The sequence below is a fragment of the Pseudomonas sp. UBA7530 genome, from assembly GCF_002479365.1.
Classification (GTDB): Bacteria; Pseudomonadota; Gammaproteobacteria; order Pseudomonadales; family Pseudomonadaceae; genus Aquipseudomonas.
In genome coordinates, this window is record NZ_DLMS01000004.1 from 1 (window position 1) to 42103 (window position 42103).

37 protein-coding genes, 2 pseudogenes and 3 riboswitches are annotated in these 42103 nt (G+C 64.9%); of the genes and pseudogenes, 18 read left to right on the top strand and 21 right to left on the bottom strand.

The window, feature by feature from the left end; genetic code table 11:
- Positions 1 to 16: 16 nt before the first annotated feature.
- Positions 17 to 100, bottom strand: a pseudogene (locus B2U07_RS08260) (hypothetical protein); the annotation flags it as partial.
- A gap of 279 nt (positions 101 to 379) precedes the next feature.
- Between B2U07_RS08260 and B2U07_RS08265 the strand changes: the two are divergent.
- Positions 380 to 745 (top strand): hypothetical protein, encoded by a 366-nt coding sequence (locus tag B2U07_RS08265; protein ID WP_296276760.1) that lies wholly within the window; start codon positions 380 to 382, stop codon positions 743 to 745.
- 120 nt (positions 746 to 865) lie between these two features.
- Here B2U07_RS08265 and B2U07_RS08270 read toward each other — a convergent pair whose 3' ends face one another.
- Entirely contained in the window at positions 866 to 1669 is an 804-nt protein-coding gene (locus B2U07_RS08270) for an inositol monophosphatase family protein (RefSeq protein WP_296276762.1), read from the bottom strand.
- A gap of 416 nt (positions 1670 to 2085) precedes the next feature.
- On the opposite strand from B2U07_RS08270, the gene B2U07_RS08275 reads away from it, so the two are divergent.
- Entirely contained in the window at positions 2086 to 2553 is a 468-nt protein-coding gene (locus tag B2U07_RS08275) for a hypothetical protein (protein ID WP_013717971.1), read from the top strand.
- Positions 2554 to 2617: 64 nt separating this feature from the next.
- On the opposite strand, the gene map is transcribed toward B2U07_RS08275, so the two are convergent.
- Together map and B2U07_RS08285 are read right to left on the bottom strand one after the other, a co-directional pair.
- Positions 2618 to 3379, bottom strand: a complete 762-nt coding sequence (gene map / locus B2U07_RS08280) for a type I methionyl aminopeptidase (protein WP_275546307.1) — start codon at positions 3377 to 3379, stop codon at positions 2618 to 2620.
- A complete protein-coding gene (locus tag B2U07_RS08285; RefSeq protein ID WP_003241364.1) occupies positions 3376 to 3588 on the bottom strand; it encodes a ParD-like family protein in 213 nt (70 codons plus the stop codon). The genes map and B2U07_RS08285 overlap by 4 nt, the downstream gene beginning before the upstream one ends.
- A gap of 168 nt (positions 3589 to 3756) precedes the next feature.
- Between B2U07_RS08285 and B2U07_RS08290 the strand changes: the two genes are divergently transcribed.
- The gene (locus B2U07_RS08290) at positions 3757 to 3987 is read left to right on the top strand and encodes a hypothetical protein (RefSeq protein ID WP_296276765.1); all 231 of its coding nucleotides are present in this window, start codon (positions 3757 to 3759) and stop codon (positions 3985 to 3987) included.
- A 221-nt stretch (positions 3988 to 4208) separates the two neighbouring features.
- Here the strand turns inward: B2U07_RS08290 and cobM are convergent, their stop codons facing one another.
- On the bottom strand, positions 4209 to 4964 hold the full coding sequence (cobM, locus tag B2U07_RS08295; protein ID WP_296276767.1) for a precorrin-4 C(11)-methyltransferase: 756 nt from the start codon (positions 4962 to 4964) through the stop codon (positions 4209 to 4211).
- Positions 4961 to 5398: a cobalamin biosynthesis protein gene (locus B2U07_RS08300; RefSeq protein WP_296276769.1), complete on the bottom strand. Its 438-nt coding sequence runs from the start codon at positions 5396 to 5398 to the stop codon at positions 4961 to 4963. Before B2U07_RS08300 ends, cobM begins: the two co-directional genes overlap by 4 nt.
- A gap of 86 nt (positions 5399 to 5484) precedes the next feature.
- Positions 5485 to 5681: riboswitch (cobalamin riboswitch) on the top strand.
- Between the two features lie 94 nt (positions 5682 to 5775).
- Here B2U07_RS08300 and cobW point away from each other — a divergent pair.
- From cobW to cobF, 5 genes are all read left to right on the top strand, one after another.
- On the top strand, positions 5776 to 6825 hold the full coding sequence (gene cobW, locus B2U07_RS08305) for a cobalamin biosynthesis protein CobW (RefSeq protein ID WP_296276771.1): 1050 nt from the start codon (positions 5776 to 5778) through the stop codon (positions 6823 to 6825).
- A gap of 144 nt (positions 6826 to 6969) precedes the next feature.
- On the top strand, positions 6970 to 10716 hold the full coding sequence (gene cobN / locus B2U07_RS08310) for a cobaltochelatase subunit CobN (RefSeq protein ID WP_296276773.1): 3747 nt from the start codon (positions 6970 to 6972) through the stop codon (positions 10714 to 10716).
- A gap of 586 nt (positions 10717 to 11302) precedes the next feature.
- The gene (locus B2U07_RS08315; RefSeq protein ID WP_275546313.1) at positions 11303 to 12304 is read left to right on the top strand and encodes an ATP-binding protein; all 1002 of its coding nucleotides are present in this window, start codon (positions 11303 to 11305) and stop codon (positions 12302 to 12304) included.
- Complete coding sequence (locus B2U07_RS08320; RefSeq protein ID WP_275546314.1) at positions 12286 to 12996, top strand: vWA domain-containing protein; 711 nt, start codon at positions 12286 to 12288, stop codon at positions 12994 to 12996. Before B2U07_RS08315 ends, B2U07_RS08320 begins: the two co-directional genes overlap by 19 nt.
- Positions 12993 to 13760 carry a precorrin-6A synthase (deacetylating) gene (gene cobF, locus B2U07_RS08325; protein WP_275546315.1) on the top strand — a complete coding sequence of 256 codons (768 nt, stop codon included), beginning with the start codon at positions 12993 to 12995 and terminating at the stop codon, positions 13758 to 13760. The genes B2U07_RS08320 and cobF overlap by 4 nt, the downstream gene beginning before the upstream one ends.
- Positions 13761 to 13820: 60 nt before the next feature.
- On the opposite strand, the gene B2U07_RS08330 is transcribed toward cobF, so the two are convergent.
- From B2U07_RS08330 to B2U07_RS08370, 9 genes are all read right to left on the bottom strand, one after another.
- Entirely contained in the window at positions 13821 to 14717 is an 897-nt protein-coding gene (locus B2U07_RS08330) for a nucleotidyl transferase AbiEii/AbiGii toxin family protein (protein WP_275546316.1), read from the bottom strand.
- Entirely contained in the window at positions 14704 to 15273 is a 570-nt protein-coding gene (abiEi, locus tag B2U07_RS08335) for a type IV toxin-antitoxin system AbiEi family antitoxin (protein WP_275546317.1), read from the bottom strand. The genes B2U07_RS08330 and abiEi overlap by 14 nt, the downstream gene beginning before the upstream one ends.
- Positions 15274 to 15529: 256 nt before the next feature.
- Positions 15530 to 16000, bottom strand: a complete 471-nt coding sequence (locus B2U07_RS08340; RefSeq protein WP_275546318.1) for a GNAT family N-acetyltransferase — start codon at positions 15998 to 16000, stop codon at positions 15530 to 15532.
- 40 nt (positions 16001 to 16040) lie between these two features.
- Positions 16041 to 16790, bottom strand: a complete 750-nt coding sequence (locus tag B2U07_RS08345) for a hypothetical protein (protein ID WP_275546319.1) — start codon at positions 16788 to 16790, stop codon at positions 16041 to 16043.
- A 64-nt stretch (positions 16791 to 16854) separates the two neighbouring features.
- On the bottom strand, positions 16855 to 18996 hold the full coding sequence (locus B2U07_RS08350; RefSeq protein WP_275546320.1) for a TonB-dependent receptor domain-containing protein: 2142 nt from the start codon (positions 18994 to 18996) through the stop codon (positions 16855 to 16857).
- A gap of 369 nt (positions 18997 to 19365) precedes the next feature.
- Positions 19366 to 19983, bottom strand: a complete 618-nt coding sequence (locus B2U07_RS08355; RefSeq protein ID WP_275546321.1) for an FMN-dependent NADH-azoreductase — start codon at positions 19981 to 19983, stop codon at positions 19366 to 19368.
- Positions 19984 to 20009: 26 nt separating this feature from the next.
- The gene (locus B2U07_RS08360; RefSeq protein WP_197858670.1) at positions 20010 to 20489 is read right to left on the bottom strand and encodes a carboxymuconolactone decarboxylase family protein; all 480 of its coding nucleotides are present in this window, start codon (positions 20487 to 20489) and stop codon (positions 20010 to 20012) included.
- A 234-nt stretch (positions 20490 to 20723) separates the two neighbouring features.
- Positions 20724 to 22031, bottom strand: a complete 1308-nt coding sequence (locus B2U07_RS08365) for an MFS transporter (protein ID WP_275546322.1) — start codon at positions 22029 to 22031, stop codon at positions 20724 to 20726.
- A 112-nt stretch (positions 22032 to 22143) separates the two neighbouring features.
- Positions 22144 to 22755, bottom strand: a complete 612-nt coding sequence (locus B2U07_RS08370; protein ID WP_275546323.1) for a LysE family translocator — start codon at positions 22753 to 22755, stop codon at positions 22144 to 22146.
- Positions 22756 to 22849: 94 nt separating this feature from the next.
- Between B2U07_RS08370 and B2U07_RS08375 the strand changes: the two genes are divergently transcribed.
- Positions 22850 to 23833: a GlxA family transcriptional regulator gene (locus B2U07_RS08375; RefSeq protein WP_275546324.1), complete on the top strand. Its 984-nt coding sequence runs from the start codon at positions 22850 to 22852 to the stop codon at positions 23831 to 23833.
- An 8-nt stretch (positions 23834 to 23841) separates the two neighbouring features.
- Here B2U07_RS08375 and B2U07_RS08380 read toward each other — a convergent pair whose 3' ends face one another.
- From B2U07_RS08380 to cobG, 6 genes and pseudogenes are all read right to left on the bottom strand, one after another.
- Complete coding sequence (locus B2U07_RS08380; RefSeq protein WP_275546325.1) at positions 23842 to 24447, bottom strand: LysE family translocator; 606 nt, start codon at positions 24445 to 24447, stop codon at positions 23842 to 23844.
- A 75-nt stretch (positions 24448 to 24522) separates the two neighbouring features.
- The gene (locus B2U07_RS08385; protein WP_275546326.1) at positions 24523 to 25362 is read right to left on the bottom strand and encodes an AraC family transcriptional regulator; all 840 of its coding nucleotides are present in this window, start codon (positions 25360 to 25362) and stop codon (positions 24523 to 24525) included.
- Positions 25363 to 25529: 167 nt separating this feature from the next.
- Positions 25530 to 27179: a precorrin-3B C(17)-methyltransferase gene (gene cobJ / locus B2U07_RS08390; protein WP_275546327.1), complete on the bottom strand. Its 1650-nt coding sequence runs from the start codon at positions 27177 to 27179 to the stop codon at positions 25530 to 25532.
- 134 nt (positions 27180 to 27313) lie between these two features.
- Complete coding sequence (locus B2U07_RS08395; RefSeq protein ID WP_275546328.1) at positions 27314 to 28054, bottom strand: precorrin-2 C(20)-methyltransferase; 741 nt, start codon at positions 28052 to 28054, stop codon at positions 27314 to 27316.
- Entirely contained in the window at positions 28054 to 28680 is a 627-nt protein-coding gene (locus tag B2U07_RS08400) for a precorrin-8X methylmutase (protein WP_041975515.1), read from the bottom strand. Before B2U07_RS08400 ends, B2U07_RS08395 begins: the two co-directional genes overlap by 1 nt.
- Before the next feature lie 189 nt (positions 28681 to 28869).
- Positions 28870 to 29985, bottom strand: a pseudogene (gene cobG / locus B2U07_RS08405) (precorrin-3B synthase); the annotation flags it as partial.
- 96 nt (positions 29986 to 30081) lie between these two features.
- A riboswitch (cobalamin riboswitch) is annotated at positions 30082 to 30416 on the bottom strand.
- A 56-nt stretch (positions 30417 to 30472) separates the two neighbouring features.
- Between cobG and cbiE the strand changes: the two are divergent.
- The 9 genes from cbiE to B2U07_RS08450 all read left to right on the top strand — a co-directional run bounded on the left by cbiE (position 30473) and on the right by B2U07_RS08450 (position 41975).
- On the top strand, positions 30473 to 31675 hold the full coding sequence (cbiE, locus tag B2U07_RS08410; protein ID WP_275546329.1) for a precorrin-6y C5,15-methyltransferase (decarboxylating) subunit CbiE: 1203 nt from the start codon (positions 30473 to 30475) through the stop codon (positions 31673 to 31675).
- A complete protein-coding gene (locus B2U07_RS08415) occupies positions 31672 to 32415 on the top strand; it encodes a cobalt-precorrin-6A reductase (RefSeq protein WP_275546330.1) in 744 nt (247 codons plus the stop codon). The genes cbiE and B2U07_RS08415 overlap by 4 nt, the downstream gene beginning before the upstream one ends.
- A 78-nt stretch (positions 32416 to 32493) precedes the next feature.
- Positions 32494 to 33186, top strand: coding sequence for a (2Fe-2S) ferredoxin domain-containing protein (locus B2U07_RS08420; protein ID WP_275546331.1), 693 nt, complete (start codon positions 32494 to 32496; stop codon positions 33184 to 33186).
- A gap of 377 nt (positions 33187 to 33563) precedes the next feature.
- A riboswitch (cobalamin riboswitch) is annotated at positions 33564 to 33757 on the top strand.
- 316 nt (positions 33758 to 34073) lie between these two features.
- Positions 34074 to 36125, top strand: coding sequence for a TonB-dependent receptor (locus B2U07_RS08425; protein ID WP_419096332.1), 2052 nt, complete (start codon positions 34074 to 34076; stop codon positions 36123 to 36125).
- Positions 36125 to 36892 (top strand): ABC transporter ATP-binding protein, encoded by a 768-nt coding sequence (locus B2U07_RS08430; protein ID WP_275546333.1) that lies wholly within the window; start codon positions 36125 to 36127, stop codon positions 36890 to 36892. The genes B2U07_RS08425 and B2U07_RS08430 overlap by 1 nt, the downstream gene beginning before the upstream one ends.
- Complete coding sequence (locus B2U07_RS08435) at positions 36892 to 37920, top strand: ABC transporter substrate-binding protein (RefSeq protein WP_275546334.1); 1029 nt, start codon at positions 36892 to 36894, stop codon at positions 37918 to 37920. The genes B2U07_RS08430 and B2U07_RS08435 overlap by 1 nt, the downstream gene beginning before the upstream one ends.
- On the top strand, positions 37917 to 38924 hold the full coding sequence (locus B2U07_RS08440; RefSeq protein WP_275546335.1) for a FecCD family ABC transporter permease: 1008 nt from the start codon (positions 37917 to 37919) through the stop codon (positions 38922 to 38924). The genes B2U07_RS08435 and B2U07_RS08440 overlap by 4 nt, the downstream gene beginning before the upstream one ends.
- A gap of 74 nt (positions 38925 to 38998) precedes the next feature.
- Positions 38999 to 40183: a C17 cyclopropane fatty acid synthase CfaB gene (cfaB, locus tag B2U07_RS08445; RefSeq protein ID WP_197859474.1), complete on the top strand. Its 1185-nt coding sequence runs from the start codon at positions 38999 to 39001 to the stop codon at positions 40181 to 40183.
- Positions 40184 to 40223: 40 nt separating this feature from the next.
- Positions 40224 to 41975 (top strand): ATP-binding protein, encoded by a 1752-nt coding sequence (locus tag B2U07_RS08450; RefSeq protein WP_275546336.1) that lies wholly within the window; start codon positions 40224 to 40226, stop codon positions 41973 to 41975.
- Positions 41976 to 42103: the final 128 nt, after the last annotated feature.

Consider the following 42103-nt stretch of genomic DNA (forward strand, 5'->3'; position numbering starts at 1 on the left):
ACAACTACCTTGAAAATCGCCGAATGTGTGGAAGTCGATTTGCACCAATCCCAATCATCCCTCCCCATTGGTAATCGATCCGCTTATCCACCAGCCTTGGTTTAGGTAGGCCATTGTTGGCGCTGTAGGAGTCGCTGTAGAAGTAACAATCAGCATGCCTGGTTCGGAACGTGCTGAGGACGGAGTTAGGTTGCACAGGCTACAAAAATAGGTTGCTGTTTTTCTCATCCGAACTAGCTCAGATACATGCTGCCGCAGGTTCTGAGCGCGCGTAGATATGTGAAAAATGTGCAGACTGCAGCGATGACTTTTCGCCTGAAAACGACATGTCGGAGCACGAGCTCTGCAAACAGACGTCCATGCATGAGGGAGCAAAAGAATGGCGGTATATGAGGTTGTGAAGGGAGAGTTGGTTAAGGTAGCGGCACAGTTAGAGGACCTGCTTCTCCCGGAACTTGCCCACGTTGAAGATTATGAGGTGGGTCTGCTGGAAAAAAGGCTGGGCTTCATCGTCTACGATGACGTGGAGGATGTATACAAACTGTTTCGCCGCGGGAGACTGGAAAATGCTGAGGGTAAGCTTCCAGGTGTTCGCTTTATTTTCGATGTCAGCATCGACGAATCGGCGATGGACAGCATCTTAGTGAAGGAAGATTCGCTCCCTGACTTTTTGGCTGTTATGCGAATGCTTGAGCCGTTAGTTAACCGTGCTGCTACCTTGCGACAAGAGTTATCGGCTGATTGATCTGTACGTTCCTGCTCTTTACATGAGGGCGTCCGCAAGGGGCGCCTTCTCAAATGCAGCAGCGCATGGCAAACGATTTCCTGCCTTCAATACCGTTGTGTGCGAGCTTTCGGCTCACTACTAGCGAAACAAGCGCTTCCAGTCCCTAGTGACAAGCTCTCGACATGCGCCAGGTGCTCCGCCGAAGCAGCGCAAGGAAACCTCCTTCATTCGCTCTTCAGATTCATAGGTGATCGGTTCGCCATCTTGATCAATGAGCACACCACCTGCGCCGATCAGTAGTGCATGACCTCCCACCACATCATGAGCTGACACAGGTACAAGAGACATACCAACGACAGCATCACCTGCCGCGGCACGAGCGAGGCGATAGGCGATACTCGGCATTGGAATGAAATCTGCCGGGGAACAAAGCTCTGCATTGAGTTCGGGTTTGCTTGTTGCGGCAGTGCTTACCAGTACCGAGCAGCCGGACGTCAATCTCAGCTGATCAAGCAGAACATGTACTGGTTGCCTATTGCGAATGATTGCCGGCAGTCCTTCTGCCCAGGAGATGCAATCCTCACCACCATCCGGTGTGATGGGGGCGTAGACCACCCCTAGAACAGGGATTGCATTGTGAAGTAGGCCGACAGAGATGGCTGACCCTGCACGGTGCTGTAGGAAGTCCCCTGTTCCATCGTTCGGGTCGACCACCCAGCAGTACTCGTGGCCTGTCATATGGGTTCCAGTTTCCTCACCCCAGAAATCACAATCCAGAATCTCGAGCAGATCTAGGCGTAGCTGAGTCTCTATCTCGGAATCGATAACTGCTTTGTCCCCGTGGCCTCGAGGGCCGCCGATACGCTGCCATTCCGTAGACAGCAGTTTCCCGGCGGAAAGAACTCTCTCAACGACAGGTCCGAGCAATTCCATGACGTTCATAGGGGTTCCCCAATTTATCGATTAGCCCCTAAAGATTAATCGTTTCTGCCCTAAATGCCCCTTGGCGGAGCGGGATAGCTTGAGGACTGACGGTGGCGGATGGCGCGAGGGAGGGCGAGATGAGGCTTTTAGCTCTGAAAGCCCAACCCAGAGCTCGCTTAGAAATAGACTCCTGGGTAACCAGGGGCTCGGCTGTCGGGCGACGGAAATAATTTTGTCAATCTATGTTGTTCCAAGGGTGGTGCTTTATTCGATGTGGCGGTGGCCTTGTGTCAGACTATGTTGTTGAGACGGGCACATAACAATTCGCTCTTCCTCAGTGTTTTCAAGGGGGTGTGTGTCAAACTATGTTGTTCGCGAACACCTATCCCCTGGTTCCGCCAGGGGGCGTTTCTCGTTCGTAAAGGTAGACAGGGATGTTGATGAAGCTGGCGCCGAAGAAACGGCGCAATCTGCGTAATTTTTACCTGAGTATCGCGGCCGTGATCGTCATTGCCGGCACGGGGCGTTACTTCGCTCACAGGGCCGAGCAGGAGCGGGTTGCCCAGCAGGCGGAGCTGGCCCAGAGTTTGGCGAGCTTGAACGCTGCGCTTCCCAGGAAGGTCGATGCGCTGACCACACTCGAGTACATCGGATTGATGGGTGGTGACACGATCTTCTACCGGTATCGGATCGACCGCCCCGCGCGGATGTTCTCCGAGGAGCTTCTGGCCAGTATGCAAGTACGGGCCCGTAGCGGCCTTGAGCGCCTGGCTTGCAAGGAACCGCAACTGATGGCTGCGATGCGCAAGCACAGGCTCCATCAGGAACATTCCTACCTCGGTCGAAATGGCGTGCTGTTTTCCGTCGAGATTCATCCTGAGCAGTTGAATTGCCCAGGTTGACGGCGAGAAAGCTGCGGATGGCGGAGGCGTTTATCCACAGAGCCTTTTCGTGCCTCCAATGTGATCAGTGAGCTTCGTCGGGTCGCAACGTCAGCACCTGAACGCCATCGCGAGTTACCGCCACGGTGTGCTCGAATTGCGCGGAGAGTTGGCCGTCACAGGTCACCACCGTCCAGCCGTCGCGTAAGGTGCGAACGTCCGCTGTTCCCTGATTGAGCATGGGCTCGATGGTGAAGGTCATGCCTTCGCGTAGCGTTAGGCCGGTGCCGGCTTTGCCCCAGTGCAGCACTTCCGGCGGCTCGTGCATTTCCCGGCCAATACCGTGGCCGCAGTAGTCGCGAACCACCGAATAGCCGTGGGCACGAGCGTGCCGTTCGATGGCGTGGCCGATATCGCCGAGGCGGGCGCCCGGCCTCACGGCTGCGATGCCCTTGCACATCGCTTCATAGGTCACTCGGGTGAGCTGACGAGCCTGGTCCGACACCCTGCCGATCAGGTAGATCTTGCTCGAATCGGTGATGTAGCCGTTCTTTTCCAGGGTGATATCGAAATTCACCAGATCGCCATCGCGCAGCATCTCGTTCGCGCTGGGTACCCCATGGCATACCACCTCGTTGCGCGACGTGTTCATGGCGTAGGCGAAACCATACTGCCCCTTGCTCGCCGGACGCGCCTTGAGTTCATCCACGATGTACTTATCCACAAGGTCGTTGACTTGCAGGGTCGACATGCCGAGCAGGTCCAGCCGGTCCAGATAGCCGAATACGGACGCCAGCAATCTGCCGGACTCCGCCATCAGGGCGATCTGTTCGGGCGTCTTGCTCATGACGCGTCCGCCATACGCGGCGGTACCGCCACGCCGGCCGCGCGCAGCTCGGCGGCCATCACCTCATTGAAGCTCAGCGTCGGGTTCATCTCGCAGAGCATGCCGATGCGAATCCAGAAGCCTGCCTGGGCATTGATGGAGCGGCCCGACACGCTGCTTGCCCGACGGATTTGGTCATGCAGCTCGTCATCGATATTAACGATGCCCATAGCGTTTTCCTTTATATGTTTTGTGTATGAAACATATATAAACACGGACGGGTTCGTTCCACCAGCATCGGTAGCAGGACAAAGGCGACTCTCTCATCCTTTACACTAGAGCGTCCGTCTGCCAGGAGTGCGCAAGCGGGCCCGAACAAGGCTGGAACAGGAGAGCGAATGAAGCGCGCAGATGTAAAACGCAGAACGGCCGAGGGCGTTCTATTCGATACCCAGATCATGGCCAATCCGGCCAACACCGCCGAGTGGATCGTGTTTTTCAAGAAAGAGGCCGGCCGCAGCTTCTTTCTGGTGGATGAAACCGAGCAGATAGAAACCTTTGCCAGCCTGGATGAGGTGATACCGGAGCTGCGGGTTCTGGGGATCAAGCGGGTCGAAGTGCAGCTTTAAGCAGTTGCTCACAGCTGCCGTGGATCAACTTGTGGATATCCTCGTGATACCTGGCTGTAAGCCTCATAAATAGGGGGCTTAAGCGACTTGTACAGAAACTGCTCGCTTACACGCCAACTATCCACAGGGTATTTGGATAACAGGCTGGTTATCTTGTTGATAAGTATGTGACGGCCTTATGTGGCGAGGCTCTCAGCGAACTGGACGCTTTATCGCCAGGCTCAATGGTTACCGGGGCGGTAAAGATGTCGATGAGTGGCGTCATATAGCGCCGACTCTGCAAACGCACCGGGATCGAGCACCCGCCCAACGAGGATCAATGCCGTGCGGCGAAAGCCCTTGGCGGCAACTTTCTCTTCGATATCGGCCAGGGTGCCCAGCACCCAATCCTGATCCGGCCAACTCGCTCTGTGGATAACCGCGATGGGGCAGTCGGCACCGTAGTGCGGCAGCAGTTCACCGACGATGGCCGCTAACTGGCGAACGCCGAGATGGATGGCCATGGTCGCGCGGTGTCGGGCCAGGTCATGCAAGTGCTCACCCTCGGGCATCGGTGACGTAGTGCCGTAGCGTGTCAGGATCACTGTCTGGGCGATGCCGGGCAAAGTCAGCTCGCTTTCCAGCAGGGCCGCGCAGGCGGCGGTGGCGGTCACGCCGGGAATGATCTCGAAGGGAATGCCCTGGGCACGCAGCTCGCGAATCTGCTCGCCGATGGCGCCGTATAGCGAAGGGTCGCCGGAATGTACGCGGGCCACATCCTGACCGCGCTTATGGGCCTGATGCAGCAGGTTGACGATTTCCCCAAGATTCAGCTCGGCGGTGTTCACCACCTGTTCGGCGCTGTGGCCTTGCAGCACGGCCTCGGGCACCAGCGAGCCGGCATAGAGGATCACCGGGCAGCTGCGGATCAGACGCTGGCCTTTGACGGTGATCAGCTCGGGGTCACCAGGGCCGGCGCCGATAAAGTAGACGGTCATGCGGGTTCTCTATCGAATATGGCTAGCGCGCAGGTGGCGCTTGCGCTGCGGTCTTTCTCGCCAAGTAGGCGGGCGGAGGCTCCCATGCGCACTGCCAAGGCCAATGCGCAAGGCTCCGCTACGGCGGGGCTGCCTGTGGCAGTTTGGCTGAGGGCGCTGCCGCCGGTCTTCGCTTGGTAAGCGCCCAGTTGTTCGGGCGAGAAGAAAAACAGCTCGAGGCCCAAGCACTCAGCTAGGCCGTGCAGGCCGGCTTCGTCGCGCTTGTGGGCGATGCTGGCCAGGCCAGCCAGATTGTCCACCGTCAGCCCGTACCTGCCCAAGCTGTGGATAAGCAGCTCGAAAAGCTCATCCAGGCTGCAGTCACGGCGGCAGCCCAGTCCGGCGACGACTTGTGTAGGCGAGGCGGGCGGGCGGTGAGAGGCAGTCGGCAACATGAATGGTATTCGGGCTAAGCGGTGGCGTAGCTCAACATGGCACCTGCCAGCGGTCAACCGCGATTGACCGGCCGCTGCGGCCTGCGTAGCCTTCTCGCTTTCGAGGTTCTTCGCCGCTGAAGCGCGGCGAAGCTAAGAGGGGAACAGGGTCGATGCCCTGGCTGCCCCCGCAACTGTAAATGGTCACAACTCCTTCGATACACCACTGCCGTTGGCGGGAAGGTGAAGGACGCGCAACGCGCAGACCGTGAGCCAGGAGACCTGCCTCGATAGACCAGCCACTTGCTCGGACGGGGTGATCCGAAGCGGCCAGCACGCCCTTGCGTGCCGCCTGCCCGTACCCGTCCGCTGAATTGACCGACGCCACGGGGCCCCTGATGAAAACCCTCGCCAAACTGCCAGTCACTATCGTCACCGGTTTTCTCGGTGCCGGCAAAACCACCCTGCTGCGCCATCTGCTGGCCAATGCCGGCGGTCGTCGTATCGCGGTGATCGTCAACGAGTTCGGCGAGTTGGGCATCGACGGCGAAATCCTCAAGCAGTGCTCCATCGGCTGCAGCGAGGAGGAGGCCAATGGTCGCGTCTTCGAGCTGGCCAACGGCTGCCTGTGCTGCACCGTGCAGGAAGAGTTCTTCCCGGTGATGCGCGAGCTGGTGGCACGCCGTGGCGACCTCGACCATATTCTGATCGAAACCAGCGGTCTGGCCCTGCCCAAGCCGCTGGTGCAGGCCTTCAACTGGCCGGAAATCCGCAACGCCTGCACCGTCGATGCGGTGATCACCGTGGTCGACAGCCCGGCGGTGGCTGCCGGCACCTTCGCTGCCTTCCCTGATCAGGTAGATGAGCAGCGCAAGCTTGACCCCAATCTCGACCACGAGTCGCCGCTGCACGAGCTGTTCGCCGACCAGCTGGCCAGCGCCGACCTGGTCATCCTCAACAAGGCCGACCTGCTCGACGCCGAAGCCCTGGCGGCGGTGCGCGCCGAGGTGGCCGAGGAGCTGCCGCCAGCGGTCAAGCTGATCGAGGCCCATGGTGGTGATCTGCCATTGAGCGTGTTGCTGGGCCTGAACAGTGAAACCGAGCTGCATATCGACAGCCGTCGCACCCACCACGACGATGAAGACGAAGACCACGATCACGAAGAATTCGACTCGTTCCACGTGGAACTACCGGAAACCGAGGAGGTGCGCCTGCAGGCTGCGCTGAAGGAAGCAGTGACCAAGTACGGCATTCTGCGGGTCAAGGGCTTCGCCGCCGTCCCTGGCAAACCCATGCGCCTGCTGGTGCAGGGTGTCGGCCAGCGCTTCGACCGCCACTTCGACCGTGCCTGGCAGGCCGATGAGCCGCGCTTGAGCCGCCTGGTGGTGATCGGCCAGCAGCTCGACCGTGCTGCCATCGAGGCCGAGTTGAAGGCGGCGTTGGCCTGATCCAGAGCGTAGGGCGTACTCGATCGTAGGGCGGACTCAGGAGCGAAGCGAACAGTCCGCCAGATAACATTGGTGTACTGCTTCGCGAGTACACCCTACGGCGCTAAGACCAATCGCGGCTAAAGCCCCTCCCACAGAGCGAATATGCACTTACTGCGCACCCAGCCCGGCGCCCAACTGCCGGCCGACAGCATCGCCGACCTTGGTCAGACGCCTGCCGAGCTGGTGATCCTGTGCACGGGGGATTCGCACCTGTCGTTGTTGGCCGAAGCCGCCCGGCAACTGCCGGATGACTACCCCAGCCTGCGCCTGGCCAGCCCGGCGCAACTGAGCAACAACGCCTCGGTGGACCATTACGTCGAGCAGGTGCTGCAGCACGCCAAGGTCATTCTGATTTCGGTGCATGGTGGCGTCAGCTACTGGCGCTACGGCGTCGAGCGCCTGGTGGAGCTGGGCACGCGTGGCGCCACGGTGATCATGGTGCCGGGCGACGACAAGCCCGACCCGGAGTTGAATGCCCTCGGCACAGTCGCCGAAGAAGACAGCCAGCGCCTCTGGCAGTACCTGCGCCAGGGCGGCTTGGACAATGCTCGCCAGTTGTTCCGCTGCATCGGCAGCCGCTGGTTAGGGCGAGACGACACATGGCAGGAGCCGCAACCGCTGCCGCGCGTCGGTCTCTATCACCCACAACGCAGTCCTGCCCAACTGGCCGATTGGCAGGCGCAGTGGCAACCCGGCGTACCTGTGGCAGCGCTGCTGTTCTACCGCAACCATGTGCAATCGGCGAACACCGCCTTCGTCGATACCTTTTGCCAGCACCTCATCGTGCAGGGCCTCAACCCGCTGCCGATTGCCGTGGCCAGCCTCAAGGAGGCGGCCTGCCTGGAACAGGTGCAGGCCTGGTTGGACGAGACGAGCGCCGCGCTGATCATCAATACCACCGGCTTCGCCCTGTCCAATCCCGAGGCGCCGCAGGCTCGGGTGTTCCGTCGCGATATCCCGGTGCTGCAGGCCATCTGCTCGCTAGACAACCAGGCGCAGTGGCAGGCCAGCGCCCAGGGCCTGGGCTCGCGTGACCTGGCCATGCATGTGGTGCTGCCGGAGCTGGATGGTCGGCTGATCGGCACCGCCATCAGCTTCAAGGGCCTGGCCTGGCGCAGCGAACGCAGCCAGAGCGATGTGGTGTGCTACCAGGCGCACGATCCGGGGATGGAGTTTGTCGCTAAGCTGGCGCGTAACTGGTGCCATTTGGCGCTTAAAAGCAACGATCAGAAGCGAATTGGTCTGGTTCTGGCCAACTACCCGACCCGCGATGGCCGTATCGGCAACGGCGTCGGCTTGGATACGCCGGCTGCCGCGCTGAATATCCTCCGCGCGCTACAGGCCCAGAGCTATCCGGTGGACAACCTGCCCGATAGCGGGACTGCACTTGTCCACAACCTGCTCGGCGGCGTCACCAACGATCTGGATGGTCTGGATACGCGCCCCTGTGCGCAGAGCCTGGCGCTGGACAACTACCTGACGTTTTTCCACAGCCTGCCTGAGCAGAATCAGCAGGCAGTGCGCGAGCGCTGGGGCGAGCCGCAGGACGACCCCATGTTCCGTAGCGGGCGGATGATGGTAGCCGGCTTGCGCTTCGGTCTGACCTTCGTCGGTATCCAGCCGGCACGTGGCTATCAGCTCGACCCGGCGGCGGTGTATCACGACCCCGATCTGGTGCCGCCGCATGGCTATATCGCCTTCTACGCCTGGCTGCGCACGGCCTTCGCCGCCGATGCGCTGATCCACGTCGGCAAGCACGGCAACCTGGAATGGTTGCCGGGCAAGAGCGTTGGCCTCTCGGAGGGCTGCTGGCCGCAGGCGCTGATCGGCCCGCTGCCGAATATCTATCCCTTTATCGTCAACGATCCGGGCGAGGGGGCGCAGGCCAAGCGCCGCACCCAGGCGGTGATCATCGACCACCTGATGCCGCCGCTGACCCGCGCCGAGAGCTACGGCCCGTTGCGCGATATCGAGCGCCTGGCCGACGAGTATTACGACGCCAGCCAGCTCGACCAGCGCCGCGCCGTGGAGCTGCGCGGCGAGATTCTGGCCAAGGTGCGCGAGGCCAGCCTCGACCGCGAGCTGGGCCTGCAACTCAACGACGACGGCGACAGCTGGCTGCCGCAGCTCGATGCCTACCTGTGCGACCTCAAGGAATCGCAGATACGCGATGGCCTGCATGTTTTTGGTGAGTCGCCGGCCGGGCAACTGCGCCGCGACACCCTGCTGGCGCTGCTACGCATTCCCCGTGGCGATGGCCAGGGCGCCAACGCCAGCCTGTTACGTGTGCTGGCCCGTGGCCTGGAACTGAATCTCGACCCGCTCGATTGCGATATGGGCCAGCCCTGGCAAGGGCTGCGTCCCCAGGCGTTGCAGGTTGTGGATAACAGTCTGTGGCGTACCGTCGGCGATACCCGCGAGCGCCTGGAGCTGCTGGCGCTGAGGTTGATCGAACAGCGCCTGGCAGGGGCGCGCAGCGCAGCCTTTGGCGCCGAGGTGGCGCTGATCCTCGACGGCCTGGCCGAGCATATCGCGCCGCTGCTGGATGCCTGCGGCGACGCCGAGATGAGCGGCCTGCTGGCGGCACTGGAAGGGCGTTTCGTGCCCGCCGGGCCGAGTGGCGCGCCCAGTCGCGGGCGCCTCGACGTACTGCCCACCGGGCGCAACTTCTTCACCGTTGACGTGCGCCACCTGCCCACGCCCACGGCCTGGCGCCTCGGCGTGCAGGCGGCGGATCGTCTACTGGAGCGCCATCTGCAGGATGAAGGCGACCATCTGCGCCAGCTCGGATTGTCGGTGTGGGGCACGGCGACCATGCGCACCGGCGGCGACGATATCGCCCAGGCTCTGGCACTGATGGGTGTGCGGCCGGTGTGGCAGCCGGGCAGCCAGCGCGTCGAGCGCTTCGAGGTACTGCCGTTGGAACAGCTTGGCCGGCCCCGGGTGGATGTCACCCTGCGCGTCTCGGGCTTCTTCCGCGATGCCTTCAACAATCTGATTCGCCTGTTCGACGACGCCGTGCAGGCAGTGATCGAGCTGGATGAGCCGGAAGACATGAACCCGCTGTCGGCGCGTGTCTGGCGCGAGTCGCTGGCGCTCAAGGATGGCGGCCTGGATGAAGCCGAAGCGCGGCGCCAGGCCGGCTGGCGGGTGTTCGGCGCCAAGCCGGGAGCCTATGGTGCCGGCGTGCAGAACGCCATCGAGGAGCGCCTGTGGCAGAGCCGCGCGGATCTGGCCGAGGTGTATCTGAACTGGGGCGGCTACGCCTACGGCAGCGGCGCCGAGGGCGCACCCGCGCGGCAGCGCTTCGTCGAACGCCTGGAGCAGCTGCAGGCGGTGCTGCACAACCAGGACAACCGTGAGCACGACATCCTCGATTCCAACGACTACTACCAGTTCCAGGGCGGCATGCTGGCGGCGGTGGAGACCCTGCGTGGGCTCAAGGTGGCCAGTTACTTCGGCGATAACAGCCAGCCGGATACGCCGCGTATTCGCACCTTGAAGGAAGAGCTCAATCGTGTGGTGCGTGCCCGCGCCGCCAACCCCAAGTGGATCGAAGGCATGAAGCGCCACGGCTACAAGGGCGCCTTCGAGCTGGCCGCAACCATCGACTACCTGTTCGCCTTCGACGCCACCAGCGAGCTGGTCGATGACCACCAATATGCTCTGCTGACCGATGCCTACCTGCTGGATCGCGATACCCGCGACTTTATTCAGCAGCACAACCCCGGTGCGCTCAACGATATCCTCGAACGCCTGCTGGAAGCCCAGCAGCGCGGCCTGTGGGAGAATCCCGGCGAGTATCGCGAAGCGCTGGAAAACCTACTGCTCGATAGCGAGGAGGGCTGATGCGCGCGCTTTTTCTTCCCTCTTCCATTTATGGGAGAGGGGCCGGAGAGGGTTCATCCGGCACCGCCGAGCCCGTAGGGTGGGTTAGCCGCCTGTCGCGGTTGCCGGTCAACTCGTTGAAGCGGCTGCGGCGTAACCCACCGTCGGCGCCACACGGTATATCGCCTGGTGGGTTACGCGGCGCTCTACGTTTTTCTGCAGATATAAAGCCGGCGTTCTGCGCCGCTAACCACCCTACGGATCGTGAGGCACCCATGACTCTCGGTGTACTTAACCGTTTACAGCTTTGGTGGCGAAGCCCGATCACCCGGCGCGAGCGTATTCGTTCGGCCTGCATTGGCGCTGTGGCTGGAATATGGGTCGGTTTGCTGGTGTGTATGCTGCTGACCAGTGAGCCGGTTGGTCTAGGAGAACTGGGCATTTGGGCTTTGCTGGGGGGATTAGTCTGCGCCGGATTGGGAGCCCTTTTTCCCCGCGTCGTAGGGATCATCCTGTTTCCACTTAGTATCTGCGGTATTGGGACTTGAACATGGGCCATAAACAATCTGGTGCGCGCCACGCATCGTCATTGATCCCGAGATAAGCCATGACCGAACATCACTTCCCCCTCGCCGCCGTGGTCGGTGCCGATTCGCTGAAACTGGCGCTGTGCCTGGCGGCCATCGATCCGGCCATTGGCGGCGTGCTGATCGAGGGGCCGCGCGGCATGGCCAAGTCTACCCTGGCCCGAGGCCTGGCCGATCTGCTGGAGGGCGGGCGTTTCGTCACTCTGCCGCTGGGGGCGAGCGAGGAGCGCATCGTCGGCACCCTGGATCTGGACGCGGCGCTGGGCGAAGGTCGGGCGCAGTTCTCTCCCGGGCTGCTGGCGCGCGCCAACGGCGGCGTGCTCTATGTCGATGAGGTCAACCTGCTGCCGGATCATCTGGTCGATCTGCTGCTCGATGCCGCCGCCAGCGGGGTCAACCATGTCGAGCGTGACGGCATCTCCCATCGGCATGCCGCGCGCTTCGTGCTGATCGGCACCATGAACGCCGAGGAGGGCGAGCTGCGCCCGCAACTGCTCGACCGCTTCGGTCTCAACCTGGCGCTCGATGGTCAACCGCAGCCGGCCGAGCGTGCCGAGATCGTCCGCCGGCGCCTGGATTTCGATGCCACCCCTGCAGCCTTCCTGCAACGCTGGCAGGGCGAGCAGGCCGCTCTCGCCGAACGCTGCCGCAATGCCCGTCAGCGCCTGGCCGATATCCCGTTGAATGACGCCTCGCTGGGTGAGATCAGCCAGCGCTGCTTCGCTGCCGGCGTCGATGGTCTGCGCGCCGATCTGGTCTGGCTGCGCGCCGCCCGTGCTCATGCCGCCTGGCGTGGCGCGGTGGGCATCGAGCCTGAGGATATTGATGCGGTGGAGGACTTCGTTCTGCGCCATCGCCGTAGTCAGCAACAGCCGCCGGCTGCCACGCCGCCCGAGCAGAGCCAGGCGCCGCAGCAGGCGCAGGAACAGAGCCAGGGCGAAGGCCAGTGGGGCGAGCTGCCGGCGCAGCCACAGGCCATGGGCGAGCGGCGGGTGCCGCCGCGTTGGCCAAAAAAGCTCTGAGCATCCGCCCGCGCACAGCCACTGGCGCGGATGCCCGCAACCGGCCCGGACGACTCGGCGGCGGCCTGCTTGGCGCCGCACGAGCTGGCGCGGGCGGGCGAATCGACTGGGCGGCGACCCTGCGCCAGGGGCGACCGCAGCGCCGCGAGCAGCTAGTATTGCGCCCGCGCAGCCAGCAGGCCGAAGAGCTATGGCTGGTGCTGGTGGATGCCTCCGCCTCCACCCGCCGCCATGGTGCGCTGAGCCGGGCCAAGGGCGTGCTCGCCGAAGTCTTCGACAGCGCCTACCGTCAGCGCGCGCGCCTGGCCGTGCTGCAGGCCGGTGGTCGTGAAGCGCAGTGGCTGTGGCAGGGGCGCAAGGCCAGTGCCGAACTGCATCGATGGCTGCGCGAATTGGGCGCCGGTGGCGGTACGCCGCTGCTTGATGCACTGCAGCAGGCCGGCGACTGGCTGCTGCGTCGGCAGCGGGCGAAACCGCACGAACGCCAGCGCCTGCTGATCCTGACCGATGGCCGTTTGCGTGATCTTCCAGCGTTGGCGCCGCTGCCGTGCCCGAGCCTGCTGCTCGACACCGAGCGTGCGCCGATCCGCCTCGGCCGTGCGCGTAAGCTGGCGCAGGCGCTGCAGGCCGAGTACCAACATATCGACGACCTGGCGCCCGGCGCGTCGGGGCGCACCTGGAGAACCCCATGAAAACCCTGCTGCTGGTCGGCATCGGCGCCGGCGACCCGGACTACATCACCTATCAGGCGATCAAGGCGCTGCGCCGTAGCGACGTGATCTTTCTGATGGACAAGGGCGCGGCCAAGCACAAGCTCAACGCCCTGCGCCGTGAGATCTGCGTCCGTTTCCTCGACGGCCACACGCCGCGCTTCGCCGAAGGCCTGCAACCGGAGCGCGAGCGCGAAGCGGCTGACTACCGCGCCAGCGTTGACGAACTCAACCGTGACAAGCAGGCGGTGTTCGAGCAACTGATCGACGAGCAGATGGCCGACGGCGAGACAGCGGCCTTTATGGTCTGGGGCGACCCGTCGCTGTACGACAGCAGCATCCGCATCATCGAGGCCATCGCCGCGCGCCGTAGCGACTTCGTCTATGACGTAATCCCCGGCATCACCAGCCTGCAGGCGCTGACCGCGCGCCATCGCATCCCGCTCAACAGCATCGGCCGCGCTGTGGAAATCACCACCGGCCGCCTGCTCGCCGAAGGCTGGCCGCAAAGCGTGGACAGCGTGGCGGTAATGCTCGATGCCAAGGACACCTACCGCCGCTTCGTCGGCCAGGGCTTGCATATCTACTGGGGGGCATACGTCGGTACGGCCGATGAAATCCTTATCGCTGGCCCGCTGGATCAAGTGGCCGAACGCATCATCACTACCCGTGCCGAAGCGCGGGAGCGGAATGGCTGGATCATGGATAGTTATTTGCTGCGCAAGGACGGTTCGGAACAGATGTGAGGATACAAACGGTGGACAAGAAGAGCGTTTCCACCCTACGGCAGCACAAGACCAGACCGCTTACATCATGAAGTGATCGGAGCTGTCTTCGGGAGTGAGGCTGTTTTGCGCGCGGCGAATCAAGCGTGGGATCTCATCGATCAGGTAAGCCCAGAATCGGTCGTCGTTCACCGTCTGTTCAACGAGTTGAATGGGCAGGAAACGCCGCATTTCAGTGCGAAAATCCGTCTTCACCTGTGGATCGTTCACCAGCATGGCTGAGTGTTGCGCAGCTTTTTCCAGAAAGACTATTGCCGCTACCTTGTGGTCGTTGAGTTTGGTAGCAAGTAGGTCCAATGCGGGCTCGATTTTCTGCTGCTTCAACCAGAGCAGATCCCAGAGATCGCGACTCTTGATTCGCCCCTGCCTGAGCGCGAAGGCGAGGATCTTGTCGACATAGATTTCCTCGAGTGCTTCTGCGTTGAGGATCAGGCCCTGAGTACCCATGTCTACGCCATAGGGGTTGAGCAGTGTTCTGGGTCTGCTCATGTAGCTCGGGATGGCGCAGATATCGATATGAATGCGCTGGGCTGGCAGGTGTCGCGCATCCGGGCGCGTCTGTACCCTCAGCTTCCAGGTATCGACGTTGCCTGACTCCTTGCTTGGTTCGCTGACGTCTACCTGCAGGCTGTATTTCGTCTGCAGCCTTTCGATCAGGATGGCCCTCAACTGAGCGAAATCGTCTCGGTTGAAATCGGCGCCGCCGGTGAAGTCCAGATCCTCGCTCAGGCGATTGGAGCCATAGCAGGCCCGCAGGCAGGTCCCGCCGATAAAGCAGAGCTTCTCGAGCAGACCGGCTTCGCTCAGCACCAGCATGATGTCGTGATGCAGTAGTTCCTTTTCTACCACGACGCGCAGATTGGCCAGCTCGGCGTGGTTGCCGATGGCCTGGTCTACCAATTGGTCAAACAAAGTCATTGGCGATGCTCCAGTCGATCAGGTCGAGATTCCTTTTCGCCGCCTTCATATCGCGGATGGCCAGCGCAGGCTTGGCTCGCCACATCCGGCATTTGCCGTCGTAATCGAGTTGCCCCGAGAGTGCCTCGGCTTTTTGTGCGGTGTGAACGAATTCAATGGTGCCCCATGAACCACATTTGATCAGGCTGCTGCGGCCCGACGACATCAGCGTGATCCAGTTCATCGGTATTTGAGAAATGATGCCCGAGTCGCTCAGCGCCGTTTCCAGGCTTATATAGTTGAACTCATGTGCACGCAGGCGTGCCGCAGCATGAAACAGCAACAGGCCGGTTGTCGGTTTGGCGGGTCGATAAAAGTAGAGGCCTCGGCAGATACGCTCCAACTTTCCGTCTCGGGCTGCACGGCTGAGCAATGCGCGGTATGCCTCAGCGGAAATGTCCGGAACTAGGGCGCGCATATCGGAAGGCGTGAACAGGTAGCGTTCTGCATTCGCCAAGCTGCTCAGACCGTCATAGAGGCGGCGTAAGGGCTGGGCTGTTTCGCGGCGTTGGCTCATCACGATAACTCAACGGTAAGTGACAATAAGTGTAACTTGCTGTTGAGTTTTCGCAATGAGATGTCTCTGGATGAGACGACGGATACCACCACTTGGTCCGGCCAATGCCTGCGAATCCAGAGGTGTCTACGTTGCTACCGCCGATGAAGTTCTCATCGCTGGGTCGAACGCCTTGCCTCCACTTGCTGCGCAAGGACGGTTCGGCGCAGGGATGGCGTGAGGACGGTGGACAAGCAGAGCGTTGTTCACCTACGCGTTACTCGTGTTTTGAGTAGGCCTGCAGCGATTTTTCCATCACGATGGTGTGTTCCGCGCCATGGAACTCGTCGCGAATTTTCCGATAGCCCATGCTGGCGTAAAAGCCTTCTGCGGTCAGTGATGACGGCACCAGCAGCCGGGAGATACCAGCGTTCAGCGCCTCGGCATGGATCGTCTCCATTAGTTTGCGACCCACTCCGCTGCCCTGATGGCCGGGCTCGATGAAGACCGTTCTAACAACCTCGCCGTCGAGGCTGGCGGTGGCGATCAGATCGTCTTGCATCAAGGCGACGAAAACCTTGCGCTTGTTGAGCAATACAGCCACAGCTTCGGGTGTGAAGCTTTTCTCGACCTGGGCGATCACCTCAGCTGGATAGTCCTGAGCGTTCGACTCGTGTAACGCGGTGATCACTATACGGCTGATCGCCGCCGCATCCTCCTTCGTCGCAAGCCTGATCCTGCAGTCCATGCTGTTCTCGTTCTGTCGTCGGTCAACGATCCAATCGTCCTTAACGTATTTCCATTCCTTGAGCCCGGAAGGCCTTTTCCAGGTCGGGAATATCTTCACGAGCAAGTATCTGCAGGGCGTGGTGCTCTTCCTTCAACTCGAACAGCCTGAGTATCAAGGTGGCGAGTAGTGTGTCCCGGTCTTCCAGGTTTGAGTTGCCCATAGCGAAATCGACAGCTTCGTCGAAGCAGCGCTTATCTATTAATGACTCAAGATGCTCGAGTAATTCTTGCATGCTGTACCACGCTGCCTGGACTCGGATGAGCCCGAACAGGCAGAACAGTGCAAAGCCGGTCATGGCCAGCCCCAGGCCCAGCAGTAAGCCTCCTTCACCACTATCTCCCGCTAACCGCGCAGATGTTGGACGGTACGGGAGGTATTGGACGAACATCGTTTTGGGAAGTACACCTAAGCCAGCTCTGTAGCTGGTTAGGCCGCGCGCGCCGAAAACCACCTGTTCGCCGTCTGCTGTGGTGAACAGAATGTCATAGCAGTACTCATGTCCGAAGCGCGTGCCGTTGCTGCAGGTGGACTCATTGACGACCTGACCCAAGGTGATCACCCCATGCTGCCCAAACTCTCCGTTCTGGGCCACTTCATCGCTGTACAGGATCAAAAAGAAGACACCGCCTGCGGCTATGGCGACTAATGTGACGACCACCCAGAACTCCAATGTTCCTACGAGTCCTTTACTGCAGCTTGCGCGCACTGCACTGCGAATAGCGCGCCAGTACCTCAAGATCTGGTCCATCAGTCGTCCTTGCCTCCAGGCTCATCCTGTCCTTCTATAAGGCGTTTTCTACGAGCTCACCGCCTTACAACCAACTCCAGGACAGTCCGGTATACACCCCAAACCCTTCCCCGGGCGTGGAGCGCGCTACATCCGCGCCGTTGTCGTTATAGCCCGGTGTAACGGTGGCGGCATAGCGCTTGTCGGTCAGGTTGCGCAGGTCGAGCCAGGCTTGCCAGTCGTCTTTCGGCGAGGCGTAGCCGAGGGTGGCGCCGAAGGTGGCGTAGGCATCGGCGTAATAGGAGTTGGCGTAGTCCACTGCGACCCTGGAGGCGTACTGGGTGTTGAGGCCAGCGTAGAAGCCGCTCGGGTGGTCGTAGCGCAGCTCGGCCTGATAGTAGTGGCGCGGCAGGCCGGGCAGGCGGTTGTCGCCGAAGGCGTCATCGTCGCGGTAATGGAAGTCGCTGAAGGTGTAGGCCTGGCGCAGGCTCAAGGCGCCCGCCGCGCCGCCTTGCCACAGCGGGCTGGTCAGGCCGGCTTCGATGCCCTGGTGCACGGTGGGACTGGCGTTGGATTCGGCGAAGACGTTGGGCTCGATCTCGACGGTAAGCAGTTCGTGGCGCACTTGCGAGTAGTAGTAGGTCAGCTCCCACTGGCCCAGTGCGGAATCACCTCGGCCGCCGATCTCGAAGGTGGTGGCAGTCTGGTTGTCCATCGAGATCGGTGCGCGCTGGCGAGAAGCGTACGGCTGGTTGTTGGCCGGGAAGCGCAGTGGCGAACTCCAGATCATCGACCAGGCATGCGGTGGCTCCACCGAGCGGCTGATATTGCCGTACAGCTGCACCTCGGGGTTGAGCTGGTAGCGCAGGCCGATGCGCGGCGCGTAGCCCCAGGTGCTTTCGTCGAGCTTGTCGTCGGTGGCCGGCCAGGTTACCTGCACTTCGCGGCGGGTATGGATCAGCGCCAGGCCACTGGTCAGCCACAGATCGGGCGTTAGCTCCAGCTCGTTGCCGATGTGCAGCACGCTGTCCGAGCCCAGGTGCTCGTAGGCACGCATCAGGGTGCCGGCCGGGTAGGGGGTGCCGTTGACGTCAATCGGCAACGCCGCGGTTTCCTTGGATTTGCTGCTCGGCAGGCTGGTGGTGCTGCGCAGTCCAAGGGTGGTCTCGCTGTTCAGGCCGAACAAGGTGTGCCTGCGGGTGTAGTTCAGAGTGCCGCTTATATCGCTGTATTCCACGCGGATGCGATAGGCGCCGCCCCGGTAGGCGGTCTCGACGATATCCATGGGGTAGTGGTGGTAGGCCAGGCCGGCCACCAGGGTGGAGTCGTCGTCGATGCGCCAGGTGGTCTTGTTGGCCAGCCAGGTGCTGCCAGGCTGGTCGCGGTAGGCGTCGATGCGCAGGTTGTTGGCGGCTGCGGCGCGCGGGTCATGCTCGATCTGCGCCTTGGTCAGGCGGCCCGGTACTTCATGCTCGGTCTCGCGGTAGCGCAGGTAGAAACGCGTTTCCAGATTCTCGTTGAGTCGGTAGCCGAAGTTGGCGGCGAGGCCTTTGCCCTTGCCCGATGAGTGATCCTGATAGCCGTCGGTTTCGCTATCGGTCACGGCCAGGTAGTAGTCGAAATCGCCCAGCACCTGGCCGGAGGCGATGCTGCGTTTCTGGTAGCCACGGCTGCCCGCCTCATAACGCAGCTGCAGCTTGGGCGCGGTGTAGCCGGTGTGGGTGATGTAGTCGATGGCGCCGCCCAAGGCCAGCGAGCCACGCTCGAAGCCATTGGCGCCACGCAGCACCTCGGCGCGACTTATCCACAAGGGTTCCAGCAGTTCGTAGGGGGTGCCGCCGGGGCCGGTCAGTGGCAGGCCGTCGAGCATGATATGGGTGCCGGAAGCATGCGAGCCGGGGCCACGGTTGATCCCCGAGCCACGCACGCTGATCTTCACGCCCTCGTTGCCGGGCGACTGCGCGTAGACGCCCGGCTGGTAGGCCAGCACGTCGGCGATACCGGCCACACGGCCCTGCTCGACCTTGGCCATGTCCACCAGGTTGGTGGCGCCGGGCACCTGCTCCAGCGCCTCGCGCGCAGCTTCCTCTTCGCTGATCTGCACGCCGCTGACTTGCAGCGGGTCGAGCTGCACGGGCTCATCGGCGAAAGCGCTCTGGGCGCTCAGGCAGGCGAGCGCCAGCAGGGTAAGCCGGGCAGGTTGGCGGGAAAGCGGCAGGGGCGGCATGCAAGGGCTCCGTTGAGCGGGCGGCGACTCTGTCTGATGGAGGTCGCGAGGTGTGGGTCACGGTCAAGCCGCCAGCCGACGCAATCAGTGTGCTTGACCGGGGGGCGCGCCCTGATGCGGGCATCGATCAGCAGCGCCAGTGACTGTCCCCAGGCTTGACCGGCCTGCATGCTCTGGCCCATCAGATGGGCATGACGGCGATGGTGTGCTTACGGGTCTGCGAGTTGCTGCCGATTGCAGCAGGACGGGGGCGCCTTGGCAGTCTGCGCGGCAGACTGTGTACAGGACTGCGCCAGGTGGCGCAAGGCGCACGGCGCTGTGGGGAATGCTGTGCCGCCGGCAGACGAACAGTAAGCCGGCGGCTCAGGGTCAGGCGGGTGCGAAGAACCCGGTGATCGCCGTGTGCGCGCTGGCACGGGCTTCGCTCAGGGCAGGTTCGCCACGGGCAGTGCCTTCGACGCAGAAAAAATGCAGGTCGCGCAGGCCCACGGTTGCCAGCGCGGCCTGCAGATAGGGACGCAGAAAGTCCGGTTGGCGCGCGTGCTCGCCGCTGATCAGGCCGCCCGAGGCGATCGCCACGTACACCGGGCGGTCGCGCAGCAGGCCGACCTTGCCTTGCGGTGTGCCGTTGAAGGTCACGTGAATGCGCACGATGTGGTCGATCCAGGCCTTGAGCGCAGACGGTACCGTGTAGTTGTGCATCGGCGTGGCGATCAGCAGCATGTCGGCGTCGTCGAGCTGGCGGATCAGCTCGGCGGAACGCTGCAGCGTGCTCCCCGCTTCGGCCTGCACCGCACCGGGCGCCGAGGCGAGTGCCACCGCGTAGGCGCTGTCGGCATGCGGCAGGTCGTTGAGGTCGATATCCTGCACCGCGAGCGAATGGCGGGCGGCCAGGCCGTCAAGCACCTGCTGCGACAGGCGCAGGCTTTCCGAATCGGCGCCGCGTGAGCTGGCGATGAGGCGAAGGATGCGAAGGGGAGTGCTCATGCTGACGTTCCTCGCTGAAGCTGGCCTCAGGCCAGGTTGGCCTTTTCCAGCCCGTACAGCTTGTCGGCGGAGCCGGGCACGTTGCGGAAGGCCACGCTGAGGCGGTTCCAGCCGTTGATGGCGACCACCAGGAACGACAGGTCGGCCAGCTCCTGCTCGGAGAACTGCTCGAGCACGCTGGCGTAGATGGCGTCCGATACGCCGTGCGGCGACAGCTGGGTCAGGGCCTCGGTCCACTCCAGGGCGGCGCGCTCACGGGCCGAGAACAGCGGCGACTCGCGCCACACAGCGACGTGGTGCAGACGCAGTTCGCGTTCGCCGTGGATCTTGGCTTCCTTGACGTGCATGTCCACGCAGAAGGCGCAGCCGTTGAGTTGCGAGGCACGCAGGGTGACCAGGTGAGCCAGTTCGGTGAGGAACGGCGTCTTGTTCAGCAGGGTGGAGAATTCCGCGTACTTGCTGGCGGTCTTGGGAGAAAGTTTGAAGTAGTCGAGACGCTGGCTCATGGTTTTCATCCGTATCCGAGTTGAGAAGAAACCGATGCCTCTCTGCTGTCGGCAGAACTACCCTGGCCCGGTGGAGATGAATGTACGCACCAGTGGCTTAACCACATAGATCCATTATTAGCGTTTTCGACTGGTCCACTTTGCGTGAATATGCCAGTCGTCATTCGGCCAAGGCGATACTCGGATGAGGATGGCTTGCGGCCTCGGCGCCGCAAGCCTGGATGAAAGCCCTACTCAGGCCGGCTGGTAGTTCAGCGGCCGCTTCGACGTTTCCGGCAGCGCCAGGCCGCCGGCGAGGGCAATCAGGGCGATGACGATCAGGTAGTAGGCCGGTGACATGCGGTCGCCGGTCTGCTCGATCAGCCAGGTGGCGACCAGCGGCGCGGTGCCGCCAAAGATGGTGTAGGCCAGGTTGTAGGTGAAGGCCGAGGCGGTGTAGCGCACCCGGGTCGGGAACTGTTCGGAGAGCAGCACGGCGGTGACCACGCCGCAGATCACTGCGCCGACGGCGAGCAGCATGGCGCCCAGCGCCGAGGGAAGCAGCGCGCCGGAGGTGGCGAGGGTAAAGGCCGGGTACACCGCGACGATCAGTGCCACCCCGGCGGTGAGAATGGTGCGGCGGCGGCCGACGCGATCCGAATAGCGCCCGACCAAGGGGCACAGCAGCGCGGCGAAGGTCAGCGCCACCAGGCTCGCCAGCAGCGCGGTCGGCCGCGTGGCACCGCCGACCACCTGCATGTAGGTGGTGAGATAGGTGGTGAACATATAGAACGACAGCGCCGTGGCGGAGATGAACGCGCCCAGGCAGGCGATGGTCGCGCCGTGCTCGCGCAGGGTTTCGATCAGCGGCGAATGCTCTGGTGCGGGTTCGGCGGCCATCGCCTTGAAGGCCGGTGACTCGTCCAAACGCAGGCGCATGTACAGGCCCACCAGGCCCAGCGGCGCGGCGATCAGAAACGGCAGGCGCCAGCCCCAGGCCTGCATCTGCTCGCTGCTGATCAACTGGTCGAGGCCGAACACCAGGCCGGCTGCCGAGGCGAAGGCGAGGAAGGTCGACACCGGCACGAAGCTGCCATAACGGGCCTTCTGTTCGGTGGGCGCATGCTCCATGACGAAGGCGCAGGCGCCGGCGTACTCGCCACCGGCGGAGAACCCTTGCAGGCAGCGCGCCAGCGCCAGCAGCAGCGGGGCAAGCAGGCCGATGCTGGCGTAGGTCGGCAGCAGGCCGATCAGCGTGGTGGCGCCGGCCATCAACAGCACGGTGATCGACAGCACGCGCTTGCGCCCGATGCGGTCGCCGAGAATGCCGAAGACGATGCCGCCCAGCGGGCGCAGGGCGAACGACACGGCGAATACCGCGAAGGTCTGCAGCAGCGCCAGGGTCGGATTGCCCGGCGGGAAGAACAGCGAGGCGATGGTCACGGCGAGAAAGCCGTAGACGGCGAAGTCGAACCACTCGACGAAGTTGCCGATGGCCGATGCGGCGATCACCTTGTGCAGTGTGGCCGGGCTGACCTGCTGGCCTGTATGGATGGCATTCATGCGGCGCTCCTGATCCCTGATTCAAACGGTTTCAGGCAGGTTACGGAGCGATGGCGCGCCTGAGGGCTTTGCAGACGACGGTGGCGTTGCCGTGAGCGACGCGTCTACAGCCTCAGCGCGCCAATGGCAGTGCGATGCCGATCAACACGAAGAGCACCCCGCAACTGCGATTGAAGGCACGGCCGCCGCGCTGCAGCCAGGGCCGTACGCGAAAGGCCAGCAGCGCCAGCAGCAGTTCGACGAGGAATTCGACCACGGCAAAGGTCGCTGCCATCACCACGAACTGTACGGCCAGGCCGCGCTGCGGATCGACGAACTGCGGCAGGAACGCGCCGTAGAACAGGATCACCTTGGGGTTCGACAGCGCCGACAGCAGGCCCTGGCGAAACAACCGGCTGGCGCTGGGGCGGGCGCCGCTATCAGCCAGCTTCAGATTCATCGGCGGCGAGCGCCACAACTGCACCCCCAGCCAGATCAGGTAGGCGCCGCCGATCCACTTCAGCGCCAGCAGTGCGTTGGGCGCGGTCTTGAGCAGGGCACTGAGGCCGAACATGGCCAGGGCGATCAAGGTACTGAAGCCGACCACCCCGCCAAGGATGGTCGCCAGCGCCATGCGTGCGCCGTACAGCCCGCCGTGGGTCAGCGCCAGCAGGCTGTTGGGGCCGGGCGTCAGGGCCAGGCCGAGGGTGGCGACGAAGTAGACGAGCCAGAGTTCGAGGGCCATGCGGGTCTCCTGTGAATGCGCGGCCAGTCTAGTCAGCGCTTGCGGCGACAATGAGGTAGATTCTGGTCATCTAGCGGTGATTACTGGACAAGTCATGGCCGAAAGTCCCGATCTGCGTTTTCTCCTGTTGCCACTGCCGGAGTTCGCCCTGCTGCCCTTCGGTGGTTTTCTCGACAAGTTACGCTTCAGCGCCGATGACGAGGACTACAGCCGCCAGCGCTACTGCGCCTGGACGATTCTTGGCCTGCAACCCGGGCATGCTCCATCCAGCAGCGGTGCGGCGCTGCGTATCGAGGCCACGCCGGAGCAGATCGATCTGGCCGACTTCGACTACCTGGTGTTGTTCGGCGGGCGCAACGCGCAGGCCACCGCTGCGCTGGCGCCGGCCTACCAGCTGCTGTTACGTCGCGCCGCGCGCGCCGGGGTGAAACTGGTGGCAATCGACAACGCCAGCTTTCTGCTCGCCGCCTGCGGCCTGCTCGATGGTCATCGGGTGGCGGTGCATTGGCGGCACGAGGCGGAATTTCGCGCCAGTTTTCCGCATCTGCGCCTGGCCCGCGAGCGCCTCTATTGCCTCGATGGCGCGCGGATTTCCTGCGCCGGGGGCACGGCGGCCATCGACCTGGCGGTGGAACTGCTGGCCCAGGGCAGTGGCCGGGCGCGGGCGCTCAAGGGCCTGGCCGATATGCTGGTGGACGAAACGCGTAGCGGCCAGCACGCGCTGCGTTCGCTGCACACGACATCGAGCGGCGAGCGCCATGTCGACCGCGCCATCGCCCTGATGCGCCATGGCCTGGCCAGTGCCGACGGCATCGAGCAACTGGCGGCCAGTGTCGGCATCAGCCGGCGTCAGCTCGATCGCCTGTTCCAGGCCAGCCAGGGCATGAGCGCACGTGAATACTGGAACGAACTGCGCCTGCAGCACGTACGCTGGCGCCTGCTCAACTCCAGCCACAGCCTGGCGCAGCTTGCCGACGAGATTGGTGTCAGCGATGCCAGTCATCTGGGCAAGCTGTTCCGTCAGCGCTTCGGTACCACGCCTGGGGCAATGCGCCGCCAAGCCAAACCCACGGCGTAGGAGCGGCTTCAGCCGCGAAGCTGTGACAGCAGCGGCATCCACACCGAGGCCAGTAGCAACAGGGCCATACAGCGGTTGAACAGTCGCAACCTCGCCGGATCCCGCAGCAGGCGTGCGCTGCCAATGCCAAGCAGGCCCCAGGCCAGCAGACAGGGCGTGGAGACGAGCAGAAACAGTGTCGCGTAGCTCGCCACGGCGGCGAACGAGGCCTGGCCATCGAGGAAGATCGCCGTGACCGACACGGTCATCAGCCAGGTCTTGGGGTTGATCAGTTGCAGACCGGCGCCCTGGACGAAGCCCTGGCGTTGATCGACGCTGCGCTCGTCCAGGCCGGCAGCTTCGGCGCGCATCAGTTTGCAGGCCATCCAGCTGATCCAGGCGGCGCCAGTCCAGCTCATTGCTGTCTGCAGCAGGGGCGCGCGGGCCAGTAGTTCGCCCAGGCCCAGGCCGACCACCAGCAGCATCAGGCTGGCGCTCAGACTGGCGCCGACCGCGATGGCCAGGGCAATGGACAGGCCGAAGCGGGCGGCGCTGCCGAGTATCAGCAGGTTGGTCGGGCCAGGCGTGATCGAGGCCGCCGAGGCGAACAGGATGAAGGGCAGCCACTGGTTCATGGCCGGGCTCGGGTGGCGGTGAATGGCATGGGGAATCGCTCCATGGAATATGGCGCGATTGTCCGGCCGCCGGATTCAGCGGTCTTGAAGCTTTGTGCAGAGGTTGCGGTAGGCGCCTGGGCTCAGACCATTGGCGCGGCGGAACCAACGCCCCAGGTGGCTCTGATCGGCAAAACCCAGATCACTGGCTACATCCGCCGGGGCCGTGCCGAGGGCCAGCAGACGCCGTGCGCGCACCAGGCGCAGCTGGATCAGGTAGCCATGCGGTGCGATGCCGAAGGCCGCCTTGAACGCACGGCTGAGGCGAAAGCGATCCACACCGCAGACTCGCGCCAGCTCGTCGAGGCCGATGTTCTGGTGAAACTGCGCATGCAGGTACTCGCGGGCGCGCAGGGCAACGGAAGGGATGTGCGGGTTGCCCGGCGGGCGCTGGCGCCAGTGCAGGCTGCGCGAGATGCGCTCCAGCAGCGCATCCAGCGCGGCGTCGCGCACCATGCGCGGCTCACCGTCGTGTAATGCCTGCAGGGCGTTGGCGATGCACGGCAGCAGGCCGGGGTCGTCCGGCTGGGTGCGCGGCACGCCGGGCAGGCAGTCGCTGGGCGTCTGTTCGAACAGCGCCGGCAGCGCGCGCTGCAGCCACGCTGGCTCGAGGTAGAGCGTGGAGTAGGTGAAGCCACCCGGCGACGGCGCATGGCCGTCGTGAATGTCGCCGGGTTCGAGGAAGAAGGTCTGCCCGGCAACGCTGCTGAACAGCGCACGGCGGCAGTGGAACTGCTGCACACCCTGTTCGGTGAAGCCGATCAGGTAGCTGTCGTGCCAGTGCGGGTCGTAGGCGTGGCCCTCGAAATGCGCACGGATCACCTCGATGCCGGTATCGGCATCCTGCTTGAGGTCGACCCATGACTGCGCGTTCATCGCCTGTTGCCTATCGCTGCTGTGGACCGATGAGCTTAGCGCGTTCGGCGCGCAGGCCTAGAAGGTTTGTGCAGCAGATGAAAAGCTCGCGGACAAGTCCGCTCCCACAACTCCAGCGGCGTTCTGTGGGAGCGGACTTGTCCGCGAAGCTTTTCTCCAACAGGCCCCTACAACTCGGGATACCAGCGCGGGGTATACACCCACTCGCCGCCATTGGCTCGCGGGAAGCGACGGGTCTGGCTGGAACCGATGATCACCAGGGTGCGCATGTCGACCATCTCCGGCGTCAGCTCGCCCAAGGTGAGGCTACGCAGTGCTTCGGCAGGACGGCCGATATCGCGGCCGAGCACCACCAGCGTTTCCGGCGTGCGGTGCTGGCGCAGCAAGTCGAGCGCGCGGCCGAGCTGCCAGGGGCGGGATTTGGAGATCGGGTTGTAGAAGGCCATGGCCAGGTCGGCCAGGGCAGCGTGCTCCAGGCGTTTCTCGATCACCGCCCAGGGCTTGAGGTTGTCTGATAGCGAGATCAGGCAGAAGTCATGACCCAGCGGCGCGCCGGCCTTGGCAGCCGTGGCCAGGGCAGCGGAAACGCCCGGTAGTACTTCCAGTTCGACGTCTTGCCAGGCCTCGCTTTGCGGGCTTTCCAGTGCTTCCATCACGGCGGCGGCCATGGCGAACACACCGGGGTCGCCCGAGGAGATCATCACCACGCGGCGGCCGCTGGCGGCCAGCTCGAAGGCGTGGGCGGCGCGCTGCAGCTCCTCGCGGTTATCGCTGGGGTGCAGGCATTGATCGGCACGCAGCGGGCCGGCCATCTTCACGTAGGTGTCGTAGCCAAGCAGGTCTTCGGCTTCGTCGAGGGCGCGGCGCACAGCGGGGGTCATATGTTCGGCGGCCCCAGGACCAAGGCCGACCACGCTAAGGCGCCCACGGCGCTGGCCGAGGCGCTCGATATCCAGCGGTCGCTCGCCCAACAGCAGGCGCAGGCCGTCGCCAATATGGTGCTCGGGCGGCAGTTCGCTGGTGTTGTGGATAAAGCGCAGCGGCAGGTTCAGTGTCTGCGCTGCCGCGTGCAAGTCAGCGTTGGCCATCAAGCTTTTATCCGCGATCAGGCACGCCAGCGCCTGCGGCGCCAGGTTGGCGGCGCTGAGTGCCTGCTGCAGGCGCGCCGGCAGGTCGGCGCCGGGGCGTTCGATCAGCGCGGCGGCGCAGCGCGGGTGGATCAGCAACTCGTCCGGTTGCGCCGGACGCGCCTGCGCGGTGACGTGGATGACCCGGCGGGCGGTTTTATCCACAGGCAGTTGCGCCGTCTCGAGCCAGGGTGCCTGGCCTTCGATGCGTACCGTTTCGCCACCGAGCAGGTCGCTGACGAAGCGCTTGCCTTGCTGCAGGTCGGCCAGCGCGTAGCCGGCCGGCGGCTCCAGCAGGCAGGTGCCGAAGCGCAACTCGCCGCTGGTGGTGATGGCTGGCGTGACGTCCAGGTGCGCGGCGATCTCGCGGGCCAGGCGGTTGACCCCAGCCAGGCCACCGAGCAGCGGCACCACGGCGCTACCGTCTTCGGCCAGGGCCAGCACCGCCGGCTCGGCGCCCTTTTCCGCCAGCAACGCGGCGAGACTGCGAATGACGATGCCGGCAGCGCACAGCACCACGAGCGGCTGGCCGGCGCGATACAGCGCGCGCAGGTGCTCGCCGAAGTCATCGTAGTGGCGCTCGGCGCCATCGGCGCGGCCGCGCAGGCCATGGATCACGGCCTGTGGATAAAGCGCCTGGAGGCGTTGTGCAGTGGCCAGCGCGCTGGCGCCGAGGATGACGATGTTCATACGGTAAATCCTGTAGCCCGGATGCAATCCGGGGAATGGGTTTCCCGGATTGCATCCGGGCTACGGTCTTGAGACGGGTAGGGCGGGTGCAACCCGCCAGCTCGCTGTTGGCGGGTTGCACCCGCCCTACGGGATTACCCCCGCCATTTCTGTCCTGGCACCAAAATCATGGAAAAGTACGGCGACTCCATCGGCTCCACCTCGTCCAGCGCGACGATCTTCTGGCTGGCCATGGTGGCGCGTTCGACGTAGTGGGCGCGGTCGTCCAGGCCGAGCTTGCGCAGCACGCGGCGCACCTTGTCGAAGTTGCGGCCGAGCTTCATCACCACGGCCGCTTCGGCGTCGCGCAGGCGTTGTTCCAGCTCGTCTTCCGGCAGCACGCCGGAGAGCACGCTCAAGCTCTGGTTGCGGTACACCAGCGGCGTGCCGAGCACCGAGGCGCAGCCGAGCATCGAGCACACGCCGGGCACCACTTCTACCTCGTAGCGATCGGCCAGGCGGTCGTGCAGGTACATGTAGGAGCCGTAGAAAAACGGGTCGCCCTCGCAGATCACCGCCACGTCCTGGCCGGCGTCCAGCAGCCGGGCGATCTGCTCAGCGCAGGTGTCGTAGAAGTCGGCGATCACATCTTCGTAGGACAGCGGCGGGGCGAGCTTTTCGGTGGTCACCGGGTAGACCAGTGGCAGGCGCTGCTGGGTGTCGTCCAGGTGCGCTTCGATGATGCCGAAGGCATTACCGCCGTGGCCGGCGTTGTGCTTGGCCTTGGCCACGAAATAGGCCACCACCGGTGCGCCTTTGAGCAGGCGCAGGGCCTTGAGGGTGAGCAGCTCGGGGTCGCCAGGGCCGACGCCGAGGCCGAGCAGACGGCCAGCCATCACTCCACCTCCGAGGCGAGGGCGTTGACCGCCGCCACCGCCATGGCGCTGCCGCCACGGCGGCCACGGACGATCACGTAGGGCACGCCACGGCTGTCTGCGGCCAGGGCGTCCTTGGATTCCGCCGCGCCGATGAAGCCCACCGGCATACCGATGATCAGCGCCGGCTTCGGTGCACCGGCGTCGAGCATTTCCAGCAGATAGAACAGCGCGGTGGGCGCGTTGCCGATCACCACCACGCTGCCTTCCAGGTGTTCGCGCCAATGCTCCAGGGCTACCGCCGAGCGGGTGTTGCCGACTTCGCGGGCCAGCTCCGGTACGCCGGCGTCATGCAGGGTGCAGATCACCGGATTGTTGGCCGGCAGGCGCGGGCGGGTGATGCCCTCGGCGACCATGCGCGCGTCACAGAGGATCGGTGCACCAGCCAGCAGCGCGGCGCGGCCAGCGGCGCCGGCACCGGGGGAGAAGCGCAGATCCTCGACCACGTCGACCATGCCGCAGGCGTGGATTACCCGCACGGCGAGTTTTTCCAGGTCGGCGGGGATGCCATCGAGGTTGGCCTCGGCGCGGATGGTGGCGAAGGAGCGGCGGTAGATTTCCTGACCGTCGCGGATGTAATCAAGCATCGGGGGTTCCTGCGGGTGTTGGCGGGCGAACCAGGCGCCGGCCTCGTCGATGGTCATGTCTGGTGCCAGCAGGCGGCCGAAACCTGGCGCCTCGGGCGTGCGTTGATAGAGCTGGTAATGTTCGGGCGTGCTGGCCAGCAGCGTGTAGGGCTGCACGCGAGCGCTGGCGCAACTGCGCGAGCAGGCGCTGAGGTGTACCTGCGGACGAGCGCCGTTTTCGCGCAGTCGCTCGGCCAGCTGCAGGGCGTGCTGCTTGCTGTCGGCCAAACCGCGGGCGCAGGCCGCCGAGCCGGTGCAGGCGACCAGGCCGAGCAGCGGCTCGTCGGTCTGGGTGAGCAGCCCCAGTTCGGCCAGCGCGGACAGCAACTCGCCGGCCTTCGCTTCGGGTACGTTGCCCAGCAACAGACCCTGCCAGGGTGTCAGGCGCAACTCGCTGTCGCCGTGGCGCTCGCTCAGTTCTGCAATGGCGAGGAGTTGGTCGGCGTGCAGGCGACCCAACTGAGCACCGGCCGCCACCATGCGCAGGCCGCTCTGCGCCTGTGGATAAATTCCTGCCGGAGCCCGTCCAACGCCAGCGCTCGGCTGCCAACGGGCCGGCACCGGTTGCAAGGGGAAATCCAGTCGAGTCTGCAGGCGTTGCAGCAGGTCGGCCACCGGGATATGCGTCAGCAGCTGACGCATGCGCGTTTGCTCCGGGGTGGCAAGTTCGAGGAACAGCAGCAAGAGCTGGCGCACCAGTTCGACCGCCTGCGTCACCTCGACTCGCGCCGGTGGCGCGTCGCTGGGACAGCCGGCCAGGCCCAGCAGTATGTGGGTTTCGTCCTCGGCGGCCAGCCACAGGTCATGGGGATGTTCACGCATGGCCAGGGCTTCGCCACCGTCCAGTTGCAGGGCGAACTTGGGCGACAGCGCATGCAGCGCCGGGGTGTCCTGCAGCAGGTCGAGCAACTGGCTGGCCAGCGGGCGTACGTCCATCCGCATGTGCGGATCGAGGCCGGCGGCAGGGCTGAGCAGCAGGTTGCGTACATCGTCGGCGGCGGCCACGCGCGGTCCGAGGCCAGCGCCGAGCAGAGCGTCGATCAGCGTGCTCTCCTGGCCGGGCAAGACGCCACGAATCTGCAGGTTGCTGCGGTTGGTCAGCTCCAGCACGCCACTGGCATGCTGCAACGCCGCCTCGGCAATCGCCCGCGCCTGGGCACTGCGCAGCACGCCGCCGGGCAGCTTGATGCGGCAGATGCCGCCATCCAGCGCAGGGACGATACGCAGCAGGCCGGGGCATGCAGAAGGGCGAACGGGCGCGAGCAAGGGATCACCTGTGGATAACGACGCGGCGACCGAACCAGCGAAATTCGCCCATAGGGAATTTCATGGCATCGGTACACCCCGCCCGATGTTGGCACTCGCGACCAGCGTTCGTCGGCAGGTCTCCTGGCTGACAGGTCATGATCCGCTGCGCCTTCCCGGTTAACAGGCCGTTGAAAAACTACCTACGTTGGCAATACGGCGTTAAAAACGGCCTCAAAATGCTCATTTACAACACGTAAATTGCGCTTTTTCGGCCGTTTTGCCTTGTCTTGCCTACCTCGCCTACGTTTTTCAACGGCCTTTCACCCAGTGGCCGATTGCATTGGACTCGCTGTTTACAGTTGCGGGGGCAGCTCGGTCGCGATCAGAGATCGCTCCGGATTCCCTCTTAGGCCCGTTTTTTAAGGGGCACCGACGAAGGCTGTATTATGCCCGCTTTGCCCGGCGTCGCGACACGCGCCCTGTCGGCTACTTGCGAGGAAGGTGGATGAAACCCTGGTTGACCCTGGTTGGCATCGGCGAAGACGGCTATCCCGGTTTGGGCAAGGCCGCGCGCCGCGCCCTGCTGACGGCCACGCGCATCGTCGGTGCGCCGCGGCAACTGGCCTTGCTGCCGCCGTGCATCGGCGGCGAACGGGAGACCTGGCCCAGCCCCTTCGATCTTGGGCCGCTGCTGGCGAAGCGCGGCGAGGCGGTGTGCGTGCTGGCCAGCGGCGACCCGATGTTCTACGGCGTCGGCGCCAGCCTGGCGCGCCAGGTGCCTGCCGATGAGTTGCAGGTATTGCCGGCACCGTCTTCGGTGTCGCTCGCTGTGGCGCGCCTGGGCTGGCCGTTGCAGGAGGTTGAGGTGATCTCCTTGGTCGGCCGGCCGCTGGCCACGCTCAACGCCCGGTTGTATCCCTGTACGCGTCTGTTGGTGCTGAGCGCCGATGGCGACACGCCTGCTCAGGTCGCCGAAGCCCTGCGTGCGCGCGGTTTCGGCGCCAGTCGCCTGACCCTGCTGGAGCATCTGGGCGGCCCTGACGAGCGCCGCATCGAGGGCCTGGCCGCAAGCTGGAACTTGCCGCGTAGCGCCGACCTCAACCTGCTGGCCGTGGAGTGCCTGGCCGACGCCGGGGCGCAACTGCTGCCGCCGACCTGCGGTCTGCCGGACGACGCCTACCGCCACGATGGGCAACTGACCAAGCGCGACGTTCGCGCCGTGACCCTGGCGCGTCTGGCGCCACTGCCTGGCGAGCTGCTGTGGGATGTCGGCGCCGGTTGTGGCTCCATCGGCATCGAATGGATGCGCGCGCACCCGGCCTGCCGAGCCATCGCCATTGAGGCCAACAAAGGGCGTCAGGATCATATCCGTCACAACCGCGATGCCCTTGGCGTCCCCGGCCTGCAACTGGTGGCCGGGCATGCGCCCGAGGCGCTGGATGCGCTGCCGGCTCCGGATGCGATCTTTATCGGCGGCGGCGTCACCGTGCCCGGCGTGCTGGATGATTGCTGGGCCGCGCTCAAGGCAGGCGGGCGACTGCTGGCCAACGCCGTGACGATTCAGAGCGAGGCGGCGCTGGTGGCCTTCCGTGAACAGCATGGCGGCGAGCTGCTGCGTCTGACAATGGCCCAGGCGCAGCCCTTGGGCGGCTTCGATACCTGGCGCGCGGCGCTGCCGATCACTCTGCTGGCGGTACGCAAACCGTGAGTGCGCGCATCCTGCTGCTCGGCGGCACCACCGAGGCGCTGCGCCTGGCCCGTCGCTTGGGGCCGGAGGCGATCTACAGCCTGGCCGGCCTTGGCCGCGTGCCGGAGGATCTGGCCTGCCGCGTGCGTGTCGGCGGTTTCGGCGGCGCCGAGGGCCTGGCCGCCTTTATCGCTGGCGAAGGCATCGAGCTGCTGCTGGATCTGACTCACCCCTACGCGGCGCAGATCAGCCATAACGCGGCCCGTGCTGCCGAGATCGCCGGCGTGCCGTGTTGGGCGCTGCGTCGTCCGGGCTGGCAGGCCGGCCCGGATGATGACTGGCGCGAAGTGGAGGGCTGGGATGAACTGACCCGCGCCCTGGCGCCCTTCGAACGGCCGTTCTTCACCTCGGGGCGCGAGCCGCTGGCGCATCTGCACGAGATTCCCGCGCATCAGCACTGGACGGTGCGCTGTCTGCAGACCGAGCCGGCACCGCCGCGTGCCGAGGTGATCGGTGCGCGTGGGCCGTTCGCCCTGGACCAGGAGCGCGCGCTGTTCGCCCGTATCCGCTGCGACGTGCTGGTGAGCAAGAACAGCGGCAGCGCCTCCACCGAGCCGAAGTTGCAGGTGGCGCGGGAGCTTGGATTGCCGGTGCTGCTGCTGCGTCGTCCGTCTTTGCCAGCGGTGAAGCGGGAGTTCGCCGAGCCGGACGCCTTGTGGGAGGCGCTTCAGCGGCGAATGGATGGCTGCCGTCGCGGCTGAAGCCCCTCCCACAATGGTTACATCCGCCCTACGCTTGCTGTTGCGCTGCTAGACTGCCGGCCCGTTCTGGAGACCGTCATGAGCCAAACCCCCTACGCCCGCATTCTGTTCATCGGCCCCGGCCTCGGTCGTGGTGCTTCGGCCGAGCGTTTGCGGCAGCGCGTTGAAGCGCTGTTGGGTGAGGCGCATCTGCATGACAGCGAGCAGGACGGCTTCTGGCAGGCCATCGATGAGGCGCCGCGACCGCTGCTGGTGGTCGATCTGGAGCCACGCGCCGATGCCGCGCACCGCGATTGGCTGCGCGAATGTATCGCCGAGCGCGGTGATTGGGCAGATGTGTTCGTGGTCTGCACGGCGCTGGAAGACACCTGGCTCGATGGCCTGGGCGCACTGCTGGAGCAGCGTGACGCGCACATTCCCTGCAGCGATGTGCCGCCGGTGCCGGCGCATCATGCTTGGTCGCAGATTCCGCCGCATGCGCAGCGTCTGCTGCTGTGCAACGGTCCGCGCTGCACGCGCAAAGGCGCGCTGGGCCTGTGGAAAACCTTGCGTCAGCGGCTCAAGGCGGCGGGCAGGCTGGAGTGCGAGGGTGGCGTGCATATCACCCGCAGCCAGTGCCAGTTCCCCTGTGACCTGGGGCCGACCGCGAGCCTTTATCCACAGGGCGAGTGGTACGGCATCAGGGACGAGGCCGCGGTGATTCGCCTGGTCGATGAGCGGCTGGTAGCGGGCAGGGCGCTACCGGATCTGCGTATCGACGAGCAGGCGTAAGGTTGCTGCCAGTCAGTCAGAACGAACGCCCGTGATTGCCTCGCAGGATCGCGGCGTTTTCACCTGATCGAGCAGCCGCGGATGCTCGCGAACCAGAGCGTATCGCGGACAAGTCCGCTCCCACGGGTAATGCTGTTCACTTAAGGTTGTACAGGTTTGGCTCCCTCTCCCCAAAGGGGCGAGGGGACTAATCGTGTCCGACTAATTCTTATGTCAACAGCGTTACGCTCCCACAGGAGGTACGCTTTCGCAGCGCTGACGCATTCGTTCTTGTGGGAGCGGACTCGTCCGCGAAGCGTTGGTTCTAGGGGCTATTTATCTCGCGGCAGACGCCGCTACAGGCGAAGCTCGCCTTGACTACCCTCCGCATGGGTGGTCATATCCGCCCCGCTTCAGGTGTCTCACGCCGCCGCGCGTGAGGTGAAACGGGAAGTCGGTTGAAGTCCGACGCTGCCCCCGCAACGGTAAGCGAGCGACCGCATCGATACGCCACTGTGCGCCACGCGCATGGGAAGGCGATGCGTTCATGACCCTCGCAAGCCCGGAGACCGGCCTGGAGTCGTTTTTTGTCTGGCAACCCGCGGTGGGCGGGCGTTGACTCCAGTCGGGCGACCATGCCCTGTCTGCTGTTGCGCATTTTCCATCGGATTGCCGTGCCTCTTCCCGACGATGGAACATTTATGGCGCGCCACTTCCGCTTCAATCAATCCTTCCCGAGCGTTTCGGTCGCAGAACCCGTACGGCTGCTTTCCAGGCTGCGAATGTCGATAATGTTATGTTATAACAGTAACATTTCATCCCACGATTCTCCGCGCAACACTGGAAGTTCTGCCGTGCAAAACCCTGTACTTCGCTGCACCTGGCCGCTGGCCCTGCTTTGCAGTGGCATGGCGTTGGCCAACGAGGCCGTCGATCTGCCCGAGCTCACCGTCCACGCCAAGGCCGCCGAGGAGGGCGAGAGCAACCTGCATACGCCCACCAGCAGCGGCTCGCGCCTGGAGCTTTCGGCCCTGCAGACCCCGGCCAGCACCACCAGCCTGAGCGGCGCCGAGGTGCGTGGGCGCAACAACCTGACGGTGCAGGATGCGGTGACCCGCACGCCCGGCATCAGCGATATCGGCACCCCCGGCAATGGCGGCACGGCGCTCTCGGCGCGCGGCTTCACCGGCCATTCGGCGACCATGCAGCTGTACGACGGCACCCGCCAGTACGTCGGCGCCGGCACCGTGACTTTCCCGGCGGACACCTGGTCGGTGGCGCGCATCGACGTGCTGCGCAGCCCGGCCTCGGTGCTTTACGGCGAGGGCGCCACCGGCGCGGTGATCAACGTGGTGCCGAAGAAGCCCTTCGCGGGCGAGATCCGCAATCAGCTGCGCCTTGGCTACGGCAGCGACGACCGTCGCCAGGCGGCGCTGGACAGCGGCGGTTCGCTGAGCGACGCGCTGAGCTATCGCTTCAACGTCAATCAGCAGGCCAGCAATGGCTGGGTCGACCGGGGGGATTCGGACAGCGTGGCGGTCAGCGCCGCTCTGCGTTGGGACGCCAGTGACGACCTGAGCTTCACCCTGTCCCACGACCATGGCGACCAGAACCCGATGCGTTACCTCGGCACGCCGCTGGTCGATGGCAAGTACCGTGAGAGCCTGCGTGAGCGCAACTACAACGTCGCCGACGCCGATATCCGTTATAACGACCAGATCACCCGCCTGGTCAGCGATTGGCGCATCAACGACGCGCTCAGCGCCAGCAACCAGCTCTACTACATCAAGACCCAGCGCTACTGGCGCAATGCCGAGGCCTATCGCTGGCAGCCCGGCGATACGGTCGAGCGCAGCGAGTTCTACCGGATCAAGCACACCCAGGAGCAGATCGGCGACCGCCAGACCTTTACCCTGGATCACGCCCTGTTCGGCCTCGATAGCCGCACCGTGGTTGGTGTCGATTACAACCGCATCCACTTCGCCCGCCAGCACGACTTCGCCAGCAGCTTCAGCGACAGCGTGCCGCTGGCCGGCTCCGGTGGCGGCCAATACCAGAGCACCGATCCGCTCGGCTACGGCCCGCGCGAGCGCAACCTGGCGCGGCAGTTCTCGCTGTTCGCCGAGAACCGCACCCAGCTCACCGAGCGCCTGTCGCTGGTCACCGGCGTGCGTCGCGACCAGGTGCATATCCAGCGCGACAACCTGGTCGATGGCAGCAGCGCCGACCGTAGCCTGAGCGGCGACAACTGGCGCGCCGGCCTGGTCTTCGCGCTGACCCCGGAGCTGTCGCTGTACGGCCAGTACGCCACCAGCAGCGAAGGCGTGAGCAACCTGCTGACCCTCAGCCCGAGCCAGCAGCAGTTCGACCTGAGCGAAGCCGGGCAGACCGAGATCGGCCTCAAGCAGGCGTTCTGGGGTGGGCAGGGCGAGTGGACGCTGGCGGCCTATCACATCGTCAAGAAGAAGCTGCTCAGCCGCGAAACTCCGGCCGCGCCCACCGAGCAGATCGGCCAGCAATCTTCCGACGGTCTGGAGGCCACCCTGGAGCTGGCGCTGGGCCAGGGCTGGCAGGTGTCGGCCAACGCCGCCCTGGTGCGCGCCGAATACGACGACTTCGTCGAAGGCGGCGGCGACCGCAGCGGCAATCGCCCGACCGACGTGCCCAGGCGCACCGCCAACCTGTGGCTGAACAAGGATCTGGGCAGCGGCGTGGACGCCGGCATTGGCGCGCGTTATGTCGATGCGCGCTACGCCGACAGCGCCAACACCGCCAAGGTGCCTGGCTACACCGTGGTCGATGCCAACATTGGCTGGCAGGTGCTGAGGGATCTGCGCCTGGGCCTGGAGGCGAACAACCTGTTCGACCGCCAATACGCCACCAGTGCCAGCAGCGACGGCCAGCAGTGGTATCTGGGCGCGCCACGCTCGTTCTTCGTCACTGCGGACTACAGCTTCTGATGGATCGTCTTCGTCTGCGCCAACTGGCCTGGTCCGCGGATGGGCAGCGACGGCTGCTCGACGGTATCGACCTGGCGGTCGGCAACGGCGAGCTGGTGGGGCTGATCGGCCCCAACGGCAGCGGCAAGACCAGCCTGCTGCGCTGCGCTTATCGCTATCAGCGGCCCAGCGCCGGCGATGTCGAGCTGGACGGCGAGGCGCTGTGGCAGCGCCCGCCGCGCTGGAGCGCACAGCGCGTGGCGGTGGTGCTGCAGGAGTTTCCGCAGGATTTCGGTCTGCGCGTGCAGGAGGTGGCGGCCATGGGCCGCACGCCGCACAAGGGTTTGTTCGACGGCGACGATGCCGAGGATCGACGCCTGGTCGACGAGGCGCTGGCCCGCCTCGGTCTGAGCGACCTGGCGCAGCAGCCCTTCGCCCGCCTGTCCGGCGGCGAGAAGCAGCGCGTGCTGCTTGCCCGTGCCCTGGTGCAGCAGCCGCAACTGCTGATCCTCGACGAGCCGACCAACCACCTCGACCCGCGTTACCAGCTCGAGCTGCTTGGCCAGATCAAGGCGCTGGGCCTGGCGACGCTGGCTAGCTTCCACGACCTCAACCTGGCGGCGGCCTTCTGTGATCGCCTCTGCGTGCTCGACGGGGGCCGTCTGGTGGCCATCGGCCCGCCCGCCGAAGTGCTGACCACCGAGCTGCTGCAGCAGGTGTTCGGCCTGCAGGCGCTGGTCGACACCCATCCACTGGCGGGTCATCCGCGCATTACCTGGATTGTTTGATGAAGCGTTTACGCACGGCTGAACCTGTAGGAGCGAGCTCTGCTCGCGAATCCTGGGAAAAGACAAAAGCTTCGCGAGCAAAGCTCGCTCCTACACTCGTTGGCGCAATCCTGCTAGGGCTGATCAGCCCCGCCTGGGCCGTCACCGTGACCAGTTGCGACCGTCAGGTGACCATCGACCACCCGCCCAAGCGGGCGGTCAGCCATGACGTCAATATGACCGCCATGCTCCTGGCCCTGGGCCTGAAGGAGCGCATGGCCGGCTACACCGGCATCAGCGGCTGGAAGACCCTCGATCCGAAGATGCGCGAGCAGCTCGACGGCCTGCCGGAGCTGGCCGCGCGCTATCCGTCGCTGGAGAACCTGCTGGGTGCCGGCAGCGATTTCGTCTTCGCCGGCTGGAACTACGGCATGCGCATCGGCGGCGAGGTCACTCCGGCCAGCCTGGCGCGCTTCGATATCCCGGTGTACGAATTGAGCGAGTCCTGCGCGCACGTGTCGCCCGGCCGTGTCGCCAGTCTCGAGGATGTCTACGGCGACCTGCGCAACCTCGGTCGCATCTTCGCCGTCGAGCCGCGCGCCGATGAACTGGTGCAAGGCATGCAGCGACGCGTGGCGGCAGTACAGGCGCGCCTCGGCGAAGCGCCGGCACGGCCGCGCGTATTCGTCTACGACAGCGGCGAGGATGTGCCCTTCAGCGCCGGACGCCTGGGCATGCCGCAGCCGCTGATCGAGGCAGCCGGTGGGCGTAACGTAATGGACAGCGTGGCGGCCAACTGGATGAAGGTGGGCTGGGAGTCGGTGGTCGAGCAGGACCCGGAGCTGATCCTGATCGTCGACTATGGTGAGCGCACCGCGGCGCAGAAGCGCGACTTCCTGCTGCAGCACTCGGCGCTGCAGGGGGTGACCGCGATTCGTGAGAAACGCTTCGTGGTGTTGCCCTATCTGGCGGTCACGCCGAGCCTGGATAACGCCGCCGCCATCGAAACCCTGGCCGCCGCGCTGCACCCCGAGGCTTTCGACCTGTGAGCCGTTATCGCCTGTTGCTGGTTGGCCTGGCCGTGCTGCTGGCATTGTCCTGTGCGCTGTCGCTGGCCTTTGGTGCGGCCAGGGTCGAACTGGAGCAGGTGCTGGCGATCCTTGCCCAGCACCTGTTCGGCATCACTGCCGAAACGCCGGTCAGCGTCGGCCAGGACAGCATCGTCTGGCAGTTGCGCGCGCCGCGGGTGCTGCTCGGCGCATTGGTGGGTGCCGGGCTGGCGGTGGTCGGCACGGTGCTGCAGGCGGTGACGCGCAATCCGCTGGCCGACCCGCACCTGCTCGGCGTCAGCTCCGGCGCCGCCTTCGGCGCGGTGGTGGTGGTGCTGTACCTGGGCGAGTTCGCCGGGCTGCTCAGCCTGCCGCTGGCGGCCTTCGTCGGTGCGCTGGCGAGCATGTTGCTGGTGCTAGCCATCGCCAGCCGCAGTGGCCGTCTGCACAGCGACCGTTTGCTGCTGGCCGGGGTGGCGGTGTCCTTCGTGATGATGGCGGCAAGCAACCTGCTGCTGTATCTGGGCAACCCGCATGCGGCCAGCTCGGTGCTGTTCTGGATGCTCGGCGGCCTTGGCCTGGCGCGCTGGGAGCTGCTCTGGCTGCCGGCGTTGTGTCTGGCCCTGGCGCTGGCGGTGCTGCTTGGTTTGGCTCGCGCGCTGAACGCGCTGATGGCCGGCGAGCAGAGCGCGGTGAGCCTCGGTCTGGAGCCGCGCCGCGTGCGCCTGTTGGTATTCGTGGCGGCGTCGCTGCTCACCGGCGTACTAGTGTCGCTGTCCGGCGCCATCGGCTTCGTCGGCCTGATACTGCCGCACGTGGCGCGCTTTCTGGTTGGCGCCGAGCACCGTCGCCTGCTGCCGGTGGCGGCGCTGCTGGGGGCGCTGTTCCTGGTCTGGGTCGATGTCGCCGCGCGCACCTGGCTGGCGCCGCAGGACCTGCCCATCGGCATCGTCACCGCCGCCATCGGCGGGGTGTTCTTCGTCGCCCTGCTCAGGCGCCGCTAGTCGCCCGAATCGAACCTGGGCAGGCCGGCCAAGTCATCTGCTTGAGACTCCATGGCTGGGGAGGAGGGCTGATCATGCTGGCGCAATTACCCACCGCGTTTCGCGATCTGCAAATTCCGCTGCGCCTGAAACTGTGGGACGGCAAGCAGATCGACCTGGGACCCAGGCCGCGGGTGACTTTGGTGGTCAAGGACCCCAGCCTGGTCACGCAATTGGCCCACCCCAGCCTGGATGCACTGGGCGCCGCCTATGTCGAAGGCCGCGTCGATCTGGAAGGACCCATCGAAGACGCCATCGAGGTGGGCGATGCGCTGAGCACCGCGCTGCTCGGCGACCAATCCGTACCTGTCGAGCCTTACGCGGCGCACGACAAGCGCAGCGATGCCGAGGCCATCCGCTATCACTACGACCTGTCCAACGATTTCTACCGCCTGTGGCTGGACCGCGACATGGTCTATTCCTGCGCCTACTTCAAAACCGGCCAGGAGAACCTCGACCAGGCCCAGCAGGGCAAGCTGCGCCACCTGTGCCGCAAGCTGCGCCTGCAGCCGGGTGACAGGCTGCTCGATGTGGGCTGCGGCTGGGGTGGCCTGGCGCGCTTCGCCGCGCGGGAGTACGAGGTTGAGGTCTACGGCATCACCCTCAGCCAGGCGCAGCTGGAACTGGGCCGGCAACGGTTGGCCGAAGAGGGCCTGGAAGCGCGGGTGACCCTGGCGCTGCTCGACTACCGCGACCTGCCGCAGGATGGCCGCTTCGACAAGGTGGTCAGCGTCGGCATGTTCGAGCACGTCGGCCATGCCAACCTGCCGCTGTATTGCGAGCGGCTGTTCGGTGCGGTCAGGGCTGGCGGTCTGGTGATGAATCACGGCATCACCTCGCGCTTCACCGATGGCCGTCCGGTGGGCCGTGGCGCTGGCGAGTTCATCGACCGCTACGTGTTCCCGCAAGGTGAGCTGCCGCACCTGGCGACCATGGCCAGGGCGATCAGCGAGGCCGGGCTGGAGATCGTCGACGTGGAAAGCCTGCGCCTGCACTATGCGCGCACCCTGCACCTGTGGAGCCAGGGGCTGGAGCGACGACTGCAGGAAGCCGCGCAGTGGGTGCCGGAAAAGTCCCTGCGCATCTGGCGCCTGTACCTGGCCGGCTGCGCCTATGGCTTCCAGCACGGCTGGATGAACCTGCACCAGATCCTTGCGGTGAAGCCGCGCGAAGATGGCGGCCACGATCTGCCGTGGACCCGCGCTGATCTTTACAGCTGATGGGGTAACATGCGGCTCGTCTTGATCCCGCGAGCCGCCCATGCCCCTGTCGCTGCGCCCCCGCTACCGCGTCCTGCTCACCGTGCTGGCGATTGTCGCCGGCCTGCTGCTGAGCCTGTGGCTGGGCGGACGCTATGCCGAGCGGCGCGCCTGGGACGAGCGCAGTGTCGAGGCGCGCGGGCAACTGCAGCTCTACGCCCAATCCATCCGCACGCTGGTCGAACGCTTCAGCTCGGTGCCCGAGGTGCTGGCGCTGGACAGCGACATCCGCACCCTGCTGCGCGCGCCGCATGATCGCCAGTTGCGCCTGGCGCTCAACCAGCGCCTGGAGCGCCTCAATGCCGCAGCCGGGTCTACCGTGCTGTACCTGCTCGATGCCCAGGGTGAAACCCTGGTGGCCAGCAACTGGCGGGACTGGAGCAGCTTCGTCGGCAACAACTACGCCTTTCGCCCGTACTTCCAGAACGCCGTGCGCGATGGCGGCGCGCGCTACTTCGCGGTGGGCGTGACCACCGGGATTCCCGGCTACTTCCTCTCCCATGTGGTGCGTGGCGACGACGGCGAGCTGCTCGGTGTGCTGGTGGTCAAGCTGGAGCTGGAAGAGCTGCAGCGCGAATGGGTCGGCCAGCCCGGTGTGCTGTTGGTCGCCGACAGCTATCAGGTGGTGATCCTCAGCAACAAGCCGATCTGGCGTTTCCGCGCCTTGCAGGCGCTTGACGAGCGTGCGCTTGCCGAGCTGGTGCAAGTGCGCCGCTACGCCGAGCAGGCCTTGCAGCCGCTGGCGCACCAGGTGCACCGGCAGATCGACGCCGATGCGGACTGGGCCCGCGTCGATGGCCCCGACGGCAATCGCGACTACCTCTGGCAGCGCCTGTACATGCCCGAAGAGGGCTGGACCCTGCATCTGCTCAGCGAGCCGGCCGGCCTGGCCGACAGCGTGCGCAGCTATCGTCTGGCCGCCGCCGGGGTGTGGATGACCTTGGCCTTCCTGTTGCTGTTCCTCGCCCAGCGGCGCAAGAACCAGCGCCTGCAGGCCGGCATTCGCGAACGCCTGGAGCGCGAGGTGGCGCTGCGCACCGCCGAGCTGCGCGAGGCTCAGGACGGGCTGGTGCATGCCGCCAAAATGGCCGCGCTGGGGCAGATGTCGGCGGCCCTGGCGCACGAGATCAACCAGCCCCTGACCGCCCTGCAGATGCAGCTCGGCAGCCTGCGCCTGCTGCTCGACAGCGGTCGGCCGGAGGCGGTGCGTGAAGGCCTGCAACGCATCGACGGCCTGCTGCAACGTATGGCCGCGCTGACCGGTCACCTCAAGACCTTCGCCCGCAAAACCCCGGCCGGCCTCAGCGAGCGCCTGGGTCTGGGCGACGTGCTGGAGCAGGCCCTGCAGCTGTTGGCGCCACGCATGCGCAGCGAGCAGGTGGAGTTGCGCACGCAGGTCGACGCCGAGGCCGAAGTGCTCGGCGATGCCATTCGCATCGAACAGGTGATCCTCAACCTGCTGCATAACGCCCTCGATGCCATGGCCGATAGCGAGCCGCGCATCCTGCTGGTACGCATCGCCCGTGAAGACGACAACTGCCTGCTCAGCGTCGAGGACAGCGGTGGCGGCATCGCCGAAGAAACCCTCGGCCGCGTGTTCGAACCCTTCTTCACCACCAAGCCGGTGGGGCAGGGCCTGGGGCTCGGGCTGGCAGTGTCCTACGGTATCGTGCGCGATCTCGGCGGCAGCCTGGAGGCGCACAATGGTGAACTGGGCGCGGTCTTCACTCTGCGGTTGCCGGCAGCGCCTTGACGGCCTGTTAGAGGCTAGCGTGGATGACGCTGTTTTCGTCCACCAAGGTTGCGAGGTCACGGTGAATGGGTGAAGCGTCATCCACGACGAGCCTTTGTAGGAGCGGCTGGGCGGCATTCCGCTTCAGC

Bases quoted from the DNA above. Each gene is read 5' to 3' on its own strand.
- B2U07_RS08265 (WP_296276760.1), top strand. From the start codon at position 380: ATGGCGGTATATGAGGTTGTGAAGGGAGAGTTGGTTAAGGTAGCGGCA.
- B2U07_RS08270 (WP_296276762.1), bottom strand. From the start codon at position 1,669: ATGAACGTCATGGAATTGCTCGGACCTGTCGTTGAGAGAGTTCTTTCC.
- B2U07_RS08275 (WP_013717971.1), top strand. From the start codon at position 2,086: ATGTTGATGAAGCTGGCGCCGAAGAAACGGCGCAATCTGCGTAATTTT.
- map (WP_275546307.1), bottom strand. From the start codon at position 3,379: ATGAGCAAGACGCCCGAACAGATCGCCCTGATGGCGGAGTCCGGCAGA.
- B2U07_RS08285 (WP_003241364.1), bottom strand. From the start codon at position 3,588: ATGGGCATCGTTAATATCGATGACGAGCTGCATGACCAAATCCGTCGG.
- B2U07_RS08290 (WP_296276765.1), top strand. From the start codon at position 3,757: ATGAAGCGCGCAGATGTAAAACGCAGAACGGCCGAGGGCGTTCTATTC.
- cobM (WP_296276767.1), bottom strand. From the start codon at position 4,964: ATGACCGTCTACTTTATCGGCGCCGGCCCTGGTGACCCCGAGCTGATC.
- B2U07_RS08300 (WP_296276769.1), bottom strand. From the start codon at position 5,398: ATGTTGCCGACTGCCTCTCACCGCCCGCCCGCCTCGCCTACACAAGTC.
- cobW (WP_296276771.1), top strand. From the start codon at position 5,776: ATGAAAACCCTCGCCAAACTGCCAGTCACTATCGTCACCGGTTTTCTC.
- cobN (WP_296276773.1), top strand. From the start codon at position 6,970: ATGCACTTACTGCGCACCCAGCCCGGCGCCCAACTGCCGGCCGACAGC.
- B2U07_RS08315 (WP_275546313.1), top strand. From the start codon at position 11,303: ATGACCGAACATCACTTCCCCCTCGCCGCCGTGGTCGGTGCCGATTCG.
- cobF (WP_275546315.1), top strand. From the start codon at position 12,993: ATGAAAACCCTGCTGCTGGTCGGCATCGGCGCCGGCGACCCGGACTAC.
- B2U07_RS08330 (WP_275546316.1), bottom strand. From the start codon at position 14,717: ATGACTTTGTTTGACCAATTGGTAGACCAGGCCATCGGCAACCACGCC.
- abiEi (WP_275546317.1), bottom strand. From the start codon at position 15,273: ATGAGCCAACGCCGCGAAACAGCCCAGCCCTTACGCCGCCTCTATGAC.
- B2U07_RS08340 (WP_275546318.1), bottom strand. From the start codon at position 16,000: ATGGACTGCAGGATCAGGCTTGCGACGAAGGAGGATGCGGCGGCGATC.
- B2U07_RS08345 (WP_275546319.1), bottom strand. From the start codon at position 16,790: ATGGACCAGATCTTGAGGTACTGGCGCGCTATTCGCAGTGCAGTGCGC.
- B2U07_RS08350 (WP_275546320.1), bottom strand. From the start codon at position 18,996: ATGCCGCCCCTGCCGCTTTCCCGCCAACCTGCCCGGCTTACCCTGCTG.
- B2U07_RS08355 (WP_275546321.1), bottom strand. From the start codon at position 19,983: ATGAGCACTCCCCTTCGCATCCTTCGCCTCATCGCCAGCTCACGCGGC.
- B2U07_RS08360 (WP_197858670.1), bottom strand. From the start codon at position 20,489: ATGAGCCAGCGTCTCGACTACTTCAAACTTTCTCCCAAGACCGCCAGC.
- B2U07_RS08365 (WP_275546322.1), bottom strand. From the start codon at position 22,031: ATGAATGCCATCCATACAGGCCAGCAGGTCAGCCCGGCCACACTGCAC.
- B2U07_RS08370 (WP_275546323.1), bottom strand. From the start codon at position 22,755: ATGGCCCTCGAACTCTGGCTCGTCTACTTCGTCGCCACCCTCGGCCTG.
- B2U07_RS08375 (WP_275546324.1), top strand. From the start codon at position 22,850: ATGGCCGAAAGTCCCGATCTGCGTTTTCTCCTGTTGCCACTGCCGGAG.
- B2U07_RS08380 (WP_275546325.1), bottom strand. From the start codon at position 24,447: ATGAACCAGTGGCTGCCCTTCATCCTGTTCGCCTCGGCGGCCTCGATC.
- B2U07_RS08385 (WP_275546326.1), bottom strand. From the start codon at position 25,362: ATGAACGCGCAGTCATGGGTCGACCTCAAGCAGGATGCCGATACCGGC.
- cobJ (WP_275546327.1), bottom strand. From the start codon at position 27,179: ATGAACATCGTCATCCTCGGCGCCAGCGCGCTGGCCACTGCACAACGC.
- B2U07_RS08395 (WP_275546328.1), bottom strand. From the start codon at position 28,054: ATGGCTGGCCGTCTGCTCGGCCTCGGCGTCGGCCCTGGCGACCCCGAG.
- B2U07_RS08400 (WP_041975515.1), bottom strand. From the start codon at position 28,680: ATGCTTGATTACATCCGCGACGGTCAGGAAATCTACCGCCGCTCCTTC.
- cbiE (WP_275546329.1), top strand. From the start codon at position 30,473: ATGAAACCCTGGTTGACCCTGGTTGGCATCGGCGAAGACGGCTATCCC.
- B2U07_RS08420 (WP_275546331.1), top strand. From the start codon at position 32,494: ATGAGCCAAACCCCCTACGCCCGCATTCTGTTCATCGGCCCCGGCCTC.
- B2U07_RS08425 (WP_419096332.1), top strand. From the start codon at position 34,074: ATGGCGTTGGCCAACGAGGCCGTCGATCTGCCCGAGCTCACCGTCCAC.
- B2U07_RS08430 (WP_275546333.1), top strand. From the start codon at position 36,125: ATGGATCGTCTTCGTCTGCGCCAACTGGCCTGGTCCGCGGATGGGCAG.
- B2U07_RS08435 (WP_275546334.1), top strand. From the start codon at position 36,892: ATGAAGCGTTTACGCACGGCTGAACCTGTAGGAGCGAGCTCTGCTCGC.
- cfaB (WP_197859474.1), top strand. From the start codon at position 38,999: ATGCTGGCGCAATTACCCACCGCGTTTCGCGATCTGCAAATTCCGCTG.
- B2U07_RS08450 (WP_275546336.1), top strand. From the start codon at position 40,224: ATGCCCCTGTCGCTGCGCCCCCGCTACCGCGTCCTGCTCACCGTGCTG.